The organism is Psychrobacter sp. T6-5 (assembly GCF_052258485.2).
Lineage (GTDB): Bacteria > Pseudomonadota > Gammaproteobacteria > Pseudomonadales > Moraxellaceae > Psychrobacter.
In genome coordinates this window covers 1,153,429-1,211,099 of the sequence record NZ_JBQQEY020000001.1, presented here as the reverse complement: position 1 = coordinate 1,211,099, position 57,671 = coordinate 1,153,429, and the positions used below count along the sequence as shown (strand labels likewise).

Below are 57,671 nucleotides of genomic sequence, written 5' to 3'. Positions count from 1 at the left end.
TTCAACATCAACTGAGCGCTACGTTTGTCACTAAGCTCTGCTGCTGTGGGTGTGTATTATATAGATTTAGAGTTGGCTGTCAAACCCTATTTTCCACTTTTTTGAATATTTTTCACTTTTATATCGAAATTTTTAGCAAGCATATGTTTTTATTGATTTTATATTTTTATCAAAAATCAATTTTTTTCAGACTCGATACTTACTTATTGGTTAATGCTTGCTCAATGTCTTTTTTGATGGCTTCTGGCTTGGTCGTTGGCGCATAGCGATCGATAACTTGACCTTGGCTATCAATTAAGAACTTAGTGAAATTCCATTTGATACCATCTGTCAGTAGACCGCCTTTTTGGTCTTTGAGCCAGTTATAGATAGGATGAGCGTCTGCGCCATTGACATCAGTCTTTGCCATCATAGGAAAGCTGACACCATAGTTCTTTTGACAAAACGCGCCTATCTCATCATTACTACCGGGATCTTGACCACCAAATTGATTACAAGGAAAGCCGATAACGACTAGCCCTTGATCTTTGTACTGCTGATATAACGACTCTAATCCTTCGAACTGCGGGGTAAAGCCACATTTGCTTGCCGTGTTAACAATTAGCAATACTTTATCTTTATACACAGAAAACGCTTGCGAGCTGCCATCCATACGCTCAGCGGTGAAGTCATAAATAGTACTCATCATCTATCCTTAATTTGAGAATTTTATTGTTTTGATTATCTGTTTCAATAACGATGTTTTCTTTATCATATGAATATTAGAAGTCTTTCAAAAGGAAGCACTCTGTACTTCCCCTCTCACACTTCTAAAATCAGATAAAGAACTTACTTCTCAGACTTATCTAAATCAATAGATACTGAGTTGATGCAATAGCGCATACCTGTCGTCTCACGTGGTCCATCAGGGAATACGTGACCCAAATGTGCGCCGCAGTTGCTACAGGTGACTTCGGTACGCGTCATGCCCAATGAGTTATCGACGTGCTCATCGATCGCACTGTTATCTAGGCCTTGGTCAAAGCTTGGCCAACCACAACCCGCATCAAACTTATTGCTTGAATCAAACAAACTGGCACCGCAGCCTTTGCAGCGATAAACACCGTCATCAGTTGCATCGTTATAGACGCCAGTAAATGGACGCTCTGTGCCTTTTTCGCGCATCACATGATACTCTTCAGCGCTCAAACGCTCTTTCCAGTCAGCTTCGGTCAATTGGCTGATTTCTTCTTTACTTAATTGATTGTCTTGCATAATTTACCCTTGTTCGATTATTTATTATTAATAACTATTTTATCGCCCTACTATTATGAAAACGATGGGTTATATGTGAAGGTTAGCGCGCTACTATTCAAGGCATATTCAAAAAGAGTACTGCCAATGCTATGTGAATTACAGTGCTTTGGGCAGCACCCTTTGAATCGAATATAGCCAACAATATTCTCTTATCTATAGATATGGGCAACAAGGGAAAGGGAAAAAGACACAATATTGCAAGTTATTCTTGCATTTTATAAAAAGCGTTTCTATCTCTTGCAATATTTTTTGTAATGCAATAATATCTTGCATTGGTAAGTTATAAAAAACAATATTCAATTTTGCATCATCTACTACACGTTCACTGATTGATAAAGGCTCAAATAACAATGTCTGATGACGATAGTAAAAGCACACAAGCGCAGCGACTGGTACAGTTGCGCCGAGACAAAGGATTTACTGCTGAGCAGCTAGCACAAGCAATGACAGCCGCTGGTGCAAAGGTGAGTCGCGGCGCTATCTCCAACTGGGAGCGTGGCACTAATGGTATTGTCTCATCGAAGCTACCCACACTCGCACGCATTTTGGGTTGTAGCGAAGGCTACTTATTGCGCGGTGAGCTTAAAAATGAAGCGATTAAGAATGATGATCTAGCATCACCTACAAAGCAAATTGAGCTCAGTCCGACGAGCCTTAAAGCAACTACCGCTCAACCGATTTTATCTTCTAGCACTACACCTTCTCATCATAATAAAACATCACACAACCACTCGATAAATGGTCACGCTATGAACACCATAAAAAAATCCGATAAATTACAAAACGTCTGCTATGACATTCGCGGCCCTCTACTACAAACTGCCAACAAAATGGAAGCAGAGGGTAAGCGCATACTGAAGCTAAATGTGGGCAATCCAGCCCCGTTTGGTTTAGAAGCGCCTCATGAAATCTTGCGTGACGTGGCGATGAATTTATCTGAGGCAACGGGTTATTCAGACTCACAAGGAATTTTTTCAGCGCGCAAAGCCATTTTGCAATACTACCAGTCCAAAGGCTTGTTATCAGCAGTTGATGTGCGTGATGTCTATCTGGGCAATGGTGTCTCTGAGCTGATTGTTATGACCATGCAAGCGCTAATGAACGATGGCGATGAAGTGCTGATTCCGATGCCAGATTATCCGCTTTGGACAGCAGCGGCTAATCTTGCTGGCGGCACCGCTGTGCACTATCGCTGTAATGAAGAAGACAACTGGCATCCTGATATTGAGGACATCAAATCTAAAATCACTAGCAAAACAAAAGGTATCGTGGTTATCAACCCCAATAACCCGACAGGCTCCCTTTATAGCGATGAGCTTCTCAAACAAATTATCGAAGTGGCTAAAGAGTACAACTTAATCATCATGGCGGACGAGATTTACGATCGTATTCTCTATGATGATAACGTTCATACCCCGATGAGCACCTTGACCGATGAAGTATTGGTACTCTCGTACAATGGCTTGTCAAAATCGCACCGTATTGCTGGATTTCGCTCAGGCTGGATGATGGTGTCTGGACGCAAACAACACGCGGCTGACTTTATTGAAGGCTTAGATATGTTGGCATCTATGCGCCTTTGCTCGAATGTTCAAGGACAATATGCTATTCAAACAGCAATGGGTGGCCATCAGAGTATGCAAGACTTGACCTCTGAAACAGGTCGCTTATATAAACAGCGCGAAATGGCGGTGTCACGTCTTAATGCGATCAAAGGTATTTCTTGTACCATGCCACAAGGCGCGTTTTACTGTTTTCCAAAGATGGATCCAGACGTTTACCCCATCACGGATGATATGGACTTTATGATGGACTTACTCGTCGAAGAAAACGTGTTGATGGTGCAAGGCACAGGCTTCAACTGGGACAAGCCAGATCATTTTCGTTTGGTCTTTTTGCCTAACTTGCTTGACCTAGAAAATGCGATGGATAGATTAGACCGATTTTTTGCAAAAAAACGCCAGCAGTTTGGCACTGAGTAAATCCTCATATGACATTAAAAAACGCTTATCGGCATTATGCTGACAAGCGTTTTTTATGGCTCTAAAATAAGCTTTAGTACAGAACTCTATCGCCTTAGGATTAAAAAATATTGCTCAATATAATATAGCTGATCGCTGATAGACCGGCAGCAACTGGCAAGGTGATGACCCATGCCAAACCGATTGGTTTCATGAGCGCCCAATTGGTGTCTTTATTGACCATACCAATACCCAGTACAGCCCCAACCAAGGTATGCGTACTCGATACAGGTAGACCCATCGTTGATGCTCCCATAACGACAGCAGCAGCGGCCAGCTCAGCTGAGAATCCAGAAGCTGGATGCATCTTTGCTAGATTGGTACCGACGGTTTGAATGACTTCTTTACCGATGAACCAAAGACCAACAATCAGCGCCACACCAAAAGTCAGCATGACAGCAGGTGGTACAGCCGCTTCGGTCGAGATGCTATTGGTACGAATAACATCCATAATCGCAGCAAAAGGACCAACTGCGTTGGCAATATCGTTTGAGCCGTGACTAAAAGCAAATGCTGACGCGGTAAAGACCTGCATCCAGCTAAACATAATAAAGGTGGCTTTGGTCAGATCTTCTTTGTGCTTACCGCGGATACTTTTGGTATAAATGTAGGTTGCAAGCCAAACAAGGGCTGAAATCATCCCCATGATTAAAAAGCCTTGCAGCGTCGTCATACCGTTATTGACGTTTTTTAGACCTTTAAAGACAACCAGTGAGGCCATAACTGCACCGCCTATAGCCGCAATCGTAGGCACCCATTGCTTGAGCGCTTTTAGCGTATCAAGGCTGCTGCGCTCATTCTCAATCTCATACAGCTCTTTATAATAGTCGGTCTCTAAATCTTCAACAACACAGTCATCGTCTTTATAAATTTCTTGATCTCGTAACATCGCTGACGTATAAGCCAACTGCTCTGACTCGGTTAGACCATCCAAAAACTCTTTATGGTTTTGCTTTAATACTTTTTTATTGGCTTTTAGCTCACCAATATGCGCCTCTGTTCTATCGTTATATTCAATGATATTTTTCTTGATTTGGCCGTATAGCAAATAGGACAACACGCCGCCTAGTAGCGGTGATAGAACCCAAGAGATAGCAATAGTGCCAATCTTGCCCCAATTTACCGTTGATAACGCCATTTCAGTACCACCTAACGTGATACCCAATACGATGGAGCTACCAACCACGCCGCCAATAATCGCATGGGTGGTCGACACTGGCAGACCTTTTTTAGTAGCAAATAATAGCCAAAACGCAGCAGCAATCAGCGCTGAGAGCATGACATAAATAAACTGGTTGGGCTCGACTGAGAGGCCATCTAAATCGACAATACCGCTTCGGATGGTATCGGTTACTTCACCACCTGCCAGTACGGCGCCCGACACCTCAAATATCGCTGCGATACCCAATGCTTGCGGGATAGTCAGCGTCCCTGCACCCACTGAAGTACCGAAGGAGTTGGCGACATCGTTACCACCGATATTGAATGCCATAAAGACACCAAACGCGGTCGCTACAATAAATAGCGTCGTTTGCTGACGCATGGTGTAATCTAAACCCCACCACAAAAAGTAGATGGTCATCGCAATCAATAAAATGGCAAAAAATAGATTTACTTTCGTAGAGCCGACTGATTGGGTTGGCCCTGTAGAACTGTTGCTAATACCCATACGTTGATACGTCCTGCGTAAGCTGATTGAAATTATATGCGATTAGTAACATTGCGCAGCTATACATGTGAGTTTTAAAACCACACAATAAAGCAACATGATGATAAATGCGCAACGTGCTTTTTAAACAATGAATGCTAAACAATAATGTTTAGCGGATTTTGCTGCCGTACCTTGGAATCATTCATCTATGCTTGATTCAGGGCGTTGATACGCTTCTCTGTAAAAACACATCACATATCAAAAAGCCGCAAAGTATATTGCCCAATCATTTGATTACAGCATCTTGCGGCTTATCTTTCTGGTGATGTTACGGTTTTTATCAGTACAGTTTTGATCAATACAGTGCTTATCAATACTTAGATACGGCGATAATGTCTTTTAAACATCTGTACCCATCATAAGATATGCATCTGTCAGCACATTTTATGACATGGTAGAGACAATTGCGGCCCTATTATATTAAATATAATCACATAATGCATAATGATATTGCAAGATTTGTAACTGCGAGCGTGTCCACAGAATTCATCCTTTATCAATGACAGATTAAATTTCGTATGTTTCCCTAAGCAAAATGGGGAAAAAATGGTTTTTTAAAAGTATAAATAACCTGTAAATCTTAGTTATTTTTTGATAGCTATTTGCCATCAGATGCTTCCGATAACTGCTGTATAGCATGATCTAAGACGTCTAAACGCGCTTGTCGCTTTTCATTGGTCGCGATAATACACCATGGCGCTGTTTTTGTATTGGTGCGTGCCAGCATATCTGCTGCAGATTGCACGTAATCTGACCATTTATCACGATTGCGCCAGTCATCATCAGTGAGTTTGAATTGCTTGTGCGGTGTATCTTGGCGGGCTTCGAAGCGTTTTAGCTGCTCTTTTTTATCAATAGCTAACCAGTATTTGATGACCAGTGTCCCAGCCTCCACTAAGTCTGATTCAAAACGATTGATTTCATCATAGGCACGCTGCCACTCCTCATCGGTGGCAAACCCTTCAATACGTTCAACCAGCACGCGCCCATACCAAGTGCGATCGAAGATAGCGATACGGCTAACATGGTTCGTTTGCTCATTAGGTAACTTTGTCCAAAAGCGCCATAAATAAGGGTGCTGCGTCTCGTATAACATCGGTGCGCCGATATTGTAAATTTGATATTCACGTGGATCGAGTGCGGCAACTAGCCTTTTAATTGCGCCTCCTTTCCCAGCCGCGTCCATGCCTTCAAAGGCAAAGACAACATGACGACCTTGACGCGCCCGTAGTAATTCAGCGAGACGTGTTTGCTTCTTTGCCAAAGCATCATTATATTCAGACTTACTGATCTTTGAATTATCAATGTTGGTCAAGCTTTTCGGTATCTTTACGGGTTCAAACGGCGCCTGTTCAACTTTTAGTTTGGATTTTTTTGTCTTGGACGGTGGTTTTTTTTCTGTAGATTCAGTTGTACTGGTACGACTACTAACGAGCGCCATTTGCATCGCTTGTAAGACTTCATGACAAAAACTATCTGCCGCTGCCGATTTATCATCACCGTCGATGATGATCCAGTCATCTTGTTGCCGTAAAAGAGTGGCTGCAACCTCATTAAACTTTTCGATCACTTTTTTGCTGTTCCAGTCAATTTGATACAAAAACTGCGGATCAGCCTCACTATCTTGTAGACGGCTATGCAGTGTTTCCATATCCACATGGAACCAGCATTTCAGTAGCCTAGTGTGATTGGCTATAAGGTCCTGCTCAAATGCTTTGAGCTCAGCTAATTTCTGCTGTAAATAAGCTTCCCATTTCGCAATAGGAAGCGCATTTTTATCGATATGTTTTTGATTTTTTGACTGCTTCTTTTTATTTTCAGTATTTGATGTTGCTATGCGCATGACGTTGTATAACAAGTCAGCATACCAATTACCAAAATAAACCATCACATCACCATGGCGCGGCATCGCGCCGGTATGAACTTGCCAAATAGGCTGATAGCTTAGCGGCGCATGACCGACGGTTGCCTCAACTTTAAGCAATCTTGGATCGACCCATTGCCTCAATTGCTTAACGGCAGTACCCTTGCCTGCCTGCTCCATCCCATTGACAAGTACCAGCAGCCCCGTTGGTTTATTAAGGGTTGGCGGTGTCTGTTGCCGAGTGGCTCTTAGTGCGTACTGTGCTGTAACCAAGGCAAGCCTAAGTGCATCCTTGTCCATAGAAAACTGACTCAAAGGATTGGGCGTTAGGCGCTCCTCGACGACTTGCTCACTAAACTGCGAACTGACCGCTTGTGGTGCCTCTGGTTCAGTAGTATCATTTTTCTGGGACATGATTGGACTCACTTTTATTGTTATTGAATGATATTGTTATTACACTGCTTTGCCATTGAACAATATTAGATACTCTGGCTTAGCAGACTCTTTTTGACATCGCATTTCATGCTAGAGTGATTTCATCAAAAATCTTGACGCTATTTCATCATAGCATTGCGCCAATCGAGTAAATAATATTGCTATGTAACAGTTTGACATTTGTATTCTCATTTATTTTCTTTTATGGTGAACACAATTTTTAATACTTGCTAAAATAGCCATTCAAAAGCCTACGCGGTTAAATAACCACAATAACGCTGCCTCAAATTTTCAATATTATCTATTTTTATTATAGGATTTACTGCCATGACCGCTTTAGCCGACTTGCAACAGCATTTGACACGTTTTTGGGCTCTGCCTCACCATGAAAATGAAGTATTGAGAGCCAAGCTCAACGAAGTACAAACATGGCAACAAGTACGTATCCGTCACACCCATCGTGCACTGTTTGAACAACCCAAAAACCAGCTAATGGCAGATTATTTTTTAACGAAACTATATGGTGGTGATGAGTTCGAGATATTAGCAAAACAACTGGCCCGTATCCTGCCAAAAGCCAAAAAATTAGAGCGTCTTGCCAAAGAGTCTGCATTAGAAGCTGGTAGTATGGGTATTCAAGCAGCAATTTTGGCCATTGAGCTAGATCTACATTTGGCTGAGTGGTTACTCAATCAAGACTTGCCAGTGAACGCAGACAACATGCTAGCTGCCTACCGTGCGGTTGATGAGGAAGCTGAACGTCGAGTACAGATTGCCAACCTAAAAGACGTTTGTTACCGCACTGACAAACACTTAAATACCTTTATGCTCAAAAAGGCCTTTGCATTGGCAAAAGGTGCTGCTTATCGCAGCAATTACCAGCCACTTTATGATTTCATTGACGCAGGCTTCAAAGCTATGAAACCTTTAAGTAGCGTAAGCAGTTTTATTGAACCATTTTGTGAACGTGAACTGCTCATTGTTGATGAAGTACATAATGACGGTAAGCCAGTAGGGTTTGGTGTATCATAGAATCAATACGCTAAATAGCTAATTAATTCTTGTCATATCTCAGGCTATACATAGCCTAATAAAAACAAACCTTAGGATAATGTGATGACCGACACTTCAAGTAATAACAACGCTCATTTGCAAGACAAATTGGTAAAAGACAGTATCGATCATAACCAAAAGATCAGCGCGCAAATATTACGCGCGCAGACCGCTGCATCTAATAGAGATGATAGCAATAATGACTTTACCAAAGTCCAAGACCTACCAACTGGAACGCCACAAGGCCAACAAACGACTATGCTAAATACCGAAAAACCAACCAGTACGGATACTTCAGTACGCACAGAAAGGCAAGCGCTCTTCAATCAGCGTGATGATATCAATAACCCACATACGCCTGAAACTGATGGTAACGAGCAAACCCACTTTGGTTATAAGACGGTCAACAAAGCCGAAAAGCAAGCACGTGTGGCTGATGTATTCACCTCCGTCGCCAAAAAATATGACATCATGAATGATCTCATGTCATTTGGTATTCATCGTCTATGGAAGCGCTACGCCATTAGCCTATCAGGGGTTCGTGCCGGTCAGCATGTACTAGATATCGCGGGCGGTACAGGCGACTTAGCTAAAGTATTCAGCCGTGAAGTCGGTAGAAATGGCCATGTTGTATTATCTGATATCAATGCTGCCATGCTAGAAGTGGGCCGCGAGCGCTTAATCAATGCTGGCTGCAATAACGTTGATTTTGTACTGGCAAATGCTGAAACCTTGGCACCATTTGATGACAACAGCTTTGATTTGGTCACCATCAGCTTTGGTTTACGTAATGTCACCGACAAAGATGCAGCGCTGCGCGCGATGTACCGTGTCCTAAAGCCGGGTGGTCGCTTATTGATTTTAGAATTCTCAAAGCCCGTGTTTGAGCCATTATCTAAAGCATATGACTTGTATTCATTTACTGCACTGCCAGTGATGGGCAAACTGATTGCTAATGATTCTGAAAGCTATCAATATTTGGCTGAGTCGATTCGTATGCATCCTGATCAGCAGACGCTCAAACAGATGATGCAACAAGCAGGATTTGAGAACTGTGATTACCATAACCTGACTGCTGGCATTGTCGCTGTACATCGTGGTTTTAAAGCATAAAGTACAATTAGCAATACCATATTGAACCCAACATACTATGCGCTGACTCAAAGGCGCTCACTTAATGATGCGAGAGCCTTATGCTGACTGTCTTACTATTGGCTGGTGCCGAAAAGCTGATTAATATTGCCATTGCGAGTGACGAGATTACCAAGGCAGGGTTAGCGCCGCTTGCTGGTAAAGTATTGCGTCTCAATATGGGAATGCCTGACATCGATTTGGACGTATTGTTCACTCATGAGCGGTTGCGTTTTGAGCCAGTCACAACAGACAGCGTATTTGAGCCAAGTGGTCAGATGAGTGAGCGCCAAAAAGCCAGTATGGAGCGTGCCCGTTTTGGTCACAGCCGTCCGGACTGTACCATCACAGTCGATAATCCAGCACAGCTACTCAATCTGATGCGCGGCGCGGAGGGTAACTTACCAATCGCGGGCGATTACAAAGTACTGATGCAGCTCAAACAGCTGGTTGCTGGCTTCGATCCTGATTTGGCTGGACAGCTTGAGCCATTGATCGGCAAACCAATGGCTAGCCAATTACATCTTCTTATCTCTCAGCTTAAAGGCAGCTGGCGTCATAGTGCCAAACGTGCATTTGACGATGTCAGCGATTGGGCCAATGATGTGGCAGGCAATAGCGCGCCTGACCCTATTGAGGTCGCTGAAGTCAACGATCTCAAACAGCAGATTCTAAAGTTGCGTGCTGATGTTGAACGTGAAGAGGCCAAGCTTGCTGCTATCAAAGAAGAGAAAGCACGTTTCCTTAACAATTCTTTTCATCAGTAGTTTGTTTTATTAGTAGCTCATCTTATCAATGATGAGCACACGCTATTACTGATAGCATTGTCTATAATGACGTATAGCGCCTACCCTATTTTCGTTTTTGTCCAGAGTACCCAACCCCATGCTACTATCTCACCGCACCCGTCTACTTGAGCTTTGGCGTATCGCCGCAACTTATCGACTTGATACCCATTTATCTGTCGAAGAAACGCCGCAGCTGCAACCTTTAGCACGATTAATTCGTACGCATCCAGCAGCATGGGGTAAAAAGCATCAGCCAAATGGGATCAAGTACGCGCTTGAAGATATGGGTACGCTATTCCTAAAATTAGGCCAACTGCTCTCAACGCGTCGCGACTTGGTACCGCCTGAGATTATTGCTCAATTAGTACAGCTACAGGATAAAGTTAAACCTTTCGATGCTGATATTGCTATCGCCCAAATTCAGCACCCAAAACAGGGTCTTGGGCAGCCTATTGACACACTGTTTGCTCGTTTCGACATAAAGCCACTAGCAGCAGCGTCTATTGCACAAGTCCATACGGCGGCCTTGCATGACGGACGTGAAGTCGTCGTAAAAGTCGTGCGTCCTGATATTCGTACTGTGATTGTCTCTGATTTTGAATTGCTACGAGAACTGGCAAGTTGGGCATCGGCACGTATCGAGGCGGCGCGTGCTGTTCATATCATCGATATTGTCGAAGACTATCGACAAGTGATGCTCAATGAGCTGGATTTGACACTTGAGGCGGACAATACCACCCAGATGCGCAACAACTTCTTGGGTTCAGCATTGATGTATGTACCTGAAGTCTATGATGCTGCCAAAAACGTGATGGTCATGGAGCGTATCCAAGGGGTTCCTATCTCACAAGTTGAGGTATTTGATCAGCTGGGTTATGACCGTGCCGCGCTGGCAGAGAAAGGCTTGACGATATTTTTTACCCAAGTCTTCCGTGATAACTTTTTTCATGCCGATATGCATCCGGGCAATGTGTTTGTTGAGACGCCACCTGTCAAAACATTGCATGCAGATATGGCAGCGGTTGATTTGGGTCATCAGCCACGCTATATCGGGCTTGATTGCGCCATCATGGGTACCCTGTCAAAAGATGATCAGCTTATCGTGGCACGAATGCTACTAGCGGTCATGAATAACAACTTTACCGCGGTCGTTGACATCGTTAGCCGTGCAGGTTGGATACCACCAAATGCTGATAAGCATGCCCTAATGCGTGATATGAAACGCACCGTAGGCCCCATGCTACAAAAATCAATCAATGATATCGATTTTGCTGGTGTGCTGATGCAGATTTTAGACATTGCTCGCAGGCATCATATGAGTATCCCGCCGCAGCTCATGCTTTTGCTCAAAACCTTGGTACATGTAGAGGGGCTCGGTCGTGACTTATATCCTGATCTTGATATCTGGTCACTTGCCAAACCAATCTTGAGTAGCTGGATTAAAGAACAGTTAGACCCGATGCGCAATTTACAACAGCTACGCCAGCAATTACCTGAAATACTACTGTCTACCACTGATATTCCCAAGCTACTGGATCAAGGGCTACAAAGCCTCGCCTCACAAGGATCACGGCAAGACAGCCAACTGCGTGAAATACAACAAATTCGTGCTGATATGCTCAACGACCGTCGCCGCGACTGGTTGGCATTGGCAGGATTTGCTATTTTTATTGCTATCGCTACTCAAGTAGGCTGGTTTGCGCCATTGTTTTATTTGTTAGCTGTTTTAGTCGTTGTGTGGCGTATCCTAGCTTAATTGATATAAAACAAATGTCTGTCATCAAAGCATATCAAATGGATATTGAATATGCTAACTTAATGCCAAATAGTCGCATTATTTATAGGATTCATCATGTCATCACTACCATTGTCACAGACTCATAACACTATCAAGCCAGACCATAGTCTGGCTATTACAGCCTTACAGGAACGTTTTGGCAAACAATTGAGTGTGAATTCAACAGTGCGTGAGCAGCATGGCCATACAATGACGTGGCTGACTAATCAGCCACCAGACGCAGTATTAACGGTACAGGACAAACAGGAAGTAGCAGCGGCGGTCGAGATTTGTAATCAGTATCAGATGCCAGTAATCGCATTTGGCATTGGTTCGTCTTTGGAAGGCCAACTCAATGCACCTTATGGCGGGTTATGCATAGACATGCACGCGATGGATGCCATTTTGCAGGTTCATAACGAAGATTTGACCGTTACCGTTCAGCCTGGTGTGACGCGTGAGCAACTAAACCATTATCTGCGCGATACAGGGCTGTTTTTTCCGATAGACCCCGGCGCCAATGCCAGTATCGGTGGTATGGTCGCCACTCGCGCCTCAGGTACAAATGCGGTGCGTTATGGCACTATGAAAGATGTGGTACTCGCACTAGAAGTGGTGACCGCAAGTGGTGATATCGTAAGAACAGGCACGCGAGCCAAAAAATCTGCCGCAGGCTATGATCTAACACGACTGATGATAGGCTCGGAAGGGACACTTGGTATCGTCACTGAAATCACGCTGAAACTGTTTGGCATTAGCGAATGCATAGGTAGTGGTATTTGTCATTTTTCGACCATCGAAGATGCTTGTCAGGCAGTGATGCTGACTATTCAGATGTGCTTACCTATTGCTCGTATTGAACTACTTGACGCGATGCAAATAAAAGCATGCAATCAATATGACAACCTCAGTCTAACTGAGACACCAACGTTATTTGTCGAATTTCATGGCACAGACGCAGGTGTTGCTGAGCAAGCCAAGCTCTTTAACGATATCATCGAAGAATTTGGTGGTCGTGATTTTGCTTGGGATACTAATGAAGCTGAGCGCAAACGACTGTGGCAAGCGAGGCACAATGCCTATCATGCTAGCTCCGCTCTCAGACCTGATGCCAGCGCGTTATCGACTGATGCCTGCGTGCCTATATCACGACTTGCTGAGTGCGTCAGTGAGACGGCAAAAGATATCGAAGATGCTGGTATGATTGGACCTATCGTCGGTCATGTGGGTGATGGTAATTTCCATGTCTTACTCTTGGTCGATGCAGACAATCCTGAAGAAGTCGCCACCGCTGAAGACATTATCGGACGCTTAGCCACACGCGCTATTGAGATGGATGGCACTTGTACGGGCGAACACGGCATCGGGCAAGGCAAACAAAAATATATGGAGCAAGAGCATGGTAACGCATTAATGCTCATGCGAGCCATCAAGTCAGCACTTGATCCCAAAAATATTTTAAACCCAGGAAAAATATGGCCTGAGCCTTTATCTCCTTCCTAATGGTTTTATTAAAGCTATAGCCAAAAAAAATCGCCTACTTTCAATCAAAAGTAGGCGATTTTTTAATATTTATCTTTATAGCATTTGATCAATTGCCATCTGTGTCAGTACCCGTCCACGAGCGGTACGCAGGACATATCCTTGTTGAATAAGATAAGGTTCAATCACGTCCTCAAGCGTACCTCTATCTTCTGCCATTGCAGCTGCCACGGCTTCCACCCCAGCAGGACCACCATCAAAACGCTCGTGTAATATCTCTATATAGCGTCTATCCAGATGATCGAGACCACGTCTATCCACTGCCAACATGTCTAGCGCACTACCTGCAATCGCACCATTAATACTACCATCGCCTTTTACCTCAGCATAATCGCGCACACGGCGTAATAGGCGGTTAGCAATCCTTGGTGTACCGCGTGCACGGCGAGCAATCTCAATCGCACCATCCTCACTCATTGGTACACGCATCAGACGTGCTGCTCGACTGACAATCGTTGTGAGATCAGCAATATTATAAAACTCAAGACGCTGTACGATACCAAAACGATCACGCAACGGTGAGGTCAATAGCCCAGCTCTCGTGGTTGCTGCAACCAATGTAAAAGGAGGTAGATCAAGCTTGATAGAACGTGCGGCAGGCCCTTCACCAATCATAATATCCAGCTGAAAATCTTCCATCGCTGGATAGAGTATCTCTTCAATGACCGAGCTCAAACGATGAATCTCATCAATAAACAGCACATCACCCGCTTCCAGATTGGTCAGCATAGCAGCTAGATCACCTGGGCGCTCAAGCACAGGGCCTGAAGTAGAGCGTAGATTACCACCCATCTCGCGCGCGATAATATTGGCAAGGGTTGTCTTACCTAAACCGGGTGGACCGAATATCAGCGTGTGGTCTAAGGCTTCATCACGGCCCCTCGCTGCTCCAATAAAAACTTCCATTTGCTCACGCACCACTGGCTGACCAATATACTCAGCCAATAATGCTGGTCGGATATTAGCGTCAGGAGCGTCGTTCGCACCTTCTAGCGGATTAATTAAGCGATCTTGCATCATAGAATTTATCATTATATTAAAAAATTAGGTAATAAATAGCATAACCAAACGCTACGCATAAGTCATGCAAAACATCCTTAAATAGGCGCCAAAACGAAAATAAGCGACACTCAATGTCGCTTATCTGTTAAATGCACTATTTTGTTATTATCGATAGATAACTTTGGAACGTGAGCTTAAAAACCAGACAACTGCTGTAAGGTCGCTTTTAACAAGCCCTGAGTGTCTGCAAAGGTATCACCCTTACTTTTAGCCGCCTTAATGGCTAGCTGAGCTTCTTTTTCTTTGTAGCCCAAGCTAATCAGCGCTCCTTCTACCTCAGCAATGATACTGCCTTCGTGAGAAACGGCGGTTTGCTGAGGCATGAGCTCAAATGAACCGCTGTCCACTTCGATATTTTTCAGCTTGTCTTTGAGTTCGATAAGTAAACGTTGAGCCGTCTTTTTACCAATACCGGGGATACGAGTTAGTGCCGTTTCCGACTCTTGCTCAACATGCATTTTTAGCTCAGCCGCTGACATCGCAGACAGCATTGCCAATGCCATTTTTGCCCCAACGCCATTGATCTTAATCAATTGGCGAAAGACATCGCGCTCTTTACGGTCAATAAAACCATAGAGCAGTTGCGCATCTTCACGTACATGAAAATGTGTCCAAATACTCGCCTGCTCATTGAGTTGTAATTGACAAAACGATGGTAATGGCAGCTCGATATCATAACCCACACCAGAGGTTGTCATGATACAGGCCGTTGGCGCCATTAAATATTGCACCTGTCCGGTAATCAATCCAATCATCACTCACCTCTGTTGGTTATTATAAAGTTAAATCAGCTGCCATTTATTATGCAAGACCATCTTTCACTAGCATAGTCTATTGCTTATATACGCCTAGCCTTATTGGTAAAAATCGACCATGCCTTCGAGGCTAATTGGACGAATTTTATGCGCTTGACCTGCTGAACCAAATGCTTTAAAACGATTGGTGCAGATGTCTGACATCGCGACCATAGACGCTTTAAAGTATTTACGTGGATCGAATTCGCTTGGATTATTTGTCAAGAACTCACGGATAGCGCCTGTTGATGCTAGACGCAGATCGGTATCGATATTTACTTTACGCACACCATGCTTGATTGCTTCTACGATCTGCTCAACGGGCACACCATAAGTTTCGCCAATATCACCGCCGTTTTCATTGATGACTTTTAGCCACTCTTGCGGCACTGATGAAGAACCATGCATGACAAGATGCGTATTAGGAATACGGGCATGAATCTCTTTTACACGCTCAATCGATAAAATATCGCCTGTCGGTGGACGCGTAAATTTATAAGCACCATGGCTCGTACCGATAGCAATTGCTAGCGCATCAACATTAGTGTCTTTGACAAATTGCTCAGCTTCATCAGCACTGGTCAAAAGCTGCTCGTGATCTAATACGCCTTCTGCGCCAGAACCATCTTCTTCGCCTGCCATACCAGTCTCAAGGCTACCTAAGCAACCGATTTCGCCTTCTACAGACACACCGCACGCATGTGCCATTTTGACTACTTCACGCGTGACGCTGGCATTGTAATCATAATCCATTGGCGTTTTGCCATCTTCACCAAGTGAGCCGTCCATCATGACAGATGAGAAACCAAGCTGAATCGAGCGCTGGCAGATAGCTGGTGACATACCGTGATCTTGATGCATAACCACTGGAATATGTGGCCATTCTTCGATAGCAGCAATAATCAAATGACGCAAAAATGCCGACCCTGCATAATTACGTGCGCCCGCACTGGCTTGAACAATAACAGGTGAATCACAAGCATCCGCAGCCATCATGATTGCGCGCATTTGCTCTAAGTTATTGACGTTAAAGGCAGGAACACCGTAGTTGTGTTCAGCGGCATGATCTAGAAGTTGACGTAAGGATATTAGGGCCATAAGACGCTCTCTGATTGGATTTTGAATAGTATTTTAAATGCAGCTTTGTAACAATCATTCCGCTATCTGCTCGACCATACTGACTGTATATATATCAGTCAAAGTCTGACTCATTTGCGATATGATTATCACGCGGTGATTATAGCAAAAATTGTGCTGTCTTCGTAGCGGTTGCCTGACTATTTGTCAGTCTAATCAGTCTCTTTCTCTTATTGATGTCTACGACAACTGAACCATCTTATCTATTATACTCATAGCACAGAACGCAAAAAGCCTTGGCAATCACCAAGGCTTTTTTAATATTTCGAGGCTTATAAAGCAATGGCTATTATAATGAATGACTTACAATGTATAGTATTCAAAAATTTCAGCCATTATATCGCTTAGTTATTGCGTAGCTTAGTACTGTTGCTCTGCATCAACTGCAACATCGTTAGCACCATCAGCAACAGCATTGGCACCGTCAGCAACTGCTTCAGCGGTATTTTCAACTGCTGTGTTAGTACCTTCAGCGATAGCATCACCAGTGTTCTCTAGAGCGTCTGTTGCAGCTGCACCAGCAGTGTCTGCACTTTCAGCAACTTCAGCACCAGCATTTTGAGCAGCAACTTCAGCTTCAGCAGCAGCAGCGTCTGTTTCGGCAGCAGCAGCATCAGCGTTTGCAGCAGCATCATCGCCAGCTGACTCAACAGCAGCTTCAGTGTTATCTTCTGTTTGTTGGCTACATGCAGTAACTGCAAAAGTACCAGCAAGTATGCTAGCAAGTAACAAATGACGTTTTAACATAATAAACCTCTCGTAAATAATGCATGTCAAGATACATGGTCGCGCTATTTTATAGAGTACGAATGAGACATGCAATAATAATTTTCAGTGTAGAAACAAATAATTACTGCTTAATAATCAATGACTATAAATTTTAGCTATACCAATATAAATAAGCCAAATGAAAGTCAAAATATTATTTTCACAGACTACCTTAGATGTTTACTATTAGTTGTACGTCTAGTGTTACGAAAATACTGAGTAACGTTAATTAGTTAGGCGTTAATTTGTAACGCAGCAACTGCTGGGAGCACTTTACCTTCTACAAATTCTAAAAATGCACCACCGCCTGTTGACATATAACTGACGCCATCAGCGACTTGATATTTATCAATAGCCGCCAAGGTATCACCGCCACCCGCAATTGAAAAACCGTCGCTGTCTCTTACAGCTGTTGCTAGTATTTGCGTTCCTTGACCAAAAGCATCAACTTCAAAAACACCCACTGGACCATTCCACAAGATCGTTTTTGCATGAATAATAGCATCAGCAAGTTGCTTTGCGCTTTCTGGCGCGATATCCAATATCATGTCCTTTTCGCCAATGGCATCAACTGACTTAATCGTTGCGACTGCCTTTTGCAATGAACCAGTAAAGTCAGCAAAATCGATGTCGTCTTTATCAGCAACGACCACATACTCAGGCAGTAATATCTCAGTCTTGGTCATGATATCGCGCGCAGTATCGATCAAATCTGCTTCGTATAGCGACGCGCCCACACTATGTCCTTGCGCCGCTAAGAAAGTATTCGCAATACCGCCACCAACGATAATCTGTGTACATACTTCAGCCAAACTGTGTAGCACTTCTAACTTAGTAGAAACTTTTGAGCCGCCAACGATGGCAAGCATAGGCTGCGCTGGTGTTTCAAGCGCTAGGCTCAAAGCATCGAGCTCCGCTGCTAATAAAGGTCCTGCGCATACGGCTTTACCTGCTTGACGCATTGCTTGCGTAACGCCTTCTGTCGATGCCTGTGCACGGTGAGCCGTACCAAAAGCATCCATAACAAAGACATCACACAGATCAGCATACTTCTTCGCTAATGTCGCATCATTCTTTTTTTCACCATCATTGAAGCGTACATTCTCTAACAGTACTACTTCGCCAGATTTTACAGCAGCGCCTTGAATCAGGTAATCATTATTCAGGCGCACTGGTGACGCTAGTTGCGAGCCCAGTTTGTCTGTCAAATAATCAGCAACTGGTGCCAATGAATAAATAGACTCAGGATTGCCTTCTGTTGGTCGCCCCAGATGTGAACAAACAATAACAGCGGCACCCTTCTCTAGCGCCATCTCAATAGTAGGTAGACTTGCTTGTAAGCGAGCAGCACTCGTGACTTTACCATCTTTAATAGGGACATTTAAATCTTCTCGGATCAATACCACTTTATCGGTTAAGTTCAGCTCGCTCATACGCAAAAAATTCATTACCTGCTCCTATGCATCAATATATCTATTAATTTACGATTACTATCATGATTGATATGACTGATAATTTTTTAACTATCATCTACGATGTGCGCTCTAATAATGAGCCTTATTAGAGCGCACTCTCGTTATCTTTTTATATCTTTATCACTGAGTCTTTATACTCACTATCAAACCAAGTTACTGGAACAGATAAGTGAGTAGAAATCAGTGGCGGTGTATTCTATCAGTTTTCTATGAGATGCTCACAAGCAAACTTTCACGATTTTTAAAAACATGAAAATATTGAATGAGTAATTTTACTCCAGCATTGATAGGAAACGGTTGTAACTGCTAGCTTTGAACTCATTCAATAAACAGTAACATTTCGTGGTGGTACTCAGCAGTCAGGCTCTTTATGATAGAAGCGTTGACAATAACAATAACTTTTTAGGAGAACACAATGAGTATCGACTTAGACACTGCCAAGCAAAATCTATTAAAACTAAAAGATGAGTACGAGTCTCGCATTGACAAAATCGAAGATCATATCCAAAACCCACAAGATGATCTCAATGAGCACTGGGAAGATCAGGCTATATCCTATCGTCAAAATGATATGCGCAAAAATTTAATGAGCGAAGCGCGTCAGAGCCTAATCTATGTCGAAAATGCCTTAAGTCGGATTGAAAACGGTACTTATGGCGAGTGCGAGGTCTGCGGTGAGCCAATCGAAGAGCAACGTTTAGAAGCGCTGCCCTACGCTACTCTATGCATGGAACATGCTGAATAGCTAATAAATTTTATATAGAACACATTTTATACAGCAGGTGTTTTCCATTTAAAAAATGCCTGCTGCCATTGATAGCAACGCTCGGTGATTTTTTCTACAGGTAAATCCATAATATCGCCTACTACCGCCACAAGCGCAATTGGTATGCCTGCCAGCTCTGAAACATTTTCTGCAGTCAATCCGCCTATCACACATATAGGTATGTCTTGTTGACAGCCTTCAATTAGGTTCTGACGCGAGATAATGTCAGCATACGGCTTTGTGGTAGATGCAAATATGGCACCCATCGCAGCGTAGCTTGCACCATCATCTTTTGCCTCTCTGACTAATTCAATATTCCCATGGCAAGTTCGACCAATTATTTTAGTCGACTCAAGAGACTGCAAAGCATCACCAATTTTGCCATCTCCTTGCCCAAGGTGCACACCAATACCAAGCTTGGCTGCTAGTGCAATATTATCATTCATAACGACTGGAACGTCATGTGCTTTGGCCAGCTTAACAATCTGTTTGGCTTCTTCATAAAGCGTTATATGACCATCTGGCAGACTAAGCGTTTGCTTGCGCCGAATCTGCAGCAATGCAATCAGTCCTGTCGATAAGGCGGCATCTAACTTTTGGTATAACAATTCAAATTCATCATCATTGGTCAGCAAATATAGCTTGGGTATCGCAGATGAGATTGATGATTGGTTCATAGTGCAGATCCTTAATCTTAAACTCAACACAATAAAAAGGCTGTTATATGATATAACAGCCTTTTTTATATATTTAAAACAGCGTGTCTATACGGTACGACGTGTCGCTAAGCTGTTTAGAATGTTTTTAGCATCGCCCCAACGTGTTGCTGAGCTGTTTGCCCCTAAGATAACGATAATTGCAGGGCGGTTATTGACTCGCGTTTCCATCACAACACAGCGCCCAGCTTCGTTGATAAAACCTGTTTTTGAGATACCGATTGGGTAATCACCTGCACGAACCAAGCTACTAGTATTGTTGGCTTTATAAGTACGGTTACCACTTGAGTAGTTTGAAACAAAGAAATCATAGCTCTTGGTGGTAGAGAAGCGACGAATCACATCGTAGTTACCAGCCGCACGCACCATTTTTACCAAATCATTCGATGAGGCGACGTTACGCTTATCAAGACCCGTTGGATCACCAAAAAATGCCGTAGTCATACCTAGATCTTGTGCTTTTCTGTTCATCGCACGGATAAAGGCATTATAGCCGCCTGGGTAGTTACGTGCCAAGCTCTTTGCGGCTGGGTTTTCAGACTTCATCAAAGCCATCAATAGCATCTCGGCACGGTTCATACGATCGCCTGATTTTAGGCGTGAGCTGGCGCGCTTAGGCCCGACAAAGTCTTCTGGATCAAGCGTGATTTCTTCACGCATATCAAGACCTGCATCTAGCACAACCATAGCTGTCATTATTTTGGTAATGCTGGCCATAGGACGTGCAATATCGGCGTCTTTTTCGTAGATAGATTCGCCTGTTTCAGCATCAATCACGGCAACGCTGCGCGAGTCCGTACTGATTGGGATCATGTCACTGCTACCAAATGCACCGCGATAAGTTGTGTTATAACGCGCACTATTGGTATTGTTACTGCTAGCAAAACTGTTGCTATTCGTGATATTGGTCGTACCATAGCCATTGTCGACTTTTTTGATAGCAGAGCCATTAGACTTGTACATGATGTTACGCGCTTCAGACAAACTATCAGCACCGCCCCAACTCAAGCGTGCACTCGAAGCTGTCTCAGTGCTACCATTAATCGTAAGTGCGGCTTGTGCAACACTGCCCAAACTCAATGAAATCATAGCAGCGATCAATTGCTGTTTGGTTAATGGTAGTTGCTTCATTATGCCTCCTGCTGTCGCTATCACGCCAGTTACATACTGCCTGACGCCAAAAACGTACGTAGCGTTTATAGATGTGTTTGTAAGTACTCACATAGAGCTTTTGTATTTTTAGTGTATCATGGTTTACATTTAAGTTTAATCTATCAAACTGATTTAATGGTTTTTTTTAGCTTCATTCAAACTTTGATACAACTGATTTATATTTTAGAAACACTGATTAACAATACAGCAATATAACTTAACTTAGAATGTTATGATTCTTTGTACTTTATTATATTAAATGAAGATATTGATACAGCACATTAGCCGTATCCTATGTATTTAAAATCAAAAAACGGCTTATGTTAACTTTGTTTTTTCTGTTATTTAATCCTTATAAAGACATTCATTCTGACAAACGATAAAGAGTATGGTTATGATTAAAGTGTTGGTGGTCGATGATCATGATTTAGTACGGATGGGTATTAGCCGTATGTTGTCAGACAGCCCCGATATCGAAGTAGTGGGCGAAGCAGATAGTGGTGATATGGCAATCAAGCAGGCCAAGCAGTTACGTCCTGACGTGGTATTGCTAGATGTCAATATGCCTAATATTGGTGGTCTTGAAGCGACCAAACGCTTGATTCAGCTCGATATGGGTATCAAGATTTTAGCGGTTAGTAGTATGTCTGCACAGCCCTATCCCTCAATGCTCATCAAAGCTGGTGTGAATGGTTATATCACGAAAGGCACGCCACTTGATGAGATGATACGCGCGGTCAAAAAAATCTATCAAGGTGGTCGTTATTTTAGCCAAGACGTTGCTGAACAATTGGCGGACGTCTTATTGTCTGACAATGCCAGCTCGCCTTTTGATTTGTTAAGTGATAGAGAAAAGCAAGTGGCTATGATGGTTGTCAATTGTCAAAGCCCGCAGCAGATTGCTGACCAATTATTTGTTAGCGTCAAAACCATCAACACCTATCGCTACCGTATTTACGAAAAAGTTGGCGTTGATAGTGATGTAAAATTAACGCATTTGGCCATTCGCCATGGTTTGATTCAACCATAAGTTGCTTAGTATCTCATTTGTCATCATGGTCAATTTATGAAACCTGCTCCCACCATCATTTCTGTCATCAGTCGCTATTTACACCACGATGATACGCTTCCTTTGCCGCAGCTGCGCAGACTAGGCATTATTTATAGCAGTTATCGCTTTGTCGTCAGTATATTTTCTATGCTGATGATATATATATCTGCACGCACTGGTGATAGCGCGTCTCTCCCCAGTTTTTTGCAGCAGACAGCCCTGAGTTTTTATGTAATGCTGAGCTTAATTTTGCTCGGGTTATTTTATGTTGTCACAAAGCAGATGCGCCGACAGCTAGCGTTTGGGCTAGTATTAGACGTTATTATATTAAGCTTATTGCTGTATACAGCAGGTGAGCCGGACTTACAATTGACCATGCTCTATATGGTCGTTGTCGCCGCTAGCTTTATGCTATTGAATGGTTCACAAGCGCTAGTTATCACCTTACTGGCTATTATTTTTGTTATCTATCAGCAGTTCTTTTATGCCATTGCCAATAGCATGAATTTGGCCAATTTAGGCGATGCTTTGCTGATGTCAGCAAGCTTCTTAGCAGTAGGTGGTTTGAGTTGGTCTATCTCACAACGTTTGGTACAGCTTGAGAAAGTAGCACAAAGTCATGCCAAAGAGGTTGAACGACTTAATGTCATCAATCAAGAAGTGATTACACAAATGGTCAATGGTGTGATTGTCATCGATAAACAGGATATCGTCCTTGCAAATCTAGCAGCCCACCAACTGCTCAGTATCACACAAGATTCATCGTTGCGTGCATCTAGCACTTCAACTGATATAAAAGAAATGAGAGGCGATACGCCTCATGCCATTCTATCTAACTTTAAACAACAACTTAGCAAACAGCATTCTCAGCTACTCCAAGCTTGCTTGTCAGTCGCTACAGGACAATCGCGTACGTTTACGTACGATGTGCCTGAGGTGGCAAACGCTTCGATATTTGGTAAGCTACGCGTACAAATCATCCCGCTAAAAGATGATAGCAAATTAATCCTATTAGAAGACTTACGCCGTGAGCAGGCCAGCGCCCAACAATTAAAACTGGCATCGTTAGGGCAACTCACTGCCAGTATTGCTCATGAAATTAGAAATCCTCTAGCCGCTATCTCACAAGCCAGCCAACTACTGATGGAAGACTTGACCGAAATTGAGGCAAACGACAATGCATTGGCAAATGCATCAAATATCGATATGACGGGCAATCATGAGCTCTATGAAATGATATTTTCGCAAACCAAACGCGTCAACCGTATTATTGAAGATATTTTAAAACTGTCTCGCCAGCAAGCGGCCTCTCAGCAAGCCATTGTTTTGGCTGAGTGGATGCCAGCATTTTTGGATAACTATTTTCAAGGGCACGACATTTTTCTACGTGTAAAAACCCAACCAATCATATCATTTGATCCTCACCAGTTAGAACAAATTTTGATTAACTTGATCAACAATGGCTTGCGTTATAGTAGTTATAGCCACCCTCATGCTTATGTAGAAATCGAGATTTACTGTGCAGACAACGATGTTATAATTGATATATTAGATGATGGCGATGGTATTAAGACTGAAGATTTAAAACATTTGTTTAATCCATTTTTTACAACAGACAAAGCTGGCACCGGCTTAGGACTATATTTATCGCAAGCCTTTTGTGAAGCCAATCAGGCACGTTTGCTCTATATTCCTGAACATGAAAAAACCTGTTTTCGTTTAATTTCGCCTGCTATTGACTCTGAAAATATCTTTCAAGCCGTTGAAGAAAATCTTTATTAATCCTAGATATAAATCAAAACACTATCTAATCACAAATGTTTGAACATTACATATTGGTAGCTAAAAGACACCATACATGATTGATTTACACATTTCTTTGTAAAAGAAGCTGACCCCTATTTAGACCTAGCTATTAATACTTTGTAGCCATTGAATTTGACGAGATAATGTATGACAACAAACGCGCTAGTCGTTGATGACGAAGTGGATCTATGCCGATTGATGCAAATCACTTTGACCAAGATGGGCATCAAAAGTGATGTAGCCTATACTTTGGCGCAAGCAAGATCATACTGGCAAGACAATACTTATGATTTTTGTCTCACTGACTTGAAACTACCTGACGGCTCAGGGTTGGAGCTGGTCAAAGAAATCAGCAACAGCTCGCATACGCCGATAGCTGTCATCACTGCTCATGGAAGTATGGATCTGGCCATTGAAGCACTGAAGCTTGGTGCTTTTGATTTTGTCAATAAACCACTTGAGCTACCAAGATTACGTCAATTGGTAGAAAACGCTCTAAAGGTTATTCATCAAGATAATGAGGCACAAGCCACACCTGAATCCTCACCTGAGCAAAAAATGCTGGACGCTAGGCTAATCGGTGATTCTGCGGTCATGCACCCTCTTAAAAACACCATACTAAAATTGGCACGCTCACAAGCGCCTGTTTTTTTATCTGGTGCGTCTGGTACAGGTAAAGAGGTCGTCGCTAGACTGATTCATGATTTAAGTCCGAGACGAGATGGCAGCTTTGTACCAGTGAACTGCGGTGCAATACCTTCTGAGCTGATGGAGTCAGAGTTTTTTGGTCATAAAAAAGGCAGTTTTACAGGGGCTGTGGCTGACAAGCAGGGATTGTTTCAGCAAGCCAATGGCGGTACCTTATTTTTAGATGAGGTGGCAGACTTACCATTAGCCATGCAGGTTAAGCTATTACGTGCCATCCAAGAAAAGACCGTGAGGGCCATTGGTGACACCAAAGAAGTACCAGTAGACATCCGCATTTTATCCGCTACTCATAAAGATTTGAGCCGCTTGGTACAGGATGGTGCGTTTCGACAAGATTTGTATTATCGTATCAATGTGATTGAGCTTAAGCTACCGACATTGAATGATCGACGTGATGACATCCCTGTATTAGCAGAGCACTTTTTAGCTATGATTACTGCTGAATGGCAGTTAGACGTGCCACCGTCTCTAACACGTGAAGCCAGCGAGCGTTTGCAGCGCCATGACTTTGCCGGTAACGTTCGTGAACTACGTAATTTACTTGAGCGTGCAGTAACGTTGGCGGAGACTTCGGACATTGATATCAGTCATTTAGGCCTACCTGATGTTGAACTCGATTTTGAAAACACACAAACTCACAGCAATGCGCAACCATCTAACCATTACGCAAATGAGCAAAACCAATCTCAACCAACCACGCAAACAATGTCTAAAGCCACAGAAAACCGTGAACAGGCTCTTCAATCTGACAGTGAGATAACGGCTGTAAAGCACAAGCAAGAAACAACTAACTTGCACCCTTATCGTACTAATACCCAACACTACCCTTCAATGATACAGCGCTCAGTACCTAATCATACAGAACCATCAACCAGCCCAAGTTATACGAATGAGGAAGCACCGTTCAATCGTTCTACTCAACCAAAAGAGAATGACATTACGAGCCTGCAAGAACCGCTTGATGGTCAATTGCCAGCCCAAGGGTTGGAGCATTATCTACAAGAACAAGAAAAGCAATTAATTATCACAGCCCTCAAACAGACTGGCTGGAATAAAACCCAAGCAGCAGAACTACTTGGAACGACTTTTCGCTCATTACGTTATCGTATGAAAAAGTTAGAAATTGCAGAAGACCAATCTGAGTAGGTCTTCTATCGGGCCATTGAATTTTTATTTCAGAGATTCAATAGCTGTCTGACGGTATGTTGTTAAGTTTTAGTCTATCAACAATATATTAATTTGCAGTAGCCTTTCGAATGAAGCGGATGCCGGAATCGAGCGCGCGGGGTTTTAGTAAATCCAGCGCCTGCTGCTCCCATGAGCTCTCACTTCCTGACAAAGTAATGTCAGGCTCAACACCGATGCCGTCGATCTGTCTGCCTGATGCGGTCATATAATTAGCTACTGTCAACTTGACTGCTTGCTCGTCATTGAGTGGTATGACTGACTGTACTGAGCCTTTACCATAGCTCACTTCGCCGATGATAGTAGCGCGTTTTTGTGCCTGTAAACTACTGGCCAAAACCTCTGCCGCGGATGCCGAGTAGCGATTTTGTAAAACAACCATAGGCAGAGGCTTAAGTATTGCATCCCCTTGGGTCGTTAGTACGCGCGATTTGTCTTGACGTGCTTGTACTTGTACCACATCGGTACCATTCATGAATAAACTGGCAACGCTCACCGCCGATGTAAGAACACCGCCCGGATTGTCACGCATATCTAGTAGAATGCCTGAGATAGGTGCATCTAAATTAATCAAACCTTCCAACAGCTTTTCACGGCTATTGTTCTGGAACGCAGGTAGTTTAACAATCGCAATGCCATCGACGAGTTTTGTCTCGACAATTTGAGGGTGACTATTATTCCGCTGTAACGTCGTCGTGTGCTTGCGGCGACCCGCTTTAGAAGTGATGATATCTACTTGGGTGCCAGCAATCCCTGTTAATAGCTGCTCAACGTCATTACTTTGCCGATTTTCGTCAAGTTTGAATTCACCAACTTGGTGTAAATAATCTCCCACTGCGATGCCTTTTTTATCTGCAGGCGAATCATCGATAACTTCTGTGATGACCCAATAGCCCACCTCTGGCTGATAAGTCACTTGGATACCGATATCACCTACGTCCCCTTCGGTGAAAGCGCGTAGGTTTTCATAGGCCTCCGCATCCAAAAACTCAGCATGGCTATCAAGCTTAGTTAGCATGCCACTCATTGCATTATTAAATAACTCCTCATCATTGACCGCGTCAACATACTGACGGCGCACTAAATCAACAACAGCAACAAAGGTTTTTAATGTCTCAGGAGAAATTGCATTCAATGATACTTGCGCAACCTCTGATGGAATACTGGTATCGATATTGTCATCATCGTCTATTAACGCACTCTCGTCCGGCATACTGTCTATTGAATCATCTGATTCGTCTGCAGCATTCAGCATCTCAGTGTCATCTTCAGCCATTATCTCATCGGCATTCAAACTGATAAGCTGTAGGCTTGATGTAGGACTAGCATCATCGGCTGAGGTCACTGCTGCTTGCGCGTCCATACTGACAAGACATAATCCAAGTAAACCTATTGCTAAAGTGGGCTTAAAGCCTATAAACTTGAATAATACGGGTTTGGACATAATGGTCGATAGCGACGACTTCATCACTCGTTGTTCTAATTGTTTAGACAAAGATGAGCACACAAAAGAGATAGGATGCATAAAAAACTCATTTAAATAATAGAATGTATAAAGTTATTGTTATGTATTACCGTATAAGTTAACACCAAAGGCCTCTCTCAAACTAGGGCAGTTTTGCAAATCATCAAGCAAAATGCATCATAAAAAAGGGAAAGGTAATAGCTACCCCTCCCTTTTCTAATTTATATCATTCATCTGATGAGCCATGTCTTTACAGATTATCCGATGTACGGATAATTTGAGACAACTGGCTTACGATGCTGAAACCAATAAACTCTCACCAGTCATTTCAGTGGGTGCATCAACATTCATTAGTGCCAAAATAGTCGGTGCCACATCACTGAGCTTACCGCCACGACGTACCTGTAGTTTTTGTGCGCCTACGTAAATCAGCGGTACATGCTCTGTCGTATGCTGAGTATGTACTTGACCACTTTCGTAGTCTTGCATTTGCTCGCAGTTACCGTGGTCAGCCGTAATAAGCATATCACCGCCAGCAGCTTTTACTGCCGACTCGACACGGCCCACACAGATATCCAAGGCTTCTACAGCTTGTACCGCAGCGTCAAAGATACCTGTATGCCCTACCATGTCCCCGTTGGCATAATTGACGACCAGCACATCATATTTGCCAGACTCAATCGCTTCTACCAACTTATCCGTCACTTCAGGCGCGCTCATTTCAGGCTTTAAGTCATAAGTTGCGACATCTGGCGATGGCACCAAAATACGTGTTTCGCCTTTATACTCTTCTTCACGGCCACCGCTAAAGAAAAACGTCACATGCGCATATTTCTCAGTTTCCGCGATACGTAGCTGGGTTTTGCCTTGATCCTGCAGATATTCTCCCAAGGTATTGGCCAAAGACGTTGGATAGTAAGCGATGCTGGTTTTTGCATTGTCCGCCAAAACGTCTGAGTATTTGGTCAACATCACAAATGCGGCAAGTTTTGGCTGCTTTTGACGAGCAAATCCTGAAAACTCATGATCAGGTAAGACAAACGCTTGAGCAAGCTCACGAGCACGGTCGGCACGGAAATTCATAAAGATCAGCGCATCATTGTCTTCGACGGTATAAGGCACTTCATCACGTCCGATGACAGTCGTCGGACTAATAAATTCGTCAGTCTCACGTGCCTTATAAGCCGCTTGGACAGCACCATCCGCACGTGTCGACAAGCGATCTGCTTTACCTTCAGTAATCAACTCATAAGCTTTTTGTACGCGGTCCCAGCGGTTGTCTCGGTCCATCGCATAGTAGCGACCGATGATGCTAGCAATCTGTACACGCCCACCTTCATAATGAGCATTAAGCTTATCAATGTAATCACGCAAACGATTGATATACTTATCAGCGGATTTAGGCGGGGTATCACGGCCGTCTAAAAAGCAATGGATAAAGACATTCTTAGCGCCATGAACCAATGCTGAATGGCACATGCCCTCGATATGGTCTTGATGTGAGTGAACACCGCCATCAGAAAGCAGACCCATAATATGTACATTACCGCCAAGCTCATTAGCCGCTTTTACTGCGTCAACCAATGCTTCGTTTTTGTAAAATTCGCGATTGGCAAGCTCACTTGAGATGCGAGTCGAGTCTTGATAAAGAACACGGCCAGCACCCAAATTCATGTGACCAACTTCTGAGTTACCAAACTGACCATCTGGCAGACCTACATCTTCTCCTGAAGCAGAAATCAGTCCATGAGGGTATTCTTGGTAAATTCTATCTAGATTTGGCATGTCTGCCGCAGCAATGGCGTTATCTTTATCTTCTTCACGATGACCGAAGCCGTCTAATATCATTAAGACATGCGGCGTTTTTTTATTCTGTGCGCCGTCTTCTTGTTTACTGCTGAGCTGCTGCGCCTGATTGTCGTCAATAGATTTTGATGCTTGCTGGGTACTGGTCATATATTACCGCTCCTCGAGTGAATGAACGCCTTTAATGCTGTGTTAGGGTATGGAAAGCCCTCTATATTAACACATATCTTAAAATAGCTGAAAAACTGACAATTTTTCACTAAAAAATGATGAGGTTTGTATCGTTATCAAAAGCTAGAAACCTATCACAGATATCAGGTAACAATACTGCGTATCAATCTGTAAATCATACTTGCAATCATTCATCTCATTGGTTAAGATGAATCTATTCTGAAGTGTTGGCTAGTAGATGTTTATTCCCTGAGCCGATAATGCTTTACCAGGATGTGGTACCTATCGTCTCATTGTGTATGCCTGCACTGCTTGCAGTGTATCAGGAAACCTGCAGAGATGATGACGCATCCGCCCTGAACTTCACGGTTCATGGGTCACCATCTTACAGCGGCACTTCGGTTGTTTCATTCGGTTTGTAAATATGTTCTTTATAATTAGTGTATTTACTGCCACTAAAAAGCCCCTTTCGTTAATGACGAAAGGGGCTTTTTTTATGCCTAATGAATGACTAAATCACTGTTACTCATCATTAGCAGATTTGGTAATTTTCTTCACATCTTTAGGAATGTTTTTGGCCGTACCATCAACAGTCGTATGCTGTTTGAATACGTCCCCAAACGGGTTTTGCTGTTGTTGACCAAATGGATTTTGGTTATTCATACCGCCTGCGCCACCGAATGGGTTTTGGCCGCCGCCCATTTGACCACCCATCTGTTTTGCCATCATTTCCATCATTTTTTGCTGATTGTTCATGACATAGTTATTGGCAAAGTCTTTGAGTTTCTTTTGTACTGGTGGCAAGATCACGAGTAGCGCGAGCACATCACTCAGCACACCTGGAATAAGTAGCAAAATACCAGCGACTGCCATGGCAATGCTCTTAATCATGGTGGACTCTGGTGGACGCATTGCAGGGTTCATCATACCACCTGCTTTCATCTGCTGAGCCATTGGATTCAAAGAAGCCATACCTTTACGCACAAGAGAAATACCGATCACTGCTGCGACAATAAACCACATGAATACCCACCAGCCGCTCATGAATTGAGCAAGTAAATACCACAGTAGCATCTCGATAATAAACCAAACGATGGCTATACCAACTATCTGACCCATAAAGTGTCGTCCTATAAAATAAAAACCAATAAATTGAGCGCCATGCAAATTAAAATGGCTAACATATGATGTATATGGGGATTGGTTGCTATACTATCAAACTTACGGCTGATTTTTAAGCCATAAAACAAAATGTAAGCAAGACGGAATACTATGGCAATTATTATCGGGATCGACCCAGGGTCACGCATGACGGGTTATGGGATAGTCCAGCAGACGGGTGATAAGCTCACTTATATCGATGCAGGCACGATTCGCACAGATACCAAAGAGATGCCTGAACGCCTCAAGCGTATTTTTAATGGATTGACCCGCATCACACAGCATCACTTAAAATATGCTGACGAGCCTATTTATACAGCTATCGAACAAGTCTTTATGGCAGAAAACCCTGATTCTGCACTCAAGCTTGGGCAAGCACGAGGCGCAGCGATTGCAGCGATGGTCGCCTTGGATTTAGAAGTATCAGAGTATACTGCTCGGCAGATCAAACAAGCCGTGTGCGGCTATGGTGCTGCTGCTAAAGAGCAAGTACAGGAGATGGTTTGCCGCATACTACAGTTAGAAGTCGTACCACAGCAGGATGCAGCCGATGGTCTTGCCTGTGCGATTTGTCATGCACACTCCAGCCATTCTATGAATAAAATACTACTTAATAGCTCTATGCGAGGACGCGGTGGCTCTAAGAAAAAAGGTCGTTGGCGTTTGACCGAGGAAGATTTGGGTAACTTGCGTTAAAGATAAGCGTTAAAGCAGACAAGCTTTAAAAAAAATAAACATTAAAATAGTGAGACAATAAAAAACACGCGCCATTGGACGCGTGTTTTTTTATGAGTATAAGTCCTGTCACTTTTATCATTTAAAAGACGAAATTATAGCGGGCTACTCTACCACTGAACTTTCAATGACAGCGTCAAGTACATATGCATACTTTTCATCATCAGTATCATTTTCTGTTGTCTCATCTGCTTCTATTAATTCGTTATTCTCTAATCGGTAGCGCTGTAGTCGTAGTACTTCTTCGTGCATACCATCATGCTGGTAACCATCTATCTCTCCTGCAAATACTCTCCACTTCCCTTCACGAACTTTGACACCTTGGTCGTTGTAAGTGACAGGCCTAACTTGGAGACACTGCTTTTCACCATTCATATCACAATTGACTTCTTTGGCATTCACTGCCCAAAATAACGTCTCGCCCTTACTGTTATATTTCGCTTGAGGTGTGAGTTTACCACTCCAAACCAAAGTCACATCGTCGTCAGTAAATTGGGTCAATACTGGATTTTCACCTTGCTCCATTTTTAATTCACTGCTGCCGAGCATTAATGTATTTAATGTGTTTTCTACCATATCAAGATCGCTGCAAGACATTTTGGTGCTCATGACCTCCTCAGTGCTCAAAGCATGTCCCTGTAGCTCATAAGCAGCGCTCACCATATTGCAGCCAACGCTGTAGCTGAGTGTGTCTTGATTGAACACTAAAGTTACCTGACTATTGATATCCGCAAACTCAGGCATAGGCTTTTCATTGGCATCCGTTGCACTCATTAATGTCCAGCGATGACGGGATAAGGTGGTTATGAGCTTTTCTTCAGCACTTAATTTAGTCGAGCCAGGTTTATCCATTGCTGGCTCGTTATCTGTTAAAAGGTTTGCGCTAGATAATGCGTCTGTGGTTTCACTAATGTCAGATGTGTCTGATATCTCGTTTTCATTAGAAGCGTCTTCTTTTTGACAAGCGCTCAGCATCAAGCTTGCCGCCACTATACTGGGCAATAAAAACGTTGTCAGTGCTGATTTTTTGGCTCTACCTACCATATTACGAACCTCTTAGTAAGCGTATCTCAATTTTCTCGATTACTTATTTCTATATACTTGCTGGTCTTGCATATTCTGAAGAAATATTTAATTAACTATTTTGGAATATGATTATTATAATCACGTTAGATTAACCACTATAGACCGAGCATTATTAGCTTATGTAATAAAATGTTGATTTTTATTATGTTTTAAATTCTTTTATTATTTTGCTATCTAATGTCATTCATTTCATGGACAAAAAAAGGATAGCTAACACATATTAGCTATCCCCGATATTATCTTTAAGAAGCAAGCATCTAAAAAAATAGAACTTGCGATGTATCTCTTTATCTAATCATTGGTTTCCACAGGCTTAGCTTTAGCCATGTTCTTAATGCTGAAGCGCTCATTCATCATTTGATAAAAACGGGCTAGGTTTTTGCCTTGCTCATTAGGATCAACCTTGAGCACTTTACCAAAATCTAAGCCCAAATACAGCACGATGTCAGCAAAGCTCAATTGCTCACCCACCAGATACTCACGACCTTCTAGGATTGTCTCAAAATACCCCATGGCTTTGACAGCACGGGCAATTGATGGTGCAACAAATTCTGGTACCTGTTCGACCCGCTGCGCTTTGGATGGATGACTGTGCTGAAACGCTAGCATCAAATTATACATCACCTCAAACTCAGCAATACGGCGCATCGAGCACACTTGGGCACGCTGTATCACGTCATTGCCCATAACGGAACGCTCACCGTAAACGCGATCCAGATACTCGCAGACCGCCTGTGAGTCATTGAGTACGGTACCGTCGTCTAATGTTAAGACAGGGACTGTCTGCATCGGATTTATTTTGGTAAATTCATCTGACATCTGCTCATTTTTGGCAAAATCAATATCAATCACATCGATGTCATCCATATCATCAACATCAATTCCTTTTGATGCCAATAGGATAAGGGCTTTACGCGGGTTGGGTGCTGTACGGGTGACGTATAATTTTTTCATGGTAAACTCCTTGTAAGAATGATTGAATAGAAATTTAGCGCTGATACGCTTTATTATGATGGTAGCACTAATGAGCACCTATCTATTGATACTCAATACCATAGTTATAGCTTACTCTGACCGTCATGGCAAAGGCTTATTACTCATCAAGCAAAAATAGCAAAAGCCCCATAACTTTAAGTCACGGGGCTTTATTTAATCATATTTATGCAACCAGTCCAGTTATTTATTAGGGGCTGGTGTCGTACGTAGGTACGGCTTGATTTCCTTGTGACCTTTTGGATAGTTGGCAGCAATATCTTCGTTCTTGACACTTGGTGGAATGATTACGTCATCACCATCTTTCCAGTCTACAGGCGTCGCGATGTTATATTCATCTGACAATTGCAATGCATCAATAACACGGATAATTTCATCAAAGTTACGACCACAACTGGCCGGATACGTCAGCGTTAGACGCACTTTTTTGTTTGGATCAATGATAAAAACGCTGCGTACCGTATGCGTGCTATCTGCGTTAGGATGCATCATGTCATATAGCTCAGCGACTTCTTTGTTAGGATCAGCAATGATCGGGAAGTTCATATCTGTGCCTTGGGTCTCACCAATATCGCTCGCCCACGCTTTATGGTCTTCTAAGCTATCGACAGAGATACAGATTGGTTTTACATTGCGCTTCTGAAATTCGCCATTCAGTGCAGCTGCACGACCAAGCTCAGTGGTACATACTGGCGTAAAGTCTGCTGGATGCGAGAAAAAAACGACCCAATGATCGCCTGCCCACTCGTGGAAATTAATATCGCCTTCTGTGGTTGCAGCGTCAAAGTTTGGTGCGGTATCGCCTAAACGTAAATGTGCCATGCTTTATTCCTTAGCTATGTTGATGAACGCTTGTATTGACCCGTTGGCCTCGCGCTCTATTATTATCATCGACGTGCTCGCCATAAAAATGTAAAGCACATCCGTAAAAACTGACTTTATAGTAACAAACTGGTTATGAATGTCTTGTGACGGATTGTAATGCGGTTATTCCATTTAACCCTAAGTAGATATATCGATTATTTATTAAACCACCATCCCTGCATCCCATAAGCAGAACTCACCAAACTTGCCTTTTTTACTCACGCCACCAGCCACACGCCCAGCATCAGTCAATACCAATTCACCATCTTGCGCTTCTAAGTAACCCGCTGCAAGCAACTTATCATTTAACTCTTGGGTCTTGAGACCTAATTCCTTAGCAAGCTTGGCGGTGGTTAGTTTAGAATAATTAGGTGTGGTTTCGGTTGCAGGCGTCGTCGACATTACTGGCGACTGAGACGTCGTGCTTGCTGTTTTGGTATTAGAGTCAGGCTTGCTTTCAGATTCACTCACTTTTTCAAGAGACATCCTAACTTCATCACTGATACGAATAATGCGTTGCGCTTCTTCATAAGTATCAGCATAAAGCTTGGCATCATCATTACGATAAATCAGTACGCCCATCTCATTATTATTGACTTGGCTAAATTCGTAAAGGTTCAAGCTGGTAATAATGCACTCGTTTTCATTCAGGTAGCATTTCGCATGCAAGTTTTTGCAAAAGCTGGTACGAATAAACGTTAGGTTTTTTAACCAATTTATTTCTTCTGGATGCAGGTCATTTTTGCCATAGACAATACGAATATCAATTTTTAGACGGTTGCGATCTTCTAGCAGCTCTTTAATGCGTTCATTCAGCTTCAAATAAGGGCTAATAATAATCAACCGATCAGACGCATTTTTAATCAACTCTTCTAAATGATAAGTCGTCCCACTGCTATTCAAAAATTTTGCCATGTCCACTTCCTCAGATATTACCGTCGAAAAATTTATAATTATTCACAAAAAAGCCCATCCCTAGCGTACTAGAAATGGACTTGCTTGCAAACTACTATTGTTCAGTATTGTTTCAAAACATCATTTTAGCAATGAAATTTTTAGAGACTGAGCCAATACAGATTACGCTGGCTTATAGCTATCGCGCAAGCTAACGATTTGGTTAAAGACTGGTTTATCAGTGCTGTGATCTTCGCTATCGGTGATAAAGTACCCTTCACGCTCAAACTGGAAACGCGTGCCAGCGTCAGCATTGGCTAAAGATGGCTCAACCACTGCATTTAGCTCAGTGAGCGAGTCAGGATTTAGCGCTTGATGGACATCAGCGACGCTACTTGGGTCTTCAGCACTGAATAGCTGCTCATACATGCGCACGGTCGCTGGTACACCTTGACTGGCTGATACCCAATGAATCACGCCTTTGACCTTGCGGCCTTCAGGATTGTTACCCAACGTAGTAGGATCAATCGTCGCTTTTAGCTCAACGACATTGCCATTTTCATCAGTGATATGCTCAGTGACGGCTAGCACGTAAGTGTTACGCAGACGAATCTCTGGCTTTTCTGGTGATAGGCGCTTGTAGCCTGCTGGCGGTTCAATCTCATAATCACCTTGATCGATATATAAAGTCTCGGTAAACGGAATCTCACGCTCACCCATATCCACGTTAGGATGGTTCGGCTGCGTCAACCAAAGCGTCTGCGTCGCATCGTCAAAACGTGCATTGACGCTATCGGCTTTTTGCGACTCCCAACTGCTTACCGCCTCGCTAAAGTTAGTGATCGTCACTTTTAATGGCTTTAGTACCGCCATGCCGCGACCAGTTGTCGTCTCTAATGACTGACGGACGCTGAATTCCAATAAGCGAAAATCAACCACGCTATCCGCTTTGGTCACACCCACACGCTCACAAAAATCACGCAAGCCCTCTGGCGTATAACCACGGCGGCGCATACCAGCGACGGTCGGCATACGAGGATCGTCCCAACCGCTCACGATGCCTTCATCGACGAGCTGCTTAAGCTTACGCTTACTGGTCAATGTATGATCCACATTTAAGCGGCTAAACTCGTACTGATGCGGCGGCACATCAAAGCCGATCTTGGCGATAACCCAATCATAGAATGGACGATGGTCTTCAAACTCTAACGTACATAGTGAATGGGTAATACCTTCGAGCGCATCAGAGAGTGGATGCGCGAAGTCATACATTGGATAAATGCACCATTTATCACCTGTCTGATGATGAGATTGATGCATTACACGATAGATAACAGGGTCACGCAGGTTCATATTTGGGCTGGCCATATCGATCTTGGCGCGCAGCACTGCTTTGCCTTCAGCGTACTTACCGTCTTTCATATCATTGAAAAGGGCTAGGTTTTCCTCAACGCTAGCATCACGCTGCGGAGACGGCGTCCCTGCTTCATTGAATGAACCACGGTTATCGCGAATCTGCTCAGGCGTTTGCAAATCGACATAGGCATCGCCTTGCTCGATTAACTGTATTGCCCATGCATGTAACTGCTCAAAATAACTTGATGCGTGGTACGCCTCGCCTGCCCACTCAAAACCGAGCCACTTCACATCATTTTCGATGTTATCGATAAAATCTTGTTTTTCTGCAGTTGGGTTGGTGTCATCAAAACGCAGGTTGCACACACCGCCGAACTCTTTGGCCACGCCAAAGTTTAGGCAGATAGATTTGACGTGACCTAAATGCAAGTAGCCGTTTGGCTCAGGCGGAAAACGTGTGACAATTTGCTGGTATCTTTGCGCATTGACATCGTCACGAATGATATTACGAATAAAGTCGTTTTTTGCTTCGTCTTTTTGTGCATTGTTGCTTGAGTGCTCACTCATCGGGTATTGCTCCTAACGCAAATTGTCAATTTGTAATACGTGCCATCACGCATCACAAAACGTTCAAAATAAATTATTAAAATAAATTGGGATATAAAAACTCAGATAGTGCGACCGCATTATCAAAATTTGTCAAAGCTGATCAAAAATGGGTAAAGTTGCGTTATTCTATCAGCTTTTGCAAACGCATTAACAGCCTGATACATGACACGGGATAAAAAAGCCGTTAGACTACCCGTAACTTTTTAACCACCAATTTTTAACCACCACTTGACAGCGTCATTTAAGGCGCTGCAATCAAAAAGGAATATCCCATGGTAGACATGCCACCAGTAGTAGAACTTGACACCAATATGGGTGCGATCGTTATCGAACTCAACGAAGAAAAAGCACCAAAGACCGTAGAAAACTTTTTGAACTATGTAAAATCTGGTCAGTATGACGGTACAATTTTCCATCGTATTATCGATGGTTTCATGATTCAAGGCGGCGGAATGGACGCTGAGATGAATGAAAAACCAACCAACGCGCCTATCGAAAACGAAGCGGACAATGGTTTGAAAAATGATAAAGGTACTATCGCAATGGCGCGTACCCAAGATCCGCATTCAGCAACTAGCCAGTTCTTCATCAACGTAAAAGACAACGATTTCCTAAACCATTCTGGCAAAAACATGCAAGGTTGGGGTTACACGGTATTTGGTAAAGTAACTAGCGGTATGGATGTAATCGAAAAAATGAAAGGCGTCCCAACCGGTCGTTTTGGCATGCATGCTGATGTGCCAAAAGAGCCAGTTGTCATCAACTCAGCGACCATCATTACTCAGTAGTAGCCACTCAACAGCAGCTACTCTGTAATAGTTACTTAGCGATAGCTGTGAATGAGCGAGCATTTTTTAATAGAGTTTATTAAATCATGCTCGCTATACGATAAGTCATGAGGACAAAGATAAATGCAACGTTTTAATCACTTAATCACGACCCGCCCTCATCAAGTGCGGCAAGTATTGATTAGCGATTTGCATTTATCGCCTCAGGAGCCTGCCTTAGTGCAGGCTTTTTTGGCGCTGCTTGATGACTGTCTTGCCCTGCCAGTGCTCAAACGCCTCTTTATATTGGGTGATTGGTTTGAGGTGTGGCTAGGTGATGATATGTATTTATCACTATTAAAAGAAAAAAGGTCAGAGGATGAACAAATAACGCATTGGCTAACCCCATTGATTGCAAAGCTAAAACAGCTACGTATCAATGGCTGTGAGATATTGGTCATGCACGGTAACCGTGACTTTCTGTTAGGACAGCCGTTTTGTAATCTATTCGGTGGAGAGCTTATCAACGAACCGTATACTTTGCCTGTTGGTCAGCAGAATTATCGCTTAGAGCACGGTGATGCGCTATGTACCGATGATAAGAAATATCAGTTCTTTCGCAAAGTTATGCGTAATCGTCTGACCCAGTGGTATTTGCTTAATAAGTCATTAGAAAAACGCTTAGCCATCGCAGACAACATGCGTAAAAAAAGCCAGCAGAACAATGCTAACAAAGCGGCTTATATCATGGATGTGAATGATGAGGCCGTACGTCAGGCCATTACTGACAGCGATGCCTTATTGCATGGACATACCCACCGTCCCGATATCCATCACGTCACCGCTGACAAAAAACGCTATGTGCTTGGCGACTGGCGATTGTTAGATAAAGACGCTCGACAGCCTAAAGTCAGTGCGGTGATTGGTGCAGTGACAGATGACCAGCATTCAAATGACCGTGTCAATAGTAATGATTTAAGCAGTAATAATACTGAGTTTGAGTTGTACGAGTTTGAATTTCTTGTTCGCTAAAGCGCGTTTAATGGCGTTTTAAACTTAATGGCATTTTAAACAATGCACCTTAAAAAATATCTTTTCAATACAAAAAGGGTCTGTTGATAGTTCAACAGACCCTTTTTACGTTCACTACATTCTTGCACTGCTTATCGCTCGCTATCTAATCCATTAATTTAAAGAAATGCTGACGGTAATGCTTTAGCTCACGGATAGAGTCACGAATATCATCTAAGGCTAAATGACTGCCACCTTTTTCGAAATTCTTTAAGATATCAGGACGCCAGCGAAAACATAGCTCTTTAATTGACGACACATCAAGGTTACGATAATGAAAGAAGCGCTCAAGCTCTGGCATTTGGCGCGCCATAAAGCGACGATCCTGGCAGATAGAGTTACCACACATTGGTGACTTGCCACTATCAACCCATTTGTTTAGGAACTTGATAGTCTCAGCTTCCGCTTCTGCCAATGTCACGGTACTACGACGCACACGATCGACCAATCCTGACTGACCATGTTGCTTGGTATTCCAGTCATCCATTTTATTTAAGACTTGATCCGATACCTTGATCGCAAACACAGGCCCTTCGGCAAGTACATTCAAATCTTCGTCAGTCACGACGGTGGCAATCTCGATAATCTCATCGTTTAAGGTATCAAGTCCGGTCATTTCTAAATCAATCCACACCAGCCCTTTTTTACCTTGATTTTTGATCTTAATCTTATTGGGATGGTCACCGGTAGCCATAAAATATCCTATCATTCATAATTTTGAAAAAGCAATTTTAGAAAAACAATTGAAAAAACGTATTACACGTAGACACCCGTGCTCAGACAGCATTGAAACGCGTTACTCGGTTCAGAAAACCTATAGAGTCGTACAATATTACAAAACCACTGTCTGCCGCAGACGCTTTAGGCTGTATGTTAGCAAATTTTCACGCTACACTTAGCAATATTTTTATAATAGGTCAAAAACCCATGGCATTAATCCGGCAACGCAAACTGACCAAACAACAGATTCGTCGCATCGACAAGCAGCAACTGTCCAATCAAGATAGTATTGATGACAGTTTGATGGATGGCGTGGTCATGGCACATTACGGTAAGCAACTAGAGGTACAAGTCACAAGCCTACCTGCGGTGATACCTGAGCAGCCAGAGATAGCCCCTGATGATCCGGAGCCGTTTTGGCAAACACTTGAGCTCGGCGATATTTGGCGCTGCCATGTACGCACTAACTTGCCGATGCTAGCTGCAGGGGATCAAGTGCGCTGGAGTGCCGACTCCAACACAGGCTTTGGGCGTATCGAAGCCGTTAAACCGCGTACCTCATTGGTCTCTCGCCCTGACCGCTATCATAAGCTCAAACCTGTCGCTGCCAATGTCGATATTCTTGCTATTGTCTTTGCCCCATTGCCTGCTGCCGCGCCAACGCTGATCGATCGCTATCTGGTGGTATGCCACCATGCGGGTGTCAAACCATTACTAGTACTTAACAAAGCCGATCTGTTGGCACAAGAAAACGGCGTCGATACCAATGAATTATTGGCACAGTATGCCGCACTTGGTTATGAAAGCGTGTTGACCTCAGTCGATTGTCCTGAAAATATCGCCGAGAGTGACGAACAAGAAGGCCTTAATGAGTTAAAACGCTACATAGATAAAAAGTTGGTCATTTTTGCAGGACAATCTGGTGTTGGCAAAAGCAGCTTAATCAATGCCCTACTCCCAGAGTCTGGTCAAAGCGTCAATATCATCTCGCAAAACTCTAAGCTTGGTCAACATACCACCACGACCAGTCGACTGTTGCCATTTAACCCAGATGATCTGACCCAAGGCGGCATCGTTGATACACCAGGTATTCGTGAATATGGCATCTGGCACCTGACGCCTGACGATATCATCTCAGGCTTCATTGAACTGGCGCCATTAGCCGGTAACTGCCAGTTCCGTGACTGTCGCCACACCCATAACAGCAAAGGCTGTGCACTATGGGAAGCCGTGGCTGACGGTACCGTATTACAGCGCCGCGTTGAAAATCTCGTGACGCTACAAGAGGAAGCTGATACTAAGCCTTATTAAACCCAACTAACGTCATTTCAAAGGTAAAATACAGGCTTGATTATTGACCGTGTCATCGCCCGTTTACTATAGATGACCTTATCGGTATAATAGCGCCTTGTTCAATATCATTGGGCTGGCTTCTCAGCCTAATAGAACACTTATTTTTTTGGAGGTATGGTTTGGATCGTGCGCTGGAATTTGTGGGCAACCACCCGTTTTTATTTGGTATATTAGCCGTACTTGCTATCCTGTTTTTTACCATTGAAAACAAACGTAGCGGTAGAAAAATATCGCCCAACACCCTTGGCATGATGGTCAACTCTCAAAACGCGCAGCTGATCGATATTCGCGCCAAGAAGAAGTTTGAATCAGGCTATATTCAAGGCAGCCGCAACATACCGTTCACTGACCTCAAAGAGCGCTTAGAAGAGATTCGCGCGATTGAGCAGCCAGTGATTATCATCTGTGATATGGGCGTGCAAGCAGGCGCAGCCATTCAGATGATTGGTAAAGACAGTGTCTATCGCCTAGAGGGCGGTGTTGGCGGTTGGCAAGGCGCTGGTATGCCACTAGTTGGTGTAAAAGATGCCAAAACAAAGACCAAAGGTAAAGCCAAGCCAAGTCTACACAAATAGTTAACTTGCTGGGATATGGCGCTTAGTCAGTCATAACGACGACTTGATAGAAGCTCAAAAAAAGACACCTTATCAACAGGTGTCTTTTTTTATGCGATATTTATGACGTGACAAAACTTATCAAGCGACAACATGTTCAAAACACGCTATTTTAGATTTCATTGGCTTGAATTTGTTGTCCCCATCCCCACTTTAGTAGTGAGCATAACCAAATGCATCTACACTTTACTCATTGATAACAGATGATATCAACGCTTAGACTATGATAATTTATTATGCTATCTATAATAGCGCTGTTATCTCATAAATTTATAAATAAGGATTAACCATGACTGTACCTGTTAAAGTTTATACCACGCCTATCTGCCCATACTGCTCAAACGCCAAACAACTGCTAAAAACCAAAGGTGTTGATTATGAAGAGATTGGCATGCACGATATGAGCCGAGAAGATCGCCAAGAACTCATGAAAAAAACCAATAACTACCGTACTGTGCCACAAATCTTTGTTGGTGACACCTTTGTTGGCGGTTTTGATGAGCTCAACCAAATGAACCAACAAGGCAAACTTGACGAGCTATTAGCAGGTTAATCTGCTACCTTGCTTTACTGCCTGTCTTTATTTATGTAAAGATAGACAGTGGCAAGCTTGGAAACCGTAATAAAAAGTAAGGTTAAAAAATATCGAGCTACACGCTTAGTTTATATTACAATGACTTTTTATTAGAACAACCGTTTTCCCCATTACTTGATTCAATTTTAGAGGATTTATCATGGCTGAAGAACAAGCACAACCACAATTGGCGCTAGAACGCATCTATGTAAAAGATATGTCACTTGAAGTCCCAGGCGCTAGCGTATTCACCAAAGAGTGGAACCCAGAGCTTGATATCAACTTGTCTAGCAACGCTGAAAAATTAGATGATGATCATTATCAAATCATCTTGACCGTAAGCGTAACCGCAAAAAATGCTGAAGAAGCAGCATTCATCGCTGAGGTACATCAAGCAGGTATCTTCTTGCTAAAAGACATTCCAGAAGATCAAATCGGTCAAATCCTAGGTGCATACTGCCCTAACGTGCTGTTCCCATATGCTCGTGAAGTCATCAGCGACATCGTGACGCGTGGTAGCTTCCCGCAGCTATTGCTTGCACCTGTGAACTTTGATCAAGCGTACGCACAAAGCCAGCAACAAGCGCAAGTTGATGCCCAAGGTAATGCATAATTTTTAAATCATAAATATGCTAGCTTTATAAGTAGTATGTTTGATGAAAGAGCCGTTTACTTATGATGAGTAAGCGGTTTTTTTGTGAGTGATTTTCAATCATGAGTCAGCAATATGCTGAATGCTTTTTATAGAAGATAAAATTATCCAATATATAAATATCAGCCATAAAAAAACCCTGTAATGAAACAGGGTTTCTAATGACTATATCGACTGGCTAAATTAATTAGCCAAAATCGAACATTAGCCTTTCAGCGCAGACAAAATCTGCTGCTTAACCTCTTCGATGTCTTGCGTGCCATCAAACTTATCGTAGTTTGGTGCATCTGCGCCCTCGGTGGCTTTTTCTTGATAAAAACCAACCAATGCAGATGTTTGCTCATGGTAAGTCGATAGACGGTCGCGGATAGTCGCTTCTTGGTCGTCTTCACGCTGGATCAACGCCTCGCCAGTCACGTCATCGATGCCCTCAACCTTTGGCGGGTTGTAATTAACATGATAAACGCGGCCTGAACCTGGATGCTGACGACGGCCAGACAAGCGGCTCACGATTTCATCATCAGGCACACTGATTTCTACCACGTGATTGATGGCAACATCAGCATCAGCAAGTGCTTGCGCTTGAGGAATAGTACGTGGAAAACCATCAAAAATACAACCATTGGCGCAATCAGGCTTAGCGATACGCTCTTTTACAAGATTGATAATGAGGTCATCAGAAACCAGGCCACCAGCATTCATGATATCTTTGGCTTTTTTGCCAAGCTCGCTGCCTTCTTTGATAGCAGCACGTAGCATATCACCCGTCGATATCTGAGGAATATCATACTCCTTAGAAATAAACTGGGCTTGAGTACCTTTACCGGCGCCTGGTGGACCTAGCAAAATAATACGCATCATTACACGATTCTCCTGAATTAAATGGGATTTTAGGATTATTAACACTTAGGGATTAACTGATTGCCAAGACACCTTACCTTGTGACCCTGCAAACCTCAAGTTTTTTTCTAATTAGGGTCATAAGTTGCTATAACTTAGCTGTTCATATAATGCTGTTAGCCCTTTTGTGGTCAACAGCATTTATATGAAAAATACTGACAATAATAACTCCTAATACTAGGGCGTGTCTTCATTTTAAAAATGGTAATAAAAATGAGATAAATTGCCGTCAAACAAGGAAAATAGTGTAGATAATATCGAGATATTAACCCCCTATTTGACGCGGTTTGGCAAAATTTAGCCATTTTTAGCCCATTTAGATAACCATCGATTGAATTGAAGATATGCCCTAAGGAATCTGTTGATTAATTTCTACATTTACCTGATTCTGATCAGCACTAATCACCACAGGATTGCCTGATAGGTCTCCTGATTCTGCGATGGCTGTACCACTATGGCTAATACGAGCGATGACAGCTAACTGTACTTTGTCAGATCGAGCAGATCCTAGGGTGCGCCCTGGCATCATGGCATCAAGATCACTTAGGCTAATAGTAGCTTCACCTTGTTTGATAGCAGTAATCGGTAAACGTTTAGCTGCAAATGGCGGGCCACCATTCACATCACGAATCGCCACAAACAGCACGTCATCCGCTTTGACCAATGGCAGTAGGCTTGAGTTGATCTTAACGGTCACCTCGATACCTTCAGAGGCTTGTTGCTGCTGCATGGTCACATTGGCACTGAGCTCATCTAGGCTTGATAGCGCCTGCGTATGATCGCCTGGTTTGGCAGAAATACTGTCACGCAAGCGTTTGATCCAGCCTTGTGCTTGATCAAAGTTATTCGCTCGCGCCTCACCCATTGCCATGAGCATTTGCGCGCCTTCATGCTGTGGGTTTTTGGCCAATACAGTTTCTAGCACTCGGCGACTATTTTCGTCTAACTGACCCTTATTAGCAAAGAAATTAATCTGCGCGTAAGTAATCGCAATCTCTTCATTATCAGGTGACAAACGATAAGCACGTGATAATGCTTCTAATGCTGAATCGGTCGCCTCTAATGATAAGAACAACTCTGATAGGCGCATCCAACGGTTGTAATCGTACGCATGGCGATAGACATTGGTCTGCATGGCACTAATCAGCTGATTGCCATCTTCGATCGCCCAAGCAGGCGGCTGGTCAATCTTGCCAGTTAATAAATCATCCGCCACTTGACCAACTTTGTCTTCGCTTGCCCAAAGCTCGAATACAGGCGTGCGATCTCCGACCATCAAGTATGCCATAGCGGCTAATACGGGCACCCAGACGACGATAATCAATCGACTCTTAATACCAGGCGTCACCATAGGTGCGACTTCACGCTGAGCATCCAAAAGCTGGCGTTCAAGCTCAAGTTTTTGGTTTTGATAGTGATGGTCATCAATGATGCCGCTATCTTTATCTGTTTTCAGCTCTGCTAAGCGCTCACGAAATACGGCAACGTTGATATCTAATAGCTGATTGTCCAAAGGCTTACTATGCGTACGCGGTGCTCTCAACCATGGTTTGATAGCTATAACAGCAAGCAATAAGGCGGTAAGTAGGCTTAGCGCAATAAATAAGCCAACCGTAGAAAATATGGTCATTTTTTGCCCCCAAGGCTTGTAATATCATGATCGTCTTTATTATCAGCACGTGATAATAAGCGCTCAAGCTCCGCTTTTTCGGCAACAGACAGTGCCTCAGCGGTACTGTCTGCTGTCATGCCGCTTGCACCACTAGCAACAAGCTGACGTCGTTTGCTTTGCCAAAACCAACCTACTAACAAGATAATGAGCAATAATGGTGGGAAAAACCATAAGATCCACGTTGAAGGACGCACTGGTGGCTTATAGCTGATAAAGTCGCCATAACGTTCCTGCATATAGGCACGAATCTCACCATCGCTACGACCATCTTTGACCAAATCGTAGGTTTTTTGCTTTAAGTCTTGGGCAATTGGGGCATCAGAGCCTGCTAGATTTTGGTTTTGACATTTTGGACAACGCAGCTCTTCGATAAGGCCGCGATACTGTGCCTCTTGCTGTACAGAGTCAAAATCATAGACGTCGATAGCAGCAAAACTAGCCATACTGAATAGACAAGCGATAAGCAAGCTTGCTAATTTTATCGTAACGGATTTTATTTGATAGGCTATCATTGACACGCCTCCTCAACCTGACTTGGCTCTAAACTGACGCCATTATTATTGGCGTCATTAAGCACCATCAAGCAAGGCGCGATACGGCTTTGCCAGTTGCTCTCATTGACCTCACCGATAATATGCTGACGAATAACCCCTTCACCATCGACGACAAAAGTCTCAGGCGCGCCAGTCAGGCCCAAATCTAAAGCAAACTGCCCCGATAGATCCTGAATAGACATCGAAAAGGGATCGCCGCCTTTGTTCAGGTATCCGAGTGCATTACCAATGTCATCTTTGTAGTTTACGCCTACCAAGTTCACACCGCGCTCCTCCAATTTCATTAAAAAAGGATGCTCGATGATGCAAGTAGGACACCATGATCCCCAGATATTCATCAAGAACGGCTCATCAGGCAGGTTATCATTGGTCATGATACGACTGGTATCTGACAACAATGGCAGCTCAAAAGCGGGTACTGGACGCTCAAGTGCTGTGTTCGTCACGATATCCGTCGGTTTGCCCAAGCGCATATACAGCATGGCAACCAGACCAATAAAAATCACCAGAGGAATCAAAAACCATAACTTAAGCGACTTTTTGCGTTTGGTATTCTTATTGCTTTGCTGAGTCTGTTTATCAGGTGCATTGTTTGAGGTCGTCATGTTACTGATCCCCTGTCTTGATAGCTTGCGATTCCAAATCTGCCACCGTAGCAAAGCCTGATTTTTTGGCGGCGATTTGCGCAGGTGTTCTGGTTTTCTTAATACGGTAACGATTGTCTAACATGCTAAGCAATGCACCAAACGCCATAATGAGCGCACCTAACCATATCCAGCGAATGAGCGGTTTGACATAGATACGGAACGCCCACTCGTTGCTGTCCTCAGCAATTGGCTCACCAAGTGCAACATACACATCACGCATCAGACTGGCATCAATCGCCGCTTCAGTCATCGGCATCATACTGATAATATAATTACGCTTTTCGGGATGTAGTGTTGTCACAGCCTGACCATTTTTGCTAACCGTCACCTCAGCTTGCGTGGCGTCAAAGTTACTGCCTTTTACTTCTCGGAAGCCATTTACCGTAAAGTCATAACCTTGGACATTAACACTATCATTTGGTCCCAGCGCTACATCACGCTCAATACTCAGCGTCGTAGTAAATGCCACACCGATGACCGCAACGAGCACCCCGATATGAGCGGTTTGTTGACCCCAATAGCTCAGACGCAGTTGACGTAGTCCACTTAATCGGCTCGGTGCGTTTTTGGTCTTGTCTCTTAAATCGACAACCATCCATAACAGCACCCAAAAGCTCACCGCTAGCGTGACGCCAATGTTTAGCATCGCTGATGGACTGGTAAAATACGCGATGATCGCCGCCAATACCAAACTGCTCACGGCTATCACCATGCCAGCACCCAATAACGGACGACTGTCTTGCTTCCAGCGAATATTGGAGCCCATACCCATCGCTACCAATAGCAACCATGTCAATGGCACAAATAACGCATTGAAATATGGAGGGCCAACAGACACCTGACCCAAGCCAAAAGAATCAGCAATAATAGGATACAGCGTACCAAGTAGGACAACCAAGGTCGAAATCAGAATAATGACGTTATTAATCACCAAGAATGACTCGCGTGAGATCAAGCGATACTGACTCTCAACCGTCAAGCGCCAACCACGTACTGCAAACATCAGCAGACCACCGCCGATAATCACGCCAAGAATGGCTAGAATAACGAGACCACGCGTCGGGTCAGCAGCAAATGAATGGACTGAAGTAATAACGCCTGAACGGACGAGGAATGTACCGAGCAAACTTAGCGCAAATGCAAAAATAGCAAGCATGATCGTCCATGCTTTGAACACACCGCGCTTTTCAGTGACCGCAAGCGAATGTAGTAATGCCGTACCCGCCAGCCATGGCATCAGTGACGCGTTCTCTACTGGATCCCAAAACCACCAGCCGCCCCAGCCGAGCTCATAATAAGCCCACCATGAGCCAAGTGCGATACCGACCGTCAAGAAGCCCCAAGCCGCCAATGCCCACGGACGTGACCAGCGTGTCCAGACCGCATCCAAGCGCCCTTCCCACAACGCTGCCATACAAAAAGCAAATGGCACGACCATACCCACATAACCCATGTAGAGCATCGGTGGATGAATAATCAAACCAAAATCTTGCAAGACAGGGTTTAAATCCGCGCCATCAACTGGCAAATTGGGCAAGGTACGATCAAATGGCGATGAGGTAAAGATCAGCATCGCTAGCATCATCATCTGTACGCCTGCCAATATCACAAGGACACGCGCACGCATGGACAGCGGCAACCCACGACTGAAATAAGAGACCAGCGCACACCAAGTGGCCATAATGGTCATCCACAGTAGCAATGACCCTTCATGCCCGCCCCACGTTGCAGACAGCTTGTAATACCAAGGCAGCAACGTATTGGAGTGCTGCGTGACGTAGACAAGACTAAAGTCGTTGTAATAAAAGCCTGCCATCAGTGCAGCAAATGATATGATCATGGCCGCAAACTGCGCCCATGCAAGACTTGGTGCTAGACGTTGCCAAGCGACATGGTCGCGCATGACACCAATGGTTGGTAGTACCACCTGCAAAATCGCCAGTATAAAAGCGGCCAGCAAGGCAAAATAACCCAATTCTGTGATTAACATACGGTCTAACCTTGTTTACCTTGGATACCATTAAGGGTTCACCGATGGCATTGTAAGCCACTGGCAAACGCTAAATAGTCCTTTATGCGGTCATAGTTTACGGTTAAAAACTGAGGTTTCGATAGCTGTAGAAGCACCTAAAACCCGCTACTATCATTGTGACGTATCAATCTGAATGGTTGATACAAAATGCTTAATTATGGTTGATTTTATATTCTTTTATTTGTCCAAACTTTATTAGATATTGTTGCTTGTTACCATTTAAAAATACTTATCACTGTTTTATTACTCACGATATCAGTATTACTGCATCGAGGGAAAGAACACCAGCACAAGATGCAGCCACCCTGCCAAAAATCCAGTCAAACCACCCAAGACAATCAAGGTCATCTCATCTTCACGAAAAGCTGGACGCAGTAGATTCTGAAACTCATTTGGCGTCAGCGCACGTATTCTATCGCGAAACAGCCCAAATATTTTACTGGCTCGACTTTCATTAAGCTCAGGATCACGCAGCGGTACCATCGTTGCCACAATCGATTTATCAATAATGGTATTTTTCAGCTGCCCATAATCACGGCGGCCCAATCCCACACGTAATGTCGTGCTGATTACTGGTGACTCTAGTACCGTATATAGGTGTGATTTCATCAATTCACGAGTTTGTGCTGAGCGATCACCATACATCATCTCGTTCATGATGTTCTCAAGGGTAACCAAATCTTTTACCACAATCTCAGCAAAAACTTCAGACACTTCCTCTTGGCGCTTCATAAAGCCACCTTGCAGACGATACCTTGCGATATGAGGCATGACTGGCTTGATAAAGGGGAAGCGGCTCTGTACCGAAAAAAGCTTCAAATACGGGATAAAATGCGGCTCTACTGGGTTAAATACCATCCAAATGGCAATCCAATTGGTCAAGAACCCCCAGATCGCGGCAAAAAACGGTACAGTCCAGTGCTGCGGCACCACCAAAAATATAAACATCTGGATAATACCAAACACTAACCCAATCAAAGCACTGATATGCCAAATAAAATCGATCTCTTTTTGACCGACTTTTAAGAACATATTGACCATCAGACGACGATCGTTCTCCATCGTATTAACGATCATCTTACGCATATCGACCAAATCTTCGACATGATAAGTCAAATCTGTCACCAGCGACTGCATAATATTAGGCAGCTCTTTATGGGCTTGGGCATAGACACGGCGCTTTAGGGCATAAGGCAGGTTACCCCATAATGCAGGTGAATGATCGAGCATAATCTCATCAATCAACGGCTCAAGGTTTTTGTCAACCGTATCAGTGACAAATAGCGCCATTTGCTCAGGCTCCATCGCTTTAAAAAACTCATCCAGCGAACCGAGCTTTGACAATGTCTGATCAACGATAACACCCGATATTTTACCCGCTTTACGTGGGACAATACCTTGCCAGCCGATACCCGGCAACCCAAAAAATGGGAAGTTTGGAATACGAATACCCCAAAACTTAATCGGATAAAACAGCATCTTGAGCGCCATCCACACATGTACCCAAGTGACGAATGCCGTCACTGGTGGAATGGTCAGCATGGCAAAAAACTCTGGGTGCTCAGTTATCGTCTGCCACAATGAATTTACGTCCATGACTTCTCTAGTTCCTGACAGGTTGATTGTCGTTGCTAATATTGTCGTTACCGATAACAAGCCGTTAGCAAAATTAGAACGTTTCAAAAAGACGCTCTGCCCATAATAACTGCTATATATAAATAAATCGCCTGATTTTAGCATACTTGCCATTTATTAGCACATGTAGACCCTTAGCAAGTTGTGACTAAAGATGACACATTTCTGCCCTGCATCTGAGAATAAAGGGATTAATATAGCTCATCGCTTATATAGGGTATGGTCACAACAAAATAAGTGGCTGAGTACTGCGCCTTCTCATTTGTTCTGTTATAATTTGTAGTCAAACGATAGACACCATCTACGTACAAATCGATGCACGTTGATTTTAGATCATATAGCGCTATGTGATTGAAATCCTTTGTATTATCCTTTAGACTCACCGCACTTTGGTTAACTAACCCGCCCATGTATCCTGCTTTTATTGACTCACTGACCGATTGGGCTCTGATTTTCTATGAATAAACCGCTAACTCCCAATACCGAACAGGTCAACAGTACCTTTACCAACCGTATTATTATCTTTGGGATTTTAATATTGCTGGGTTTGGGCGGCCTGATAACGCGTTATGGTTATTTGCAAGTCTATGCTCATGATAAGTACACCACGCAGGCAGACAACAACCGTATCAAGCTCATATCTGCACCGCCTAGCCGCGGTTATATTTATGATCGTAATGGAATCATTTTGGCGGATAACCAGCCAGTCTTTACCGCCATGCTAAGTCCTGACGAGATTGACAACCCTGAGCGCACTCTCAACTTGTTAGCCCCTATCTTTGATTTGACAGAAGAAGACATCACAGATATTTTGGCGCGCTTAAGCAAAAACAAAAACGACCCTGTGACCATCAAAATCGACTTAACAGAGGCGCAGCTGGCTCAGTTTAGTGAGCGTAAGCCGTTCTTTCGCGGTGTCTCTATCCAAAGTAAGCTGACGCGTGATTATCCCTATGATGAGCTGTTTGCTCATGTTATCGGTTACGTTGGTCGTATTAACGATAAAGAGTCTAAGCGTATTGATAAGGACCGCTATGCAGGTACTGATCTGATTGGTAAAATTGGTATTGAAGACTATTACGAAGATATTTTGCTTGGGCAACCAGGCTACCAGTCAGTAGAAACAGATGCTCACGGCAACATCTTGCGTCAATTGGACACCAAACCGCCTACCTCTGGTAACGATATCACGTTGAGCTTAGATTATGGGCTGCAAAAGATCGCCCAACAGCAGCTGGATGGACGCCGCGGTGCAATCGTCGCAATAGATCCCAAAAACGGCGACGTGCTGGCATTTGTCAGTAACCCAAGCTATGACCCAAACCCTTTTATCTCAGGTATCTCCTTCAAAGACTATGATGCGCTGCGGGAAGACCTTGATCAGCCGCTATATAATCGTGCGCTCCAAGGCACTTACCCACCTGGCTCGACCATCAAACCATTTGAAGGTCTAGGCGGTATTCACTACGGCTTGCGAGATTGGAACAGTACTATTTATGATCCCGGCTATTTTAGTTTACCAGGAGACACTCATCGATTCCGTGACTGGAAGCGCGGAGGTCATGGTACGGTTGATTTGAAAAAATCTATCCAAATGTCGGTTGATACTTACTATTATAAACTGGCTTATGAGATGGGCATTCAGCGTCTGCACGACTGGATGGTACGCTTTGGTTTTGGTGACAAGACAGGTATTGATCTTCCTAATGAAAAATCAGGCATTATGCCGTCACCGAAATGGAAAAAAGACACTTACGATAAAGACTGGCTACCGGGTGAAACCATCTCTGTCAGCATTGGACAAGGCTACTTCTTGGCAACGCCACTACAGATTGCCAACGCCACAGCCATGACCGCAAATAAAGGAAATCATATTACACCGCATTTGCTAAAAAGCAGCGACGGCGCGGCAGATGTAAAAGTGATCACCAAACCAGATGGCAAAATTGAATACAACGGTCAGCCTTCTGACTGGCTACGTATGCATGCTGCGATGGAAAGCGTGGTAGAAAACGGCACAGGTCGCGGCATCTATACCCCGCGCTATCGTATCGCTGGCAAAACCGGTACCGCACAGGTGAAGTCTATCGCTCAAGGCAAACGCTATGATAAATCGGCAATCGATAAGCGTCATTGGGATCATGCGTGGTTCAATGGCTTTGCGCCCGTAGAAGATCCACAGATTGCACTTGCCGTATTGGTCGAAAACGGTGGTGGTGGTAGTACGACTGCCGCTCCTATTGGCCGTGCCCTATTTGATTACTGGATGCTACAACGCAAAACTGATCCGATATTGCCCCCTTCAGCCGATGAGCTCAAAGTTATCAAGCGTCAAAAGGCTTTTGAAAAAGCCATGAAGGATGCCTTGCGTGAAAAAGAAGCAAAGGCGTTAGCAGAACAGGAAGCGGCAGAGGCAGAGGCAGAGGCAGAGGCACAAACAGTAGCAGCCACCTCTGAATAGCGACATTTTAATAGACATTTTTAATCATTAACCGTTATATCTATTAAGTAGAGACGCCTCAGAGAAAAGATAATAAAAGAGACTCTAGCATGAAAAAATCTACAAGCGGGCGCACAGCAAAAAAGAACCCTAAAGCAAAAAGTGCCGCAGCCGGTGATGTGCGTATCATTGGCGGGCAGTTCAAGCGCCGTATTGTCAGCTTCATCGAGGCAGATGGCCTGCGCCCAACGCCCGACCGCTTGCGAGAGACGCTATTTAACTGGCTACTGGCTGATATTCATGGTGCACGCGTGCTCGATAGCTGTGCTGGTAGTGGCGTATTAGGGTTTGAGGCATTGTCCCGCGGCGCCGCTCACACCACTTTTATCGAAATTAATACTATACAGAGCAACATGCTACGTCAGAGTGCCGAGCAGCTACGCCTCGATCCGGCTACTTATCAAGTCATCACTGGTACTGCCGAGCAAGTGCTGAGTCAACACCAACTGACTGAGCGCCCTTTTGACATTGTCTTCATTGATCCACCTTATGCTCAGGATTTATGGCAGCCTATTTTGAGTGCGTTGATTACCAATGCATTGATTGACCAATCAACGCTGATTTACTTAGAAGCGGATAAAGATTTAACACCTCAGCTTGAGCAACTAGAAGAGAGGCTTAATGAAAATCGGGACACCCAACTAGAGACAACTCAGCAGACAATCCGCTTTGAATGCTTGAAACAAACCAAAGTTGGACAAGTTGTCGCTGGACTTTATCAGCTGTCACCGTCATAATTGCACAGCAATATCTAAAAGCATCGTTAGTTATTGTGTAATAAGCAATATTTAGTAAAACCATTCAATACCTGTAAAAATGTTTAAAACCGCTTAAAAACTGGCCAAACGCTGCAGTTTAATGTATAAAGGCGAAAATAAACCCCAATGCAGCTTGCAAGCGTAGGCGCTACTGCTTATAATGTGCAGTCTGTTTTTTGAGAGCCCCGTTCCCAGCTAAACTCTCAACGAATTCTAATTTTAAGGTTTTATCATGAAAACACTTAGTGCAAAACCAGCTGAAGTGACCCATGACTGGTATGTCGTAGATGCTGACGGCAAAACCCTTGGTCGCTTAGCCACTCAAATCGCTAGTCGCTTACGTGGCAAGCACAAGCCTTCTTATACTCCGCACGTAGATACTGGTGACTTCATTGTTGTCATCAACGCAGAAAAAATCGCGGTAACGGGTAAGAAAGCGCAAGACAAAAAGTACTATCGTCACAGCGGCTACCCAGGTGGTATTAAAGAAACCAACTTCACAAAGCTGATTGCACATAAGCCTGAAGATGTTCTACACAAAGCAGTTAAGGGTATGCTTCCAAAGGGCCCTCTTGGCTATGCGATGATCAAGAAGCTGAAACTATATGCGGGTACTGAACATCCACATACTGCACAGCAACCTAAAGAACTAGACATCTAAGGATATACTTATGGAACGCAATTACGGAACTGGTCGCCGCAAGACGTCTACTGCTCGTGTCTTTTTATCAAAAGGTACTGGTAGTATCGTTGTTAACGGTAAGCCATTAGACGAATACTTCAGCCGTGAAACTTCACGCATGGTTGTTCGTCAGCCATTAGAACTACTAGACTCTGCTAACCAATATGACTTATATGTCACTGTTGCAGGCGGTGGTATCAGTGGTCAAGCTGGCGCAATCCGCCACGGCATCACACGTGCATTGATCGAAGCTGACGAAACTTTGAAGCCTGCCCTAAAAGCAGCTGGTTTTGTTACTCGTGATTCACGTCAAGTTGAACGTAAGAAACTGGGTCTACGTAAAGCACGTAAACGTCCACAGTTCTCAAAACGTTAATCAAAGCACTTTCTTATCTTTTTGCTACTGTTGTCTTTTTCTCGGAGCGATGGTAGCAAACTCAAGTAAGAGAAGCGTTTTGCAAAACCTTATAAGCTGGCCACAGCTTATAAGGTTTTTTTATGCCTGCTGGTTGGCCTATAGGTCGTATGGTTATCTCTTATTGCAATAGCTATCGATATACATACTTTATATTAACACTGCAAAGTAAAAACCTTATAAACATTCTCACTTGCAAAGCGTTTGAGCCTACCCCATCATATCAATAACTTTTCATCATTAGCTGCAATGTGATATACGGTGCGGCAGAAGGATATTATGAAAGCGCCAGAACAATACGATCCCAGTAAAACATCAAATAACCATAGTAGCGTACCGCCTAATACCAAGCAGTCAACTAAGTCACCTGCCATACCTGCGGGCACCCCAACGATTACGCAAAATCAAAAGCGTACCGCGCAAGCAGAAAACAAGCCCTTTCAATGGCAGTTTTTATTACCAAAATATTGGGGTATTTGGTTGTTGTTTTTGGTGATATTACCCATGATATATTTGCCACTGCGTTGGCAATTTTGGCTAGGTCGTAAGCTCGGCATATTGATTTATAAAGCTGCAGGCTCACGCAAGCGTGACACTCTGATTAATCTAAAGCTGGCGTTTCCAGAAAAGCCAGCAGCTGAGCGTGAATTGATGGCAAAGCAAGTCTTTGTCAATCAAGGTATTGGCGTGTTTGAAACCCTATGTGCTTGGTTCCGTCCAAATATATTTACTAGAACGGTATCTATTTCGGGGTTACAGCATCTTGTTAATGCGCAAAACGAGCAGCGTCCGGTTATTTTGCTGGGTGCCCATTATACGATGCTTGATTTGGGCGGCTTACTGTGTTCTCAATTCTTCCCTGTCGATTGTATGTATCGTACGCAAAACAATCCTCTACTTGATTGGTTTATCTATAATGGTCGTACCAATATATTCGGCAAGCAAATCTCCAGCCGTGATATGCGTAGCTTAGTCACCTCTATCAAAGCAGGTCATGTGATTTGGTATTCTCCCGATCAGGACTACGGTCTCAAGCAAGGGGTCATGGCGCCGTTTTTTGGCGTACCTGCAGCGACGATTACCGCATCACGCCGTATGGCAAAATTAGGCAGCAAAACGCATCCACCCGCCGTGATGGCGCTACATACTTATCGGCAGACACCAGACAATCTACCACGTGGTAAACGCCCCCATTATCACCTGACCATCACCCCAGAGTTAGAAAACTATCCAAGTCGTGACGAGGTCGCTGATGCCACTCGGGTCAATGAAGTTTTAGAAGGACTGATACGTATCGACCCTACTCAGTGGATGTGGTTTCATCGTCGCTTTAAGCATGGGCCGAATGGTCGTACTGATATTTACAAATAAGCAGACGATGATTGCTAAGAAAACGGCTTGAAAAATTTGCTATACTTTGCGATTAGTATTTTGACCCTTTGATCGTACATTTATAATAATTTGATAAACAAAATAACGGATTTCTCATGAGTAACAACAGTACTTCTGACAGCCAAACCTCTGACAACTCAACCGAAGCCAAGCGCATTCTCACTGGCATTAAACCGACTGGCATTCCGCACCTTGGTAACTACGTTGGTGCGATTCGTCCTGCCATCGAGTCTATTCAAAACAGCAATGACGATGCTTTTTTCTTCTTAGCGGATTATCACAGTATTATTGGTTGCCATGATCCTGCGATCATTCACGAGTCAACCAAAGCCATTGCCGCGACATGGCTCGCCTGTGGTCTCGATCCTGAGCGCGTGACCTTTTATCGTCAGTCAGATGTGCCTGAGATTCTAGAATTGTCATGGATTTTGAGCTCCTCATGTGCCAAAGGCCTCATGAACCGCGCTCATGCCTACAAAGCAGCAGTCGATGCTAATATGGAAAAAGAAGACGTTGATGCTGATCAAGGGATTAACATGGGTTTGTTTGGCTATCCTGTATTGATGGCCGCTGATATTTTGATGTTTAATGCCACGCATGTGCCTGTTGGCCGCGACCAAATCCAGCACATTGAAATGGCGCGAGACATGGCTGGTACGTTTAACCATCGTTATAAAACGCTCTTTACCCTACCGTCAGCGGTGGTAGACAATGATATACCGCTACTTACTGGCCTAGACGGCCGCAAGATGAGTAAGAGCTATAGCAACACCATTCCATTGTTTGGTGAGCCGAATCCGCAAGTTAGCTCTGAAAAACAAATGCATAAAGCCATCATGAAAATCGTCACCAACTCACAGTTGCCTGATGAGCCAAAAGATCCTGATGACTCTGCTCTGTTTGAGATATATAAAGCATTCGCCACGCCTAAAGAAATCGCTGATATGCGTGCGCAATACGCAGCAGGTATTGGCTGGGGTGACGCTAAGCAAGCACTATTTGACAAGATTAATGATGAGGTTGCGCCGTTCCGCGCTCGTTACGAAGAGCTCATGGCCAATCCAAAAGAGCTAGAAGAAATCTTACAAATGGGTGCGGAAAAAGCCCGTCGCCATAGCCGTAAGCAATTAGACAAGACGCGCCGCGCTATTGGTATCCGCCCACTTGCCAAACTTAAGTAATATATGAGTTATTGGTGAATATAATTTATGTCGGTACATAAGTCTTTTGAGCGTACTCATTTTTTGTCGTACTGCCAGTCTTTATACGAGGCTGATAGTACGTATGACTATGAACAATCCAATCGGCTAGATCGTCATCGCCATGTCGAACCAGATGCGGCGCAATTTTTGGCC

Annotated in this window: 50 protein-coding genes and 1 other RNA gene (1 of these 51 running past the window's edge); 25 read left to right on the top strand and 26 right to left on the bottom strand. The window is 43.7% G+C overall.

Translation table 11 applies throughout. The features are described from left to right. Nucleotides 1-199: 199 nt before the first annotated feature. Both ACTXGK_RS19880 and msrB read right to left on the bottom strand, forming a co-directional pair. Nucleotides 200-685, bottom strand: coding sequence for a glutathione peroxidase (locus ACTXGK_RS19880; protein ID WP_443516552.1), 486 nt, complete (start codon nucleotides 683-685; stop codon nucleotides 200-202). 143 nt (nucleotides 686-828) lie between these two features. Further along, a complete protein-coding gene (gene msrB / locus ACTXGK_RS19875) occupies nucleotides 829-1,254 on the bottom strand; it encodes a peptide-methionine (R)-S-oxide reductase MsrB (protein WP_443516551.1) in 426 nt (141 codons plus the stop codon). A gap of 392 nt (nucleotides 1,255-1,646) precedes the next feature. On the opposite strand from msrB, the gene ACTXGK_RS19870 reads away from it, so the two are divergent. Continuing rightward, the gene (locus ACTXGK_RS19870) at nucleotides 1,647-3,278 is read left to right on the top strand and encodes an aminotransferase class I/II-fold pyridoxal phosphate-dependent enzyme (RefSeq protein ID WP_443516550.1); all 1,632 of its coding nucleotides are present in this window, start codon (nucleotides 1,647-1,649) and stop codon (nucleotides 3,276-3,278) included. A 100-nt stretch (nucleotides 3,279-3,378) separates the two neighbouring features. Here ACTXGK_RS19870 and ACTXGK_RS19865 read toward each other — a convergent pair whose 3' ends face one another. Further along, nucleotides 3,379-4,986 carry an inorganic phosphate transporter gene (locus ACTXGK_RS19865; protein ID WP_443516549.1) on the bottom strand — a complete coding sequence of 536 codons (1,608 nt, stop codon included), beginning with the start codon at nucleotides 4,984-4,986 and terminating at the stop codon, nucleotides 3,379-3,381. 640 nt (nucleotides 4,987-5,626) lie between these two features. Continuing rightward, nucleotides 5,627-7,306, bottom strand: coding sequence for an ATPase (locus ACTXGK_RS19860; RefSeq protein WP_443516547.1), 1,680 nt, complete (start codon nucleotides 7,304-7,306; stop codon nucleotides 5,627-5,629). A gap of 348 nt (nucleotides 7,307-7,654) precedes the next feature. On the opposite strand from ACTXGK_RS19860, the gene ACTXGK_RS19855 reads away from it, so the two are divergent. The 5 genes from ACTXGK_RS19855 to ACTXGK_RS19835 all read left to right on the top strand — a co-directional run bounded on the left by ACTXGK_RS19855 (nucleotide 7,655) and on the right by ACTXGK_RS19835 (nucleotide 13,579). Continuing rightward, a complete protein-coding gene (locus ACTXGK_RS19855; protein WP_443516546.1) occupies nucleotides 7,655-8,359 on the top strand; it encodes an FFLEELY motif protein in 705 nt (234 codons plus the stop codon). A gap of 84 nt (nucleotides 8,360-8,443) precedes the next feature. Further along, on the top strand, nucleotides 8,444-9,493 hold the full coding sequence (gene ubiE / locus ACTXGK_RS19850; RefSeq protein ID WP_443516544.1) for a bifunctional demethylmenaquinone methyltransferase/2-methoxy-6-polyprenyl-1,4-benzoquinol methylase UbiE: 1,050 nt from the start codon (nucleotides 8,444-8,446) through the stop codon (nucleotides 9,491-9,493). Between the two features lie 80 nt (nucleotides 9,494-9,573). Continuing rightward, nucleotides 9,574-10,278 (top strand): ubiquinone biosynthesis accessory factor UbiJ, encoded by a 705-nt coding sequence (locus ACTXGK_RS19845; RefSeq protein WP_443516543.1) that lies wholly within the window; start codon nucleotides 9,574-9,576, stop codon nucleotides 10,276-10,278. 118 nt (nucleotides 10,279-10,396) lie between these two features. After that, nucleotides 10,397-12,055, top strand: coding sequence for an ABC1 kinase family protein (locus ACTXGK_RS19840; protein WP_443516541.1), 1,659 nt, complete (start codon nucleotides 10,397-10,399; stop codon nucleotides 12,053-12,055). Nucleotides 12,056-12,151: 96 nt separating this feature from the next. Then, nucleotides 12,152-13,579, top strand: coding sequence for an FAD-binding oxidoreductase (locus tag ACTXGK_RS19835; RefSeq protein ID WP_443516540.1), 1,428 nt, complete (start codon nucleotides 12,152-12,154; stop codon nucleotides 13,577-13,579). A 75-nt stretch (nucleotides 13,580-13,654) separates the two neighbouring features. Here the strand turns inward: ACTXGK_RS19835 and ruvB are convergent, their stop codons facing one another. The 5 genes from ruvB to ACTXGK_RS19810 all read right to left on the bottom strand — a co-directional run bounded on the left by ruvB (nucleotide 13,655) and on the right by ACTXGK_RS19810 (nucleotide 18,827). Beyond that, complete coding sequence (ruvB, locus tag ACTXGK_RS19830; RefSeq protein ID WP_058025939.1) at nucleotides 13,655-14,635, bottom strand: Holliday junction branch migration DNA helicase RuvB; 981 nt, start codon at nucleotides 14,633-14,635, stop codon at nucleotides 13,655-13,657. A 179-nt stretch (nucleotides 14,636-14,814) separates the two neighbouring features. Beyond that, nucleotides 14,815-15,435, bottom strand: a complete 621-nt coding sequence (gene ruvA / locus ACTXGK_RS19825) for a Holliday junction branch migration protein RuvA (protein ID WP_443516539.1) — start codon at nucleotides 15,433-15,435, stop codon at nucleotides 14,815-14,817. A 99-nt stretch (nucleotides 15,436-15,534) separates the two neighbouring features. Continuing rightward, the gene (fba, locus tag ACTXGK_RS19820) at nucleotides 15,535-16,572 is read right to left on the bottom strand and encodes a class II fructose-bisphosphate aldolase (RefSeq protein WP_443516537.1); all 1,038 of its coding nucleotides are present in this window, start codon (nucleotides 16,570-16,572) and stop codon (nucleotides 15,535-15,537) included. A gap of 399 nt (nucleotides 16,573-16,971) precedes the next feature. Next, entirely contained in the window at nucleotides 16,972-17,358 is a 387-nt protein-coding gene (locus ACTXGK_RS19815; protein WP_443516536.1) for a hypothetical protein, read from the bottom strand. 254 nt (nucleotides 17,359-17,612) lie between these two features. Next, nucleotides 17,613-18,827, bottom strand: coding sequence for a phosphoglycerate kinase (locus tag ACTXGK_RS19810; protein WP_443516534.1), 1,215 nt, complete (start codon nucleotides 18,825-18,827; stop codon nucleotides 17,613-17,615). A gap of 442 nt (nucleotides 18,828-19,269) precedes the next feature. On the opposite strand from ACTXGK_RS19810, the gene ACTXGK_RS19805 reads away from it, so the two are divergent. Continuing rightward, complete coding sequence (locus ACTXGK_RS19805; RefSeq protein WP_058025902.1) at nucleotides 19,270-19,599, top strand: TraR/DksA family transcriptional regulator; 330 nt, start codon at nucleotides 19,270-19,272, stop codon at nucleotides 19,597-19,599. A 26-nt stretch (nucleotides 19,600-19,625) separates the two neighbouring features. On the opposite strand, the gene ACTXGK_RS19800 is transcribed toward ACTXGK_RS19805, so the two are convergent. Both ACTXGK_RS19800 and ACTXGK_RS19795 read right to left on the bottom strand, forming a co-directional pair. Beyond that, nucleotides 19,626-20,297: a thiamine phosphate synthase gene (locus ACTXGK_RS19800; RefSeq protein ID WP_443516532.1), complete on the bottom strand. Its 672-nt coding sequence runs from the start codon at nucleotides 20,295-20,297 to the stop codon at nucleotides 19,626-19,628. 87 nt (nucleotides 20,298-20,384) lie between these two features. Next, the gene (locus ACTXGK_RS19795; protein ID WP_443516530.1) at nucleotides 20,385-21,467 is read right to left on the bottom strand and encodes a serine hydrolase; all 1,083 of its coding nucleotides are present in this window, start codon (nucleotides 21,465-21,467) and stop codon (nucleotides 20,385-20,387) included. Nucleotides 21,468-21,882: 415 nt separating this feature from the next. Between ACTXGK_RS19795 and ACTXGK_RS19790 the strand changes: the two genes are divergently transcribed. The 3 genes from ACTXGK_RS19790 to ACTXGK_RS19780 all read left to right on the top strand — a co-directional run bounded on the left by ACTXGK_RS19790 (nucleotide 21,883) and on the right by ACTXGK_RS19780 (nucleotide 26,199). After that, nucleotides 21,883-22,518, top strand: coding sequence for a response regulator (locus ACTXGK_RS19790; RefSeq protein WP_058025905.1), 636 nt, complete (start codon nucleotides 21,883-21,885; stop codon nucleotides 22,516-22,518). 36 nt (nucleotides 22,519-22,554) lie between these two features. Then, a complete protein-coding gene (locus ACTXGK_RS19785) occupies nucleotides 22,555-24,321 on the top strand; it encodes a sensor histidine kinase (protein ID WP_443516528.1) in 1,767 nt (588 codons plus the stop codon). Nucleotides 24,322-24,492: 171 nt separating this feature from the next. Continuing rightward, nucleotides 24,493-26,199 (top strand): sigma-54-dependent transcriptional regulator, encoded by a 1,707-nt coding sequence (locus ACTXGK_RS19780; protein WP_443516526.1) that lies wholly within the window; start codon nucleotides 24,493-24,495, stop codon nucleotides 26,197-26,199. Between the two features lie 88 nt (nucleotides 26,200-26,287). On the opposite strand, the gene ACTXGK_RS19775 is transcribed toward ACTXGK_RS19780, so the two are convergent. Together ACTXGK_RS19775 and gpmI are read right to left on the bottom strand one after the other, a co-directional pair. After that, nucleotides 26,288-27,763, bottom strand: a complete 1,476-nt coding sequence (locus tag ACTXGK_RS19775; protein WP_443516524.1) for a S41 family peptidase — start codon at nucleotides 27,761-27,763, stop codon at nucleotides 26,288-26,290. Nucleotides 27,764-27,994: 231 nt separating this feature from the next. Then, complete coding sequence (gene gpmI / locus ACTXGK_RS19770; protein WP_443516522.1) at nucleotides 27,995-29,659, bottom strand: 2,3-bisphosphoglycerate-independent phosphoglycerate mutase; 1,665 nt, start codon at nucleotides 29,657-29,659, stop codon at nucleotides 27,995-27,997. A gap of 234 nt (nucleotides 29,660-29,893) precedes the next feature. On the opposite strand from gpmI, the gene ssrS reads away from it, so the two are divergent. After that, nucleotides 29,894-30,089, top strand: a non-coding RNA gene (ssrS, locus tag ACTXGK_RS19765) — 6S RNA. Between the two features lie 113 nt (nucleotides 30,090-30,202). On the opposite strand, the gene ACTXGK_RS19760 is transcribed toward ssrS, so the two are convergent. Further along, nucleotides 30,203-30,799 (bottom strand): FxsA family protein, encoded by a 597-nt coding sequence (locus ACTXGK_RS19760; protein WP_443516521.1) that lies wholly within the window; start codon nucleotides 30,797-30,799, stop codon nucleotides 30,203-30,205. Nucleotides 30,800-30,952: 153 nt separating this feature from the next. On the opposite strand from ACTXGK_RS19760, the gene ruvC reads away from it, so the two are divergent. Beyond that, nucleotides 30,953-31,537 carry a crossover junction endodeoxyribonuclease RuvC gene (gene ruvC / locus ACTXGK_RS19755; protein WP_071001968.1) on the top strand — a complete coding sequence of 195 codons (585 nt, stop codon included), beginning with the start codon at nucleotides 30,953-30,955 and terminating at the stop codon, nucleotides 31,535-31,537. 144 nt (nucleotides 31,538-31,681) lie between these two features. Here the strand turns inward: ruvC and ACTXGK_RS19750 are convergent, their stop codons facing one another. From ACTXGK_RS19750 to ACTXGK_RS19730, 5 genes are all read right to left on the bottom strand, one after another. Then, the gene (locus ACTXGK_RS19750; protein ID WP_443516519.1) at nucleotides 31,682-32,620 is read right to left on the bottom strand and encodes an META domain-containing protein; all 939 of its coding nucleotides are present in this window, start codon (nucleotides 32,618-32,620) and stop codon (nucleotides 31,682-31,684) included. Between the two features lie 333 nt (nucleotides 32,621-32,953). Beyond that, entirely contained in the window at nucleotides 32,954-33,616 is a 663-nt protein-coding gene (locus tag ACTXGK_RS19745) for a glutathione S-transferase family protein (protein WP_443516518.1), read from the bottom strand. Nucleotides 33,617-33,838: 222 nt separating this feature from the next. Then, nucleotides 33,839-34,477 carry a peroxiredoxin gene (locus ACTXGK_RS19740; RefSeq protein WP_443516517.1) on the bottom strand — a complete coding sequence of 213 codons (639 nt, stop codon included), beginning with the start codon at nucleotides 34,475-34,477 and terminating at the stop codon, nucleotides 33,839-33,841. A gap of 204 nt (nucleotides 34,478-34,681) precedes the next feature. Then, on the bottom strand, nucleotides 34,682-35,434 hold the full coding sequence (locus tag ACTXGK_RS19735) for a phospholipase D family protein (protein WP_443516515.1): 753 nt from the start codon (nucleotides 35,432-35,434) through the stop codon (nucleotides 34,682-34,684). Nucleotides 35,435-35,596: 162 nt separating this feature from the next. Continuing rightward, nucleotides 35,597-37,336 carry a glutamine--tRNA ligase/YqeY domain fusion protein gene (locus tag ACTXGK_RS19730; protein ID WP_443516514.1) on the bottom strand — a complete coding sequence of 580 codons (1,740 nt, stop codon included), beginning with the start codon at nucleotides 37,334-37,336 and terminating at the stop codon, nucleotides 35,597-35,599. A 314-nt stretch (nucleotides 37,337-37,650) separates the two neighbouring features. Between ACTXGK_RS19730 and ACTXGK_RS19725 the strand changes: the two genes are divergently transcribed. Both ACTXGK_RS19725 and ACTXGK_RS19720 read left to right on the top strand, forming a co-directional pair. Next, nucleotides 37,651-38,166, top strand: a complete 516-nt coding sequence (locus tag ACTXGK_RS19725) for a peptidylprolyl isomerase (RefSeq protein WP_058025915.1) — start codon at nucleotides 37,651-37,653, stop codon at nucleotides 38,164-38,166. Nucleotides 38,167-38,289: 123 nt separating this feature from the next. Beyond that, nucleotides 38,290-39,177 carry a UDP-2,3-diacylglucosamine diphosphatase gene (locus tag ACTXGK_RS19720; RefSeq protein WP_443516512.1) on the top strand — a complete coding sequence of 296 codons (888 nt, stop codon included), beginning with the start codon at nucleotides 38,290-38,292 and terminating at the stop codon, nucleotides 39,175-39,177. 145 nt (nucleotides 39,178-39,322) lie between these two features. Here the strand turns inward: ACTXGK_RS19720 and orn are convergent, their stop codons facing one another. Next, entirely contained in the window at nucleotides 39,323-39,910 is a 588-nt protein-coding gene (gene orn, locus ACTXGK_RS19715; protein ID WP_201598474.1) for an oligoribonuclease, read from the bottom strand. Between the two features lie 233 nt (nucleotides 39,911-40,143). Between orn and rsgA the strand changes: the two genes are divergently transcribed. From rsgA to secB, 4 genes are all read left to right on the top strand, one after another. Further along, nucleotides 40,144-41,247 carry a ribosome small subunit-dependent GTPase A gene (gene rsgA, locus ACTXGK_RS19710; protein ID WP_443516510.1) on the top strand — a complete coding sequence of 368 codons (1,104 nt, stop codon included), beginning with the start codon at nucleotides 40,144-40,146 and terminating at the stop codon, nucleotides 41,245-41,247. Between the two features lie 161 nt (nucleotides 41,248-41,408). Continuing rightward, nucleotides 41,409-41,864 carry a rhodanese-like domain-containing protein gene (locus ACTXGK_RS19705; RefSeq protein ID WP_443516508.1) on the top strand — a complete coding sequence of 152 codons (456 nt, stop codon included), beginning with the start codon at nucleotides 41,409-41,411 and terminating at the stop codon, nucleotides 41,862-41,864. Nucleotides 41,865-42,192: 328 nt separating this feature from the next. Further along, nucleotides 42,193-42,456 (top strand): glutaredoxin 3, encoded by a 264-nt coding sequence (gene grxC, locus ACTXGK_RS19700; RefSeq protein WP_443516507.1) that lies wholly within the window; start codon nucleotides 42,193-42,195, stop codon nucleotides 42,454-42,456. Between the two features lie 181 nt (nucleotides 42,457-42,637). After that, nucleotides 42,638-43,090: a protein-export chaperone SecB gene (gene secB, locus ACTXGK_RS19695; protein ID WP_057760989.1), complete on the top strand. Its 453-nt coding sequence runs from the start codon at nucleotides 42,638-42,640 to the stop codon at nucleotides 43,088-43,090. 243 nt (nucleotides 43,091-43,333) lie between these two features. Here secB and adk read toward each other — a convergent pair whose 3' ends face one another. From adk to ACTXGK_RS19665, 6 genes are all read right to left on the bottom strand, one after another. Continuing rightward, a complete protein-coding gene (adk, locus tag ACTXGK_RS19690) occupies nucleotides 43,334-43,990 on the bottom strand; it encodes an adenylate kinase (RefSeq protein WP_443516505.1) in 657 nt (218 codons plus the stop codon). Between the two features lie 388 nt (nucleotides 43,991-44,378). Further along, nucleotides 44,379-45,659, bottom strand: coding sequence for a c-type cytochrome biogenesis protein CcmI (gene ccmI, locus ACTXGK_RS19685; RefSeq protein WP_443516504.1), 1,281 nt, complete (start codon nucleotides 45,657-45,659; stop codon nucleotides 44,379-44,381). Then, nucleotides 45,656-46,144: a cytochrome c-type biogenesis protein gene (locus ACTXGK_RS19680; protein WP_371532508.1), complete on the bottom strand. Its 489-nt coding sequence runs from the start codon at nucleotides 46,142-46,144 to the stop codon at nucleotides 45,656-45,658. The genes ccmI and ACTXGK_RS19680 overlap by 4 nt, the downstream gene beginning before the upstream one ends. Before the next feature lie 65 nt (nucleotides 46,145-46,209). Next, entirely contained in the window at nucleotides 46,210-46,860 is a 651-nt protein-coding gene (locus tag ACTXGK_RS19675; RefSeq protein WP_443516502.1) for a DsbE family thiol:disulfide interchange protein, read from the bottom strand. 1 nt (nucleotide 46,861) lies between these two features. Beyond that, on the bottom strand, nucleotides 46,862-48,892 hold the full coding sequence (locus ACTXGK_RS19670) for a heme lyase CcmF/NrfE family subunit (protein ID WP_443516500.1): 2,031 nt from the start codon (nucleotides 48,890-48,892) through the stop codon (nucleotides 46,862-46,864). A gap of 303 nt (nucleotides 48,893-49,195) precedes the next feature. Beyond that, on the bottom strand, nucleotides 49,196-50,530 hold the full coding sequence (locus tag ACTXGK_RS19665) for a DUF445 domain-containing protein (protein ID WP_443516841.1): 1,335 nt from the start codon (nucleotides 50,528-50,530) through the stop codon (nucleotides 49,196-49,198). Between the two features lie 496 nt (nucleotides 50,531-51,026). On the opposite strand from ACTXGK_RS19665, the gene mrdA reads away from it, so the two are divergent. From mrdA to ACTXGK_RS19630, 7 genes are all read left to right on the top strand, one after another. After that, the gene (gene mrdA, locus ACTXGK_RS19660) at nucleotides 51,027-53,030 is read left to right on the top strand and encodes a penicillin-binding protein 2 (protein ID WP_443516498.1); all 2,004 of its coding nucleotides are present in this window, start codon (nucleotides 51,027-51,029) and stop codon (nucleotides 53,028-53,030) included. Between the two features lie 89 nt (nucleotides 53,031-53,119). Beyond that, the gene (rsmD, locus tag ACTXGK_RS19655; RefSeq protein WP_443516496.1) at nucleotides 53,120-53,806 is read left to right on the top strand and encodes a 16S rRNA (guanine(966)-N(2))-methyltransferase RsmD; all 687 of its coding nucleotides are present in this window, start codon (nucleotides 53,120-53,122) and stop codon (nucleotides 53,804-53,806) included. A gap of 253 nt (nucleotides 53,807-54,059) precedes the next feature. Continuing rightward, nucleotides 54,060-54,488 carry a 50S ribosomal protein L13 gene (gene rplM / locus ACTXGK_RS19650; RefSeq protein WP_201598506.1) on the top strand — a complete coding sequence of 143 codons (429 nt, stop codon included), beginning with the start codon at nucleotides 54,060-54,062 and terminating at the stop codon, nucleotides 54,486-54,488. A gap of 10 nt (nucleotides 54,489-54,498) precedes the next feature. Then, nucleotides 54,499-54,885: a 30S ribosomal protein S9 gene (gene rpsI / locus ACTXGK_RS19645; RefSeq protein ID WP_058025929.1), complete on the top strand. Its 387-nt coding sequence runs from the start codon at nucleotides 54,499-54,501 to the stop codon at nucleotides 54,883-54,885. Nucleotides 54,886-55,203: 318 nt separating this feature from the next. After that, nucleotides 55,204-56,295, top strand: coding sequence for an LpxL/LpxP family acyltransferase (locus ACTXGK_RS19640; RefSeq protein ID WP_443516495.1), 1,092 nt, complete (start codon nucleotides 55,204-55,206; stop codon nucleotides 56,293-56,295). Between the two features lie 116 nt (nucleotides 56,296-56,411). Beyond that, the gene (locus ACTXGK_RS19635) at nucleotides 56,412-57,497 is read left to right on the top strand and encodes a tryptophan--tRNA ligase (RefSeq protein WP_443516493.1); all 1,086 of its coding nucleotides are present in this window, start codon (nucleotides 56,412-56,414) and stop codon (nucleotides 57,495-57,497) included. Between the two features lie 27 nt (nucleotides 57,498-57,524). After that, nucleotides 57,525-57,671 carry the start of an O-methyltransferase gene (locus tag ACTXGK_RS19630; RefSeq protein WP_443516491.1) on the top strand. It continues 465 nt past the right edge of the window, so the window shows 147 of its 612 coding nt (coding positions 1-147); its start codon is at nucleotides 57,525-57,527; the stop codon falls past the right edge of the window.

Excerpts from the sequence above, each read along its gene's own strand:
- ACTXGK_RS19880 (WP_443516552.1), bottom strand. The coding sequence starts at position 685 with ATGAGTACTATTTATGACTTCACCGCTGAGCGTATGGATGGCAGCTCG.
- msrB (WP_443516551.1), bottom strand. The coding sequence starts at position 1,254 with ATGCAAGACAATCAATTAAGTAAAGAAGAAATCAGCCAATTGACCGAA.
- ACTXGK_RS19870 (WP_443516550.1), top strand. The coding sequence starts at position 1,647 with ATGTCTGATGACGATAGTAAAAGCACACAAGCGCAGCGACTGGTACAG.
- ACTXGK_RS19865 (WP_443516549.1), bottom strand. The coding sequence starts at position 4,986 with ATGGGTATTAGCAACAGTTCTACAGGGCCAACCCAATCAGTCGGCTCT.
- ACTXGK_RS19860 (WP_443516547.1), bottom strand. The coding sequence starts at position 7,306 with ATGTCCCAGAAAAATGATACTACTGAACCAGAGGCACCACAAGCGGTC.
- ACTXGK_RS19855 (WP_443516546.1), top strand. The coding sequence starts at position 7,655 with ATGACCGCTTTAGCCGACTTGCAACAGCATTTGACACGTTTTTGGGCT.
- ubiE (WP_443516544.1), top strand. The coding sequence starts at position 8,444 with ATGACCGACACTTCAAGTAATAACAACGCTCATTTGCAAGACAAATTG.
- ACTXGK_RS19845 (WP_443516543.1), top strand. The coding sequence starts at position 9,574 with ATGCTGACTGTCTTACTATTGGCTGGTGCCGAAAAGCTGATTAATATT.
- ACTXGK_RS19840 (WP_443516541.1), top strand. The coding sequence starts at position 10,397 with ATGCTACTATCTCACCGCACCCGTCTACTTGAGCTTTGGCGTATCGCC.
- ACTXGK_RS19835 (WP_443516540.1), top strand. The coding sequence starts at position 12,152 with ATGTCATCACTACCATTGTCACAGACTCATAACACTATCAAGCCAGAC.
- ruvB (WP_058025939.1), bottom strand. The coding sequence starts at position 14,635 with ATGCAAGATCGCTTAATTAATCCGCTAGAAGGTGCGAACGACGCTCCT.
- ruvA (WP_443516539.1), bottom strand. The coding sequence starts at position 15,435 with ATGATTGGATTGATTACCGGACAGGTGCAATATTTAATGGCGCCAACG.
- fba (WP_443516537.1), bottom strand. The coding sequence starts at position 16,572 with ATGGCCCTAATATCCTTACGTCAACTTCTAGATCATGCCGCTGAACAC.
- ACTXGK_RS19815 (WP_443516536.1), bottom strand. The coding sequence starts at position 17,358 with ATGTTAAAACGTCATTTGTTACTTGCTAGCATACTTGCTGGTACTTTT.
- ACTXGK_RS19810 (WP_443516534.1), bottom strand. The coding sequence starts at position 18,827 with ATGAATTTTTTGCGTATGAGCGAGCTGAACTTAACCGATAAAGTGGTA.
- ACTXGK_RS19805 (WP_058025902.1), top strand. The coding sequence starts at position 19,270 with ATGAGTATCGACTTAGACACTGCCAAGCAAAATCTATTAAAACTAAAA.
- ACTXGK_RS19800 (WP_443516532.1), bottom strand. The coding sequence starts at position 20,297 with ATGAACCAATCATCAATCTCATCTGCGATACCCAAGCTATATTTGCTG.
- ACTXGK_RS19795 (WP_443516530.1), bottom strand. The coding sequence starts at position 21,467 with ATGAAGCAACTACCATTAACCAAACAGCAATTGATCGCTGCTATGATT.
- ACTXGK_RS19790 (WP_058025905.1), top strand. The coding sequence starts at position 21,883 with ATGATTAAAGTGTTGGTGGTCGATGATCATGATTTAGTACGGATGGGT.
- ACTXGK_RS19785 (WP_443516528.1), top strand. The coding sequence starts at position 22,555 with ATGAAACCTGCTCCCACCATCATTTCTGTCATCAGTCGCTATTTACAC.
- ACTXGK_RS19780 (WP_443516526.1), top strand. The coding sequence starts at position 24,493 with ATGACAACAAACGCGCTAGTCGTTGATGACGAAGTGGATCTATGCCGA.
- ACTXGK_RS19775 (WP_443516524.1), bottom strand. The coding sequence starts at position 27,763 with ATGCATCCTATCTCTTTTGTGTGCTCATCTTTGTCTAAACAATTAGAA.
- gpmI (WP_443516522.1), bottom strand. The coding sequence starts at position 29,659 with ATGACCAGTACCCAGCAAGCATCAAAATCTATTGACGACAATCAGGCG.
- ACTXGK_RS19760 (WP_443516521.1), bottom strand. The coding sequence starts at position 30,799 with ATGGGTCAGATAGTTGGTATAGCCATCGTTTGGTTTATTATCGAGATG.
- ruvC (WP_071001968.1), top strand. The coding sequence starts at position 30,953 with ATGGCAATTATTATCGGGATCGACCCAGGGTCACGCATGACGGGTTAT.
- ACTXGK_RS19750 (WP_443516519.1), bottom strand. The coding sequence starts at position 32,620 with ATGGTAGGTAGAGCCAAAAAATCAGCACTGACAACGTTTTTATTGCCC.
- ACTXGK_RS19745 (WP_443516518.1), bottom strand. The coding sequence starts at position 33,616 with ATGAAAAAATTATACGTCACCCGTACAGCACCCAACCCGCGTAAAGCC.
- ACTXGK_RS19740 (WP_443516517.1), bottom strand. The coding sequence starts at position 34,477 with ATGGCACATTTACGTTTAGGCGATACCGCACCAAACTTTGACGCTGCA.
- ACTXGK_RS19735 (WP_443516515.1), bottom strand. The coding sequence starts at position 35,434 with ATGGCAAAATTTTTGAATAGCAGTGGGACGACTTATCATTTAGAAGAG.
- ACTXGK_RS19730 (WP_443516514.1), bottom strand. The coding sequence starts at position 37,336 with ATGAGTGAGCACTCAAGCAACAATGCACAAAAAGACGAAGCAAAAAAC.
- ACTXGK_RS19725 (WP_058025915.1), top strand. The coding sequence starts at position 37,651 with ATGGTAGACATGCCACCAGTAGTAGAACTTGACACCAATATGGGTGCG.
- ACTXGK_RS19720 (WP_443516512.1), top strand. The coding sequence starts at position 38,290 with ATGCAACGTTTTAATCACTTAATCACGACCCGCCCTCATCAAGTGCGG.
- orn (WP_201598474.1), bottom strand. The coding sequence starts at position 39,910 with ATGGCTACCGGTGACCATCCCAATAAGATTAAGATCAAAAATCAAGGT.
- rsgA (WP_443516510.1), top strand. The coding sequence starts at position 40,144 with ATGGCATTAATCCGGCAACGCAAACTGACCAAACAACAGATTCGTCGC.
- grxC (WP_443516507.1), top strand. The coding sequence starts at position 42,193 with ATGACTGTACCTGTTAAAGTTTATACCACGCCTATCTGCCCATACTGC.
- secB (WP_057760989.1), top strand. The coding sequence starts at position 42,638 with ATGGCTGAAGAACAAGCACAACCACAATTGGCGCTAGAACGCATCTAT.
- adk (WP_443516505.1), bottom strand. The coding sequence starts at position 43,990 with ATGATGCGTATTATTTTGCTAGGTCCACCAGGCGCCGGTAAAGGTACT.
- ccmI (WP_443516504.1), bottom strand. The coding sequence starts at position 45,659 with ATGACCATATTTTCTACGGTTGGCTTATTTATTGCGCTAAGCCTACTT.
- ACTXGK_RS19680 (WP_371532508.1), bottom strand. The coding sequence starts at position 46,144 with ATGGCTAGTTTTGCTGCTATCGACGTCTATGATTTTGACTCTGTACAG.
- ACTXGK_RS19675 (WP_443516502.1), bottom strand. The coding sequence starts at position 46,860 with ATGACGACCTCAAACAATGCACCTGATAAACAGACTCAGCAAAGCAAT.
- ACTXGK_RS19670 (WP_443516500.1), bottom strand. The coding sequence starts at position 48,892 with ATGTTAATCACAGAATTGGGTTATTTTGCCTTGCTGGCCGCTTTTATA.
- ACTXGK_RS19665 (WP_443516841.1), bottom strand. The coding sequence starts at position 50,530 with ATGGACGTAAATTCATTGTGGCAGACGATAACTGAGCACCCAGAGTTT.
- mrdA (WP_443516498.1), top strand. The coding sequence starts at position 51,027 with ATGAATAAACCGCTAACTCCCAATACCGAACAGGTCAACAGTACCTTT.
- rsmD (WP_443516496.1), top strand. The coding sequence starts at position 53,120 with ATGAAAAAATCTACAAGCGGGCGCACAGCAAAAAAGAACCCTAAAGCA.
- rplM (WP_201598506.1), top strand. The coding sequence starts at position 54,060 with ATGAAAACACTTAGTGCAAAACCAGCTGAAGTGACCCATGACTGGTAT.
- rpsI (WP_058025929.1), top strand. The coding sequence starts at position 54,499 with ATGGAACGCAATTACGGAACTGGTCGCCGCAAGACGTCTACTGCTCGT.
- ACTXGK_RS19640 (WP_443516495.1), top strand. The coding sequence starts at position 55,204 with ATGAAAGCGCCAGAACAATACGATCCCAGTAAAACATCAAATAACCAT.
- ACTXGK_RS19635 (WP_443516493.1), top strand. The coding sequence starts at position 56,412 with ATGAGTAACAACAGTACTTCTGACAGCCAAACCTCTGACAACTCAACC.